This is a genomic window from Limnohabitans sp. INBF002 (assembly GCF_027924905.1).
GTDB lineage: Bacteria > Pseudomonadota > Gammaproteobacteria > Burkholderiales > Burkholderiaceae_C > Limnohabitans.
Genome location: NZ_AP027055.1, coordinates 1,373,736 through 1,430,048, shown reverse-complemented (window position 1 = coordinate 1,430,048; position 56,313 = coordinate 1,373,736). Strand labels below are relative to the sequence as shown.

The 56,313-nt window shown below is 55.8% G+C and carries 54 protein-coding genes, 3 tRNA genes and 1 pseudogene (2 of these 58 running past the window's edge); 29 read left to right on the top strand and 29 right to left on the bottom strand.

Annotation, left to right across the window (positions count from 1 at the left end; genetic code table 11):
* A protein-coding gene (locus QMG15_RS07035; RefSeq protein WP_281787997.1) for an efflux RND transporter permease subunit crosses the window boundary here: on the top strand, positions 1-502 show its 3' portion. It extends 2,600 nt beyond the left edge of the window; only the last 502 of its 3,102 coding nucleotides appear in the window; its start codon lies off the left edge, out of view; its stop codon occupies positions 500-502.
* 47 nt (positions 503-549) lie between these two features.
* On the opposite strand, the gene glp is transcribed toward QMG15_RS07035, so the two are convergent.
* Genes glp through moaA form a run of 3 tightly spaced genes read right to left on the bottom strand, consistent with a single transcriptional unit; the run spans position 550 to position 3,667 of the window.
* Positions 550-1,833 carry a gephyrin-like molybdotransferase Glp gene (gene glp / locus QMG15_RS07030; protein WP_281787996.1) on the bottom strand — a complete coding sequence of 428 codons (1,284 nt, stop codon included), beginning with the start codon at positions 1,831-1,833 and terminating at the stop codon, positions 550-552.
* Complete coding sequence (mobA, locus tag QMG15_RS07025; protein WP_281787995.1) at positions 1,830-2,468, bottom strand: molybdenum cofactor guanylyltransferase MobA; 639 nt, start codon at positions 2,466-2,468, stop codon at positions 1,830-1,832. The genes glp and mobA overlap by 4 nt, the downstream gene beginning before the upstream one ends.
* A 23-nt stretch (positions 2,469-2,491) precedes the next feature.
* Positions 2,492-3,667, bottom strand: coding sequence for a GTP 3',8-cyclase MoaA (gene moaA, locus QMG15_RS07020; RefSeq protein WP_281787994.1), 1,176 nt, complete (start codon positions 3,665-3,667; stop codon positions 2,492-2,494).
* A 108-nt stretch (positions 3,668-3,775) separates the two neighbouring features.
* On the opposite strand from moaA, the gene QMG15_RS07015 reads away from it, so the two are divergent.
* Together QMG15_RS07015 and ppa are read left to right on the top strand one after the other, a co-directional pair.
* Complete coding sequence (locus tag QMG15_RS07015) at positions 3,776-3,919, top strand: DUF3149 domain-containing protein (protein ID WP_281787993.1); 144 nt, start codon at positions 3,776-3,778, stop codon at positions 3,917-3,919.
* Positions 3,920-4,014: 95 nt separating this feature from the next.
* On the top strand, positions 4,015-4,542 hold the full coding sequence (ppa, locus tag QMG15_RS07010) for an inorganic diphosphatase (RefSeq protein WP_281787992.1): 528 nt from the start codon (positions 4,015-4,017) through the stop codon (positions 4,540-4,542).
* A 73-nt stretch (positions 4,543-4,615) separates the two neighbouring features.
* Here the strand turns inward: ppa and QMG15_RS07005 are convergent, their stop codons facing one another.
* A complete protein-coding gene (locus QMG15_RS07005) occupies positions 4,616-5,791 on the bottom strand; it encodes a GNAT family N-acetyltransferase (RefSeq protein WP_281787991.1) in 1,176 nt (391 codons plus the stop codon).
* Positions 5,792-5,835: 44 nt separating this feature from the next.
* Here QMG15_RS07005 and QMG15_RS07000 point away from each other — a divergent pair, with 44 nt between their 5' ends.
* Together QMG15_RS07000 and QMG15_RS06995 are read left to right on the top strand one after the other, a co-directional pair.
* Entirely contained in the window at positions 5,836-7,530 is a 1,695-nt protein-coding gene (locus QMG15_RS07000) for an NAD+ synthase (protein ID WP_281787990.1), read from the top strand.
* Positions 7,531-7,565: 35 nt separating this feature from the next.
* On the top strand, positions 7,566-7,904 hold the full coding sequence (locus QMG15_RS06995) for a P-II family nitrogen regulator (RefSeq protein ID WP_108358740.1): 339 nt from the start codon (positions 7,566-7,568) through the stop codon (positions 7,902-7,904).
* Between the two features lie 78 nt (positions 7,905-7,982).
* On the opposite strand, the gene QMG15_RS06990 is transcribed toward QMG15_RS06995, so the two are convergent.
* The 6 genes from QMG15_RS06990 to QMG15_RS06965 are packed head-to-tail and all read right to left on the bottom strand — an operon-like array spanning position 7,983 to position 11,149.
* On the bottom strand, positions 7,983-8,570 hold the full coding sequence (locus QMG15_RS06990; RefSeq protein WP_281787989.1) for a TIGR00730 family Rossman fold protein: 588 nt from the start codon (positions 8,568-8,570) through the stop codon (positions 7,983-7,985).
* 8 nt (positions 8,571-8,578) lie between these two features.
* Positions 8,579-8,959, bottom strand: coding sequence for a diacylglycerol kinase (locus tag QMG15_RS06985; protein ID WP_281787988.1), 381 nt, complete (start codon positions 8,957-8,959; stop codon positions 8,579-8,581).
* Positions 8,960-8,976: 17 nt separating this feature from the next.
* Positions 8,977-9,447 carry an RDD family protein gene (locus QMG15_RS06980; protein ID WP_348773314.1) on the bottom strand — a complete coding sequence of 157 codons (471 nt, stop codon included), beginning with the start codon at positions 9,445-9,447 and terminating at the stop codon, positions 8,977-8,979.
* A 35-nt stretch (positions 9,448-9,482) separates the two neighbouring features.
* Positions 9,483-10,142, bottom strand: a complete 660-nt coding sequence (locus QMG15_RS06975) for a DUF3106 domain-containing protein (protein ID WP_108358737.1) — start codon at positions 10,140-10,142, stop codon at positions 9,483-9,485.
* Positions 10,143-10,148: 6 nt separating this feature from the next.
* Positions 10,149-10,586, bottom strand: a complete 438-nt coding sequence (locus QMG15_RS06970) for a DUF3619 family protein (protein WP_281787987.1) — start codon at positions 10,584-10,586, stop codon at positions 10,149-10,151.
* Positions 10,583-11,149 (bottom strand): RNA polymerase sigma factor, encoded by a 567-nt coding sequence (locus QMG15_RS06965; protein WP_281787986.1) that lies wholly within the window; start codon positions 11,147-11,149, stop codon positions 10,583-10,585. The genes QMG15_RS06970 and QMG15_RS06965 overlap by 4 nt, the downstream gene beginning before the upstream one ends.
* A 261-nt stretch (positions 11,150-11,410) precedes the next feature.
* On the opposite strand from QMG15_RS06965, the gene QMG15_RS06960 reads away from it, so the two are divergent.
* The 6 genes from QMG15_RS06960 (at position 11,411) to QMG15_RS06935 (ending at position 18,489) form a co-directional block, all read left to right on the top strand.
* A complete protein-coding gene (locus QMG15_RS06960; protein ID WP_281787985.1) occupies positions 11,411-13,183 on the top strand; it encodes an acetolactate synthase 3 catalytic subunit in 1,773 nt (590 codons plus the stop codon).
* Between the two features lie 17 nt (positions 13,184-13,200).
* Entirely contained in the window at positions 13,201-13,692 is a 492-nt protein-coding gene (gene ilvN, locus QMG15_RS06955) for an acetolactate synthase small subunit (RefSeq protein ID WP_104797333.1), read from the top strand.
* A gap of 38 nt (positions 13,693-13,730) precedes the next feature.
* Entirely contained in the window at positions 13,731-14,747 is a 1,017-nt protein-coding gene (ilvC, locus tag QMG15_RS06950) for a ketol-acid reductoisomerase (protein WP_108358733.1), read from the top strand.
* 106 nt (positions 14,748-14,853) lie between these two features.
* Positions 14,854-15,657, top strand: coding sequence for a CDP-diacylglycerol--serine O-phosphatidyltransferase (pssA, locus tag QMG15_RS06945; protein ID WP_108358732.1), 804 nt, complete (start codon positions 14,854-14,856; stop codon positions 15,655-15,657).
* A 207-nt stretch (positions 15,658-15,864) separates the two neighbouring features.
* The gene (locus tag QMG15_RS06940) at positions 15,865-17,403 is read left to right on the top strand and encodes a 2-isopropylmalate synthase (RefSeq protein ID WP_281787984.1); all 1,539 of its coding nucleotides are present in this window, start codon (positions 15,865-15,867) and stop codon (positions 17,401-17,403) included.
* 120 nt (positions 17,404-17,523) lie between these two features.
* Positions 17,524-18,489 (top strand): serine hydrolase, encoded by a 966-nt coding sequence (locus QMG15_RS06935; RefSeq protein ID WP_233246858.1) that lies wholly within the window; start codon positions 17,524-17,526, stop codon positions 18,487-18,489.
* 42 nt (positions 18,490-18,531) lie between these two features.
* Here the strand turns inward: QMG15_RS06935 and QMG15_RS06930 are convergent, their stop codons facing one another.
* The 3 genes from QMG15_RS06930 to aat are packed head-to-tail and all read right to left on the bottom strand — an operon-like array spanning position 18,532 to position 20,837.
* A complete protein-coding gene (locus QMG15_RS06930) occupies positions 18,532-19,320 on the bottom strand; it encodes an IclR family transcriptional regulator (protein ID WP_281787983.1) in 789 nt (262 codons plus the stop codon).
* 21 nt (positions 19,321-19,341) lie between these two features.
* The gene (locus QMG15_RS06925) at positions 19,342-20,076 is read right to left on the bottom strand and encodes an arginyltransferase (RefSeq protein WP_281787982.1); all 735 of its coding nucleotides are present in this window, start codon (positions 20,074-20,076) and stop codon (positions 19,342-19,344) included.
* Positions 20,073-20,837, bottom strand: a complete 765-nt coding sequence (aat, locus tag QMG15_RS06920; RefSeq protein WP_281787981.1) for a leucyl/phenylalanyl-tRNA--protein transferase — start codon at positions 20,835-20,837, stop codon at positions 20,073-20,075. The genes QMG15_RS06925 and aat overlap by 4 nt, the downstream gene beginning before the upstream one ends.
* A 195-nt stretch (positions 20,838-21,032) precedes the next feature.
* Here aat and QMG15_RS06915 point away from each other — a divergent pair, with 195 nt between their 5' ends.
* Both QMG15_RS06915 and QMG15_RS06910 read left to right on the top strand, forming a co-directional pair.
* On the top strand, positions 21,033-21,974 hold the full coding sequence (locus QMG15_RS06915) for a M23 family metallopeptidase (protein ID WP_108358728.1): 942 nt from the start codon (positions 21,033-21,035) through the stop codon (positions 21,972-21,974).
* Positions 21,975-22,001: 27 nt separating this feature from the next.
* Positions 22,002-22,445: a polymer-forming cytoskeletal protein gene (locus tag QMG15_RS06910; RefSeq protein WP_108358727.1), complete on the top strand. Its 444-nt coding sequence runs from the start codon at positions 22,002-22,004 to the stop codon at positions 22,443-22,445.
* A gap of 61 nt (positions 22,446-22,506) precedes the next feature.
* Here the strand turns inward: QMG15_RS06910 and QMG15_RS06905 are convergent.
* Positions 22,507-22,597 (bottom strand) — tRNA-Ser (locus QMG15_RS06905).
* A 78-nt stretch (positions 22,598-22,675) separates the two neighbouring features.
* On the opposite strand from QMG15_RS06905, the gene QMG15_RS06900 reads away from it, so the two are divergent.
* The gene (locus tag QMG15_RS06900) at positions 22,676-24,940 is read left to right on the top strand and encodes an arginine/lysine/ornithine decarboxylase (RefSeq protein WP_281787980.1); all 2,265 of its coding nucleotides are present in this window, start codon (positions 22,676-22,678) and stop codon (positions 24,938-24,940) included.
* 17 nt (positions 24,941-24,957) lie between these two features.
* On the opposite strand, the gene QMG15_RS06895 is transcribed toward QMG15_RS06900, so the two are convergent.
* Positions 24,958-25,815, bottom strand: coding sequence for a DNA ligase (locus QMG15_RS06895; RefSeq protein WP_281787979.1), 858 nt, complete (start codon positions 25,813-25,815; stop codon positions 24,958-24,960).
* Between the two features lie 62 nt (positions 25,816-25,877).
* Entirely contained in the window at positions 25,878-26,690 is an 813-nt protein-coding gene (gene fabI, locus QMG15_RS06890) for an enoyl-ACP reductase FabI (protein ID WP_281787978.1), read from the bottom strand.
* Between the two features lie 35 nt (positions 26,691-26,725).
* Between fabI and QMG15_RS06885 the strand changes: the two genes are divergently transcribed.
* From QMG15_RS06885 to QMG15_RS06835, 11 genes are all read left to right on the top strand, one after another.
* A complete protein-coding gene (locus QMG15_RS06885) occupies positions 26,726-28,588 on the top strand; it encodes an extracellular solute-binding protein (RefSeq protein ID WP_281787977.1) in 1,863 nt (620 codons plus the stop codon).
* Positions 28,585-29,619, top strand: a complete 1,035-nt coding sequence (locus tag QMG15_RS06880; RefSeq protein ID WP_281787976.1) for an ABC transporter permease subunit — start codon at positions 28,585-28,587, stop codon at positions 29,617-29,619. Before QMG15_RS06885 ends, QMG15_RS06880 begins: the two co-directional genes overlap by 4 nt.
* Positions 29,585-30,646, top strand: a complete 1,062-nt coding sequence (locus tag QMG15_RS06875) for an ABC transporter permease (RefSeq protein WP_281787975.1) — start codon at positions 29,585-29,587, stop codon at positions 30,644-30,646. Before QMG15_RS06880 ends, QMG15_RS06875 begins: the two co-directional genes overlap by 35 nt.
* On the top strand, positions 30,643-32,277 hold the full coding sequence (locus QMG15_RS06870; RefSeq protein WP_281787974.1) for a dipeptide ABC transporter ATP-binding protein: 1,635 nt from the start codon (positions 30,643-30,645) through the stop codon (positions 32,275-32,277). The genes QMG15_RS06875 and QMG15_RS06870 overlap by 4 nt, the downstream gene beginning before the upstream one ends.
* A gap of 138 nt (positions 32,278-32,415) precedes the next feature.
* Positions 32,416-32,976, top strand: a complete 561-nt coding sequence (gene rimP, locus QMG15_RS06865) for a ribosome maturation factor RimP (protein WP_281787973.1) — start codon at positions 32,416-32,418, stop codon at positions 32,974-32,976.
* Between the two features lie 28 nt (positions 32,977-33,004).
* The gene (gene nusA / locus QMG15_RS06860) at positions 33,005-34,489 is read left to right on the top strand and encodes a transcription termination factor NusA (RefSeq protein WP_108358718.1); all 1,485 of its coding nucleotides are present in this window, start codon (positions 33,005-33,007) and stop codon (positions 34,487-34,489) included.
* A gap of 24 nt (positions 34,490-34,513) precedes the next feature.
* The gene (gene infB, locus QMG15_RS06855) at positions 34,514-37,351 is read left to right on the top strand and encodes a translation initiation factor IF-2 (protein WP_281787972.1); all 2,838 of its coding nucleotides are present in this window, start codon (positions 34,514-34,516) and stop codon (positions 37,349-37,351) included.
* 19 nt (positions 37,352-37,370) lie between these two features.
* Positions 37,371-37,742 (top strand): 30S ribosome-binding factor RbfA, encoded by a 372-nt coding sequence (gene rbfA, locus QMG15_RS06850; RefSeq protein WP_108358716.1) that lies wholly within the window; start codon positions 37,371-37,373, stop codon positions 37,740-37,742.
* A gap of 1 nt (position 37,743) precedes the next feature.
* Positions 37,744-38,769, top strand: coding sequence for a tRNA pseudouridine(55) synthase TruB (gene truB, locus QMG15_RS06845; protein WP_281787971.1), 1,026 nt, complete (start codon positions 37,744-37,746; stop codon positions 38,767-38,769).
* Between the two features lie 14 nt (positions 38,770-38,783).
* Positions 38,784-40,601 carry a translational GTPase TypA gene (typA, locus tag QMG15_RS06840; protein WP_281787970.1) on the top strand — a complete coding sequence of 606 codons (1,818 nt, stop codon included), beginning with the start codon at positions 38,784-38,786 and terminating at the stop codon, positions 40,599-40,601.
* 148 nt (positions 40,602-40,749) lie between these two features.
* Positions 40,750-41,883 (top strand): enoyl-CoA hydratase/isomerase family protein, encoded by a 1,134-nt coding sequence (locus tag QMG15_RS06835; protein WP_281787969.1) that lies wholly within the window; start codon positions 40,750-40,752, stop codon positions 41,881-41,883.
* A gap of 38 nt (positions 41,884-41,921) precedes the next feature.
* Here QMG15_RS06835 and QMG15_RS06830 read toward each other — a convergent pair whose 3' ends face one another.
* Genes QMG15_RS06830 through QMG15_RS06805 form a run of 6 tightly spaced genes read right to left on the bottom strand, consistent with a single transcriptional unit; the run spans position 41,922 to position 48,231 of the window.
* Positions 41,922-42,839 carry a CaiB/BaiF CoA-transferase family protein gene (locus tag QMG15_RS06830; protein ID WP_281787968.1) on the bottom strand — a complete coding sequence of 306 codons (918 nt, stop codon included), beginning with the start codon at positions 42,837-42,839 and terminating at the stop codon, positions 41,922-41,924.
* A gap of 7 nt (positions 42,840-42,846) precedes the next feature.
* Positions 42,847-43,638, bottom strand: a complete 792-nt coding sequence (gene modA, locus QMG15_RS06825) for a molybdate ABC transporter substrate-binding protein (RefSeq protein ID WP_281787967.1) — start codon at positions 43,636-43,638, stop codon at positions 42,847-42,849.
* 24 nt (positions 43,639-43,662) lie between these two features.
* Entirely contained in the window at positions 43,663-44,607 is a 945-nt protein-coding gene (locus QMG15_RS06820; RefSeq protein WP_281790097.1) for a tripartite tricarboxylate transporter substrate binding protein, read from the bottom strand.
* A gap of 47 nt (positions 44,608-44,654) precedes the next feature.
* Complete coding sequence (gene tcuB, locus QMG15_RS06815) at positions 44,655-45,827, bottom strand: tricarballylate utilization 4Fe-4S protein TcuB (RefSeq protein WP_281787966.1); 1,173 nt, start codon at positions 45,825-45,827, stop codon at positions 44,655-44,657.
* The gene (gene tcuA / locus QMG15_RS06810; protein WP_281787965.1) at positions 45,814-47,247 is read right to left on the bottom strand and encodes an FAD-dependent tricarballylate dehydrogenase TcuA; all 1,434 of its coding nucleotides are present in this window, start codon (positions 47,245-47,247) and stop codon (positions 45,814-45,816) included. The genes tcuB and tcuA overlap by 14 nt, the downstream gene beginning before the upstream one ends.
* Before the next feature lie 54 nt (positions 47,248-47,301).
* Positions 47,302-48,231, bottom strand: a complete 930-nt coding sequence (locus QMG15_RS06805) for a LysR family transcriptional regulator (protein ID WP_281787964.1) — start codon at positions 48,229-48,231, stop codon at positions 47,302-47,304.
* An 86-nt stretch (positions 48,232-48,317) separates the two neighbouring features.
* On the opposite strand from QMG15_RS06805, the gene QMG15_RS06800 reads away from it, so the two are divergent.
* Positions 48,318-48,394 (top strand) — tRNA-Pro (locus tag QMG15_RS06800).
* Positions 48,395-48,437: 43 nt separating this feature from the next.
* Positions 48,438-48,514, top strand: a tRNA-Arg gene (locus QMG15_RS06795).
* A gap of 18 nt (positions 48,515-48,532) precedes the next feature.
* Here the strand turns inward: QMG15_RS06795 and QMG15_RS06790 are convergent.
* Both QMG15_RS06790 and QMG15_RS06785 read right to left on the bottom strand, forming a co-directional pair.
* The gene (locus QMG15_RS06790; RefSeq protein WP_281787963.1) at positions 48,533-49,450 is read right to left on the bottom strand and encodes a hypothetical protein; all 918 of its coding nucleotides are present in this window, start codon (positions 49,448-49,450) and stop codon (positions 48,533-48,535) included.
* Between the two features lie 98 nt (positions 49,451-49,548).
* Complete coding sequence (locus QMG15_RS06785; protein ID WP_281787962.1) at positions 49,549-50,088, bottom strand: hypothetical protein; 540 nt, start codon at positions 50,086-50,088, stop codon at positions 49,549-49,551.
* Between the two features lie 122 nt (positions 50,089-50,210).
* Here QMG15_RS06785 and QMG15_RS06780 point away from each other — a divergent pair, with 122 nt between their 5' ends.
* Positions 50,211-51,293 carry a hypothetical protein gene (locus QMG15_RS06780; protein WP_281787961.1) on the top strand — a complete coding sequence of 361 codons (1,083 nt, stop codon included), beginning with the start codon at positions 50,211-50,213 and terminating at the stop codon, positions 51,291-51,293.
* A gap of 26 nt (positions 51,294-51,319) precedes the next feature.
* Here the strand turns inward: QMG15_RS06780 and QMG15_RS06775 are convergent, their stop codons facing one another.
* The 5 genes and pseudogenes from QMG15_RS06775 to QMG15_RS06755 form a co-directional block, all read right to left on the bottom strand.
* Positions 51,320-52,024, bottom strand: coding sequence for a glutathione binding-like protein (locus QMG15_RS06775; RefSeq protein WP_281787959.1), 705 nt, complete (start codon positions 52,022-52,024; stop codon positions 51,320-51,322).
* A 9-nt stretch (positions 52,025-52,033) separates the two neighbouring features.
* On the bottom strand, positions 52,034-53,296 hold the full coding sequence (locus QMG15_RS06770; protein ID WP_281787958.1) for an acyl-CoA dehydrogenase family protein: 1,263 nt from the start codon (positions 53,294-53,296) through the stop codon (positions 52,034-52,036).
* Between the two features lie 29 nt (positions 53,297-53,325).
* A complete protein-coding gene (locus QMG15_RS06765) occupies positions 53,326-54,375 on the bottom strand; it encodes a phosphotransferase (RefSeq protein WP_281790096.1) in 1,050 nt (349 codons plus the stop codon).
* A 46-nt stretch (positions 54,376-54,421) separates the two neighbouring features.
* A complete protein-coding gene (locus QMG15_RS06760) occupies positions 54,422-55,141 on the bottom strand; it encodes a Crp/Fnr family transcriptional regulator (protein WP_281787957.1) in 720 nt (239 codons plus the stop codon).
* A gap of 93 nt (positions 55,142-55,234) precedes the next feature.
* Positions 55,235-56,158 (bottom strand): annotated as a pseudogene (locus tag QMG15_RS06755) (3-hydroxyacyl-CoA dehydrogenase family protein); the annotation flags it as partial.
* A 143-nt stretch (positions 56,159-56,301) separates the two neighbouring features.
* Here QMG15_RS06755 and QMG15_RS06750 point away from each other — a divergent pair.
* Positions 56,302-56,313, top strand: partial view of a glutathione S-transferase gene (locus tag QMG15_RS06750; protein ID WP_281787956.1) — the beginning only. It continues 654 nt past the right edge of the window; the window shows 12 of its 666 coding nt (coding positions 1-12); its start codon is at positions 56,302-56,304; its stop codon lies off the right edge, out of view.

Sequence of the window (56,313 nt, the reverse complement as noted above, 5' to 3'; positions counted from 1 at the left end):
GTTCATCTTCTTGGTGTTGGCCGCGCAGTTTGAAAGCTTTGTGGACCCACTGGTCATCATGCTGTCGGTGCCGCTGTCGATGGTGGGCGCATTGTTGGCGTTGCAGTTCAGTGGCGGCACGCTCAATGTGTTCAGCCAAATCGGCTTGATCACCTTGGTGGGCCTCATTACCAAACACGGCATTTTGATTGTGGAGTTCGCCAATCAGTTGCGCGAAGAAGGCATGGAGCTGTTCGCTGCGGTCACGCAATCCGCCACCTTGCGTTTGCGCCCGATTTTGATGACCACCGGGGCGATGGTGTTGGGTGCGATTCCATTGGCTTTGGCCAGTGGCGCAGGCGCTGAAAGCCGCAAGCAAATTGGTTGGGTGATTGTGGGTGGCATGAGCTTGGGTACCTTGCTCACCATCTTTGTGGTGCCCACCATGTACACCTTGTTGGCGCGCAACAAAGTGCCGGGCGCCATCACCATTCGCCATGAAGACGAGGACGTGGGTGCTTGACACCCACCTTCGAATTCACGCTTGACGCTTTGCGTCTACGGGGGCGCTTAAATAGCGCCCTCAAACATCAATACATCCACCTCGTCGCCCACCGCGACATTGCCTTGCGCGTGATGCAGCACGATGAGGCCATTGCCTTGCACCATCGAGCTCAGCACGCCTGAGCCTTGGTTGCCGGTGGTGCGCACCTGCAGCGTACCGTCGGGCGCGCTGCTGACAAACCCACGTTGGTATTCGGTGCGGCCCGCTTTTTTACGCAGGGGCTCTAAGCATTTGGCGCGCAACAGTGGCGCAGCTTGTGCGGTGCTGCCCATCATGCGCAAGAGTGCAGGGCGCACAAACGCAAGAAAAGTCACCATCACAGCCACGGGGTTGCCGGGCAGGCCAAACAAAACCGACTTGCCAATGCGACCCACGGCCATGGGTCGGCCTGGTCGCATGGCAATTTTCCAAAACGCCACGTCACCCAACTTTTTCATCATGGCTTTGGTGAAGTCGGCTTCGCCCACGCTCACGCCACCGCTGGTGATGATGGCGTCGGCCTCCCGTGCCGCTTTGGCAAACGTGGCTTCTAATAAGGCCGGGTCGTCGCGCACCACGCCCATGTCAATCACGTCGCAGCCCAAGCGTGTGAGCAGGCCAAACACGGTGTAGCGGTTGCTGTCATACACCGCGCCTTCGCGTGGCGCTTCGCCCAAGCTCAGCACTTCGTCGCCGGTGGAGAAATACGCCACGCGCAAACGGCGGTGCGCTCGCACATCGGGCAGGCCAAGGCTGGCGATGAGGCCCAAGGCTGCGGGTGTGAGGTGTTGGCCTGCGTTGAGCGCAGGCTCGCCTTGCATCAGGTCTTCGCCTAGCAAGCGGCGGTTGTCGCCAGCTTTCAAGATGTTGGGCGGAATGGTGACGGTGGTCACATCGTGTGCGCTGACGGTTTGGCAGAACTCTTGCGGCACCACGGTGTCTAGGCCGTCGGGCAGGATGGCGCCGGTCATGATCTTCAGGCATTCGCCTGCGTTGACCTTGCCTTGCCAGGCTTTGCCCGCCAGTGCAGTGCCCAGCACGCGCAGGGTGAGGGGCTGATCGGCTTGTAGCTGAGCTGCATCAAACGCAAAGCCATCCATGGCCGAGTTGTTGTGTGCAGGCACGCTGATGGGCGAGATGACGTCTTGCGCCAGTACGCGGCCCAGTGCGTCAAACAAATACACGTCTTGCGATTCGTCAGCAGACACGGGTTGCACGAGCTCATGCAAAAACGCGTTGACTTGGTCCACGCTCAAGGCTTGTGGGTCGTAGCCTTGCAGGGCGGCGGCGATGTCGTCGATGCTTTTCATGGCGCGGCGTTTTCGAGGGCTTGCAGTTCGTTCAAGGTATTGACGTTGGCAAACGCCAGCGGGTCATCACCCGGGGCGTCAAAGGCCACGACCACAGTGTTGTGCTGTGCGGTCCATGCGTCAATCTTGCGGCCACCGGCGTGGGTGAACTTGACCAAGCTTTCAGACAACTCAATCTTCATCAAGCAAAACACCGGTTGCGTGCGAATTTGGGTTTGGCCTTGGTCATCGGTCTCGGGTGCTGCGGCCATGGCGATGTTGGCGTTTTCGCGCACCATGGCTGCGGCCAAACGCTCGGCCAGGTCGAGTGGCAGGCGCGGTGTGTCGCACGGCACGGTGAGCACGTAGGGTGTTTCGGCGCGCTCTAGGCCCACCAAAAAACCCGACAGCGGCCCGGCAAAGTCAGCCGAGGCATCGGGCCATACAGAGGCTCCAAACGACTCATAGGCCGAGAGGTTGCGGTTGGCGTTGACCATCACGGTTTCTACCTGGGGACCTAGGCGCATGAGGGTGTGCAAGGCCAGCGGGATGCCGTTGAAGTTTTGCAAGCCTTTGTCCACGCCGCCCATGCGGCTGCCTCGGCCTCCGGCCAAGATGAGGCCGGTGATGTCTTGGGGTTCAATGCTGTGTGTCATGCGGGTGTGTTGGTTAGGGCTGCTTAGCCACCGATGTAGCTCATCTCGACGCGACGTGCCGCAGATGAACCGTCGGGTGAGCTGTCGGCGGGCAGGGAGGCGCGGAGTTCGGAATAGCGGTCGTCGCGGCCTTGCCAAATATGGCCGATGGCCGACGCAATATCGGCATCGCTGGCTTTCCCCCCTCGCATGAGGCTGCGCAAGTCATAACCCTGTGTGGCAAACAAACAAAGGTAGAGCTTGCCTTCGGTGGAGAGGCGGGCGCGGTTGCAGTCGCGGCAAAACGCTTGGGTCACGCTGCTGATCACACCCACTTCGCCCAAGACAGGATCGAACACGCCTGCGGCGTTGGCATAGCCCCAGCGCTGCGCGGTTTCGCCTTGTGCGCTGGCCTCTAAGGCCACGAGTGGGAATTCTTGTTGCAGGCGTTGAATCACGTCGGCAGAAGGCAACACATCGTCCATGCACCAGCCATTGGTCGCGCCCACATCCATGTATTCGATGAAGCGCAGCGTGATGCCGCTGCTGCGGAAGTGGCGGGCCATGGGCAAGATTTGGTCGACGTTGGTGCGACGCTTGACCACCATGTTGACTTTGAGGCCGGTCAACTGGCCGTTGGCATCCAGCCCCAAGCCTGCGTCTTTGGCGGCGGCAATGCCGTCGAGCACATCGCTCACGGGAAAGTCCACATCGTTCATGGCGCGGAACACGGCATCGTCCAAGCCGTCTAGGCTCACGGTCACGCGGTTCAGGCCCGCGTCTTTGAGTGACTTGGCTTTGCGGGCCAACAGCGAGCCGTTGGTGGTGAGGGTGAGGTCTAGCGGCGTGCCGTCAGGCGTTTGGATATTGGCCAGCTGGTCCACCAAGATTTCAAGGTTTTTGCGCAGCAGAGGCTCGCCACCGGTGAGACGAATTTTGCGCACGCCGTGGGATACAAACACTTTGGCAAGGCGAGTGATTTCTTCAAAGTTCAGCAAGTCACCATGAGGCAGGTAGGCGTAATCTTTGTTGAACACCTCTTTGGGCATGCAGTAGTTGCAGCGAAAGTTGCAACGGTCGGTCACGCTGATGCGCAAGTCGTGTAGGGGACGACCCAAGCTGTCGCTGAGCAAACCATTGGCTGCAATGGGTTGCAAAGGGAGGGTGGCCGGTAAGGCAAGGAGCCGTTGATCGACCAAGGGAATCACGCGTTCAGACATGTTTTGATTTTGCCTGAGCCACGAATCCCCTAAGCCTTGATGTAGATCAGTGCGACAAGCGTTGAGACGGGGCAAAGTAGGGGCATTGCAATTGATAGGAGTAACCCCATGAAAGCTTGGATTGACCTTTTTTCGACCGACTACGGCTTGATGAGCGTGGCCGTGATTGCCTTTGTTTTGGTGATGGCGGTGTACTTTTTGCGTGTTTTCTTAGGCTTGATGGACGAAACGGGTAAAAGTACCCACGAATAAAGGTTTCGCAGACAACGCAGAGACGCAAGCCCCGTGAAAGTAAAATCGGGGCTAATCCTCTGTGTTTCTTTTTTAACTTTTATAACAAGACAACCATGTCCCTGAATCAAGTCACCCCCGGTAGCAAAGTTCCTGAAGCCTTCAACGTGATCATCGAAATCCCGATGAACTCGGATCCCGTGAAGTACGAAGTTGACAAAGAGTCTGGCGCTCTGTTCGTGGACCGCTTCATGGGCACGGCCATGCATTACCCCACCAACTACGGCTATGTGCCACAAACCATCGCTGGCGACGGCGACCCTGTGGACGTGTTGGTGATGACACCTTTCCCATTGCCACCCGGCGTGGTGGTGCCTTGCCGTGCGCTGGGCATCTTGTTGATGGAAGACGAAGGTGGCGTGGACGGCAAAGTGTTGGCAGTGCCGACCGAGAAAATCTTGGCTCGTTACAGCAACATCAAGTCATTGGCTGACATCCATGAGTTGCAGTTGCAACAAATCGCCCACTTCTTTGAGCACTACAAAGACCTCGAAAAAGGCAAGTGGGTCAAAGTCAAGGGTTGGGAAGGCATTGAGTCTGCCCACAAAGAAATCTTGGACGGCATGGCCAACTACAAGAAGTAATTCTTGGTTGTGTTTACCGAAAGCCCGCTTTGGCGGGCTTTTTTGTTTCTGCGGGCTTTTTATGCCTGCTTGACTATTGAGGCTCTTGGCGTTTGAAGGGGCTGCGCTCGGCCAAGTGGTCGAGGTAGTTGTCAACACCCGCTGACTCACGTTCAAGAAACCGTTCCACGGCATCTGCAAACGCGGGGTGGGCCAGCCAATGTGCGCTGTAGGTGGGGACGGGCATGAGGGCGCGGGCCATTTTGTGTTCGCCTTGCGCGCCACCTTCAAAGCGCTGCACGCCGTTGGCGATGCACCAGTTGAGTGGTTGGTAGTAGCAGGCTTCAAAGTGCAGGCAGTCCACGCGCTCTAACGCGCCCCAGTAGCGGCCATAGGCAACGGCCTCTGCGCTGCCTAGCCCCTGCACAGCCACCAAGCTGCTGGCGATGGGGCGGTTGTCGCGCTCGGCCACAAACAGCACCCAGTTCTCAGGCATGTCGCGCTGCATGTGTTCAAAGAAGGTGCGGCTCAGGTACGGCGCGTTGCCGTGTTCGAGGTAAGTGCGCTCGTAGCATTGGTAGAAAAAATCCCAGTCAGTCGTGCTGATGGCGGAGCCGACTGAGGTGCGAAACGTCACGCCTGCATCGGCCACGCGGCGGCGTTCTTGTTTGATTTTTTTGCGTTTCTCTTGGGAGAGGCTGGCCAAGAAAGAATCGAAGCTCTCAAAGGGCGTCCCTTGCAGGTCGGCGTTGTGCCAATGGAATTGCACGGTTTGTCTCTGCATCAGGCCAAGGGCGTTGCAAACAGCACGGTCGTCGGGGCTGGTGAACAGCAAATGCAAGGAGGACAGTTGGTGCTGTTGCGCCACGTCGAGCATGGCTTTGAGCAAGGCTTGGCGAGCGATGGCATCCACGGCCAGCAAGCGTGACCCCGGCACGGGCGTGAATGGCACGGCACACGTGGCTTTGGGGAAGTAGTTCAGGCCGTGGTCGGCATAGGCGTTGGCCCATGCCCAGTCGAACACGTATTCGCCGTAGGAGTGGTCTTTGATATACAGCGCACTTGCAGCAGCCAAGGACTCGTCTACCCAAAGCGTGACAAATTGCGGCGTCCAACCCGTCTCGGGTGTGGCACTGCCGCTGGCGTGTAAGGCGGCCAGATAAGCGTGCTGCATGAAGGGCGAGGGTGCATCTTGCTGCGCGAGCAGTGCATCCCACGCGGCAGCAGGGATATCGAGCGGGCTCGCGTGGACGCGGATGACATAATCCATTTGCTTTTTTAGACCTGTTTTACTTTGGACACGTGCCTGCTGCCATGACTCTCAAAATTTGTGTTGCTCAATTGAATTTCGTGGTGGGCGACATGGCGGGTAACGCCCAGAAGATCATCGATTGCGCCACGGCCGCGTATCAAGACGGTGCCCGCTTGGTGCTCACGCCCGAGCTGTCGCTGTGCGGCTACGCTGCCGAAGATTTATTCCTTCGACCCTCATTCATCCAAGCCTGTGATGATGCCTTGAAAACTGTGTCCGCTGCCTTGAGCGGGTTAAAGGGTTTGCATGTGGTGGTGGGGCACCCTTCGGGTGGCGATGAGCGCACACGTTCGGTGTCGGTGCAACGCCGTTTCAACATGGCGAGTGTGGTGTGTGAGGGCCAAGTTGTTGCGTCTTACGCCAAGCGTGAGCTGCCCAATTACCAAGTGTTTGACGAGCGCCGCTATTTCGTGGCGGGCAACCAGCCTTGTGTGTTTGACGTGGCTGGCACGAAAGTGGGTCTGTTGATTTGTGAAGATGCTTGGTTTGATGCGCCTGCTGCGGACGCCAAAGCGGCAGGTGCCGAGCTGTTGGCCGTGATCAACGCGTCGCCATTCCATGTGGGTAAGGGCGACGAGCGCGAGCAAGCGATGCGTAGCCGTGTGCAAGCGACAGGTTTGCCTTTGATTTACGCGCATTTGGTGGGTGGGCAAGACGAAGTGGTGTTTGAAGGCCGCTCGTTTGCACTCAATGCCAATGGCGCGTTGGCAGGGCGTGCGCCTAGTTTCGAAGTGGCAACGTTCACGGTCGATGTGACGCGTGAGCAGGCGACACAGGCGCCGTCTAGCGGCGGCTCTGCGAAGATTCATCTATCGAGCGATGTGGCAGAAGACGGTTCGCTTGAAGCCGACTTGTGGCACGCCTTGGTGCTGGGCGTGCGTGACTACATTGGCAAAAACGGTTTTCCTGGTGCCTTGTTGGGACTGTCTGGCGGGATTGATTCGGCCTTGGTGCTGGCCATTGCTGTGGATGCTTTGGGTGCAGACAACGTGCGCACGGTGATGATGCCGTCGCCGTACACGGCCGAGATCAGCTGGGTCGATGCGCGTGACATGGCCAAACGCATGGGCGTGCGCTACGACGAGGTGTCCATCGTGCCGGAGTTTGAGGCGTTCTTGGGTTCGCTCAAGGCCGACTTTGAAGGCACGCAGCTGGACACCACCGAAGAGAACATCCAAGCCCGCATTCGCGGCACGTTGCTGATGGCGTTGTCCAACAAGTTCGGCTCCATCGTCTTGACCACCGGTAACAAGAGCGAAATGGCCACGGGCTATTGCACGCTCTACGGCGACATGGCGGGTGGATTTGCGGTGCTGAAAGACGTGGCTAAGACCTTGGTGTTCAAGTTGGCGCGTTGGCGCAATGCCCATGACCCGTATGGCACCGGAACCGATCCCATTCCTGAGCGCATCATCACGCGTCCGCCGAGTGCTGAGTTGCGCCCCGACCAAACTGACCAAGACAGCTTGCCGCCGTATGAGGTGTTGGACGAGATCATTGCGCGCTTCATGGAGAACGACCAAAGCTCAGACGACATCATGGCCGCAGGCTTTGCGCGTGCCGATGTGGAGAAGGTGACCCGTTTGATTCGCATCAACGAGTACAAACGCCGTCAATCGCCCGTGGGGATTCGTGTGACCCATCGCAGTTTTGGCAAGGATTGGCGTTATCCTATAACCAATAAATTTCGCGCCTGACCAGGCCCTTCCATTGAACCCCAAGGATTCGAATCATGAAGCAAATTACCGCTGTTATCAAACCATTCAAACTCGAAGAGGTGCGCGAAGCATTGGCTGAGTGTGGTGTGACCGGTTTGACCGTGACTGAGGTCAAAGGCTTTGGCCGTCAAAAGGGCCATACCGAGTTGTACCGTGGTGCTGAGTACGTGGTCGATTTTTTGCCTAAGGTGAAGATTGAGGTGACCGTGAAGTCCGCTGACGTGGACAACTGCGTGGATGCCATCGTGCGTGCCGCTCGCACTGGCAAGATTGGTGACGGCAAGATTTTCATCACGCCCGTGGAGCGCGTGGTGCGTATCCGCACGGGTGAGTTGGACGAAACAGCGATCTGATTTAGCGATTTAAGTTTCGTTTTTCAAATGCAAAAGCCGCAGCCTATCAGGGCTGCGGCTTTTTTTATGCGTGTGAAATTAGAGGCCAGCCAGTTGAGGTTCAGGCGAAAAACCTGCAGCTTGCACCAGATCTTGCAGCAAGGCGGTTGGCTCTGTGCCGCTGCGAATCAAATCCATCTGCCAATCGTTCAAAAACCCTTGGCGCACACTGTTTTGTGCGAATTGCAGCAAACCGTCGTAATAGCCCTGAGTGTTGAGCAAACCAATGGGCTTGTCGTGATAACCAAGCTGGCGCCAGGTCCACACCTCAAAGAACTCTTCAAAGGTGCCAATCCCGCCGGGTATGGCTAAAAACACATCGGCACGTTCGGCCATCATGTGTTTGCGCTCGTGCATGGTGTCCACCACATGGAGTTCGGTACACGCGGTGCGGGTGTTTTCTTTGGTTTGAAGCGCTTTGGGGATGATGCCCACCACGCGTCCACCCGCGTCAGCGGTGGCTTGTGCCACCAGGCCCATCAAACCGTTGTTGCCGCCGCCGTACACCAGTTGGCCGTTGTGTTGACCAATCCAAGTGCCAACTTGGCGAGCCACATTGGCGTATTCCGGCTGAGCGCCGCTGCGCGAACCGCAGTAGACGCAAACAGAAAAAGCTGGGTTGTTCATGAACGTCTTCAAGCGAAAAAGTTGGCGTAGATGGCTGCGGCCCAAACGGCGATACAAAGCAGCAAGCTCAAGAGCACGGCAGCGCTGCCTGTGTCTTTGGCACGTTTGGCCAGTTCGTGCCATTCGGGGCCAATGCGGTCGATGGCCGATTCAATGCCTGTATTCAGCAATTCAATGACCAAGACCAAGACGACGGTGCCCATCAACAAGGCTGTTTCAAGCCAAGTTTGGCCGACGTAAAAAGACAAAGGCACTAAAAGGAATGATCCCATGGCTTCTTGGCGAAAGGCTTTTTCATGCCATCCCGCTTTGAGTCCGCTCAGTGAGTAACCGAAGGCGTGCCAGACGCGGTCGAGGCCAGTTCTGTTTTTTTGTGGGTTTGCACTCATGCGTTGAACTGTAACCTTTAGGTCTTGGACTTTATGGGGTCGGCGGGCGCTGCGTTGACCAAGCGTGTGCCAGCCAAAACATCATGCCAAAACTGTCTTTGAGGGTGAAAGCGACTGAGCAAGGCCCAGACGGCCACCCAGCCCATGAACAACACAGCGGTTTCTCCACCTGTGAGTGTGTAGGGGGCGATGATCGCCAAGGGGGGGATGAACCAAATCCAGCTCACGATGTAGCGCGCGAAAGCACGTTTTTGACTGAGTGCATTACCTTGGGCATCGACCACGCGGATATGCCAAGTCTTCATGGCCAAGGTTTGGCCTTTGTGACCAAACCAAGTGAAGTAAATGCCGATAACCAGAAAGAGGAAGGCTTGCAGCCCGTGGCGGTTGTCTAGCGCGTGGCGTGATTGGCTGAGGGTGCTGAACAAATAGCCTGAAATAAAGAGCACACCAAACAAAAGCAGGCCCTCATAGATCCAGCAAGCCATGCGGCGACGTAAGCTGGGAGCCCTCAAATCCGAGATCATTGAGGCGTAGCCGTGCTTTCAGAGGCCGGGCTGGTCGGTGCAATTGTGGTTGTCACCGGGGTGGGTAGCAAGGTGGCAGGCGCGGCTTGGTCTGTTGCAATGCGTGGCAATGTTTTATTTGTGTTGGCGATTGGCGATGACGTTAGCTTGGTTGCTGCCACAGGTTTGACTGCCGGTGCGGCCCCTAAAACAGGTTGGTTTTGTTGGGCTGCAAGTTTTTGCTTGGCTTCGGGGGATAGGGCTTGGTAGGCCTCCCATTTTGCTTTCTTGTCTTCTTGTGGCAACTGTTGAGCCCCTGCAAAATTGAGTCTTGCCGCCGTGCGTTGCTGTGGGCTCAGAGCAGCCCAGTCTCGCATGCGGCTTTGCAAGGTGTTTTGCTCATCTGCAGACAATTGTGCAAAGTTTTGGGAAATAGCCAACCATTTGCGCTTGTGTGGCTCGTTCATGGTCGGCCACAGCTGAGACAAGGGGGAGAGCGCTTGTTGCTGAGACTCTGTCAAATCCATCCACAGGGGACGGCCAGGCAAGCTGGGTGCTGCTTTGGCGGAAGTTGGGGATGGTGTTTGGGCACAAACCAATTCGCAGCCGAAGAGCGCTGCGCCGCTCAGCAAGAGCAGTGCGGCGAGCTTGGCAGTGATGGCACGTGACAACATCATGTGGTTTTAGTCTTTGGTGTCGCTGGTGATGGGGTTCTTCAAGAATTGAAGAAAACCAGGATCGGCATAAGCTGCGGGTGGCAAGTCGTCGATGAGGAGGGCTGAGTCAACTTCGGCCAACTCGTTGGCACGGTCATCGTCCATGATGTTTTGAATCAGAGCCAAGCCAGCAACCAATGCAATCAGTGGCAAGAAAGACGCCAAGCGGCTCCAAATATTGAGGCCTTCGTTGCCGCCAAAGTTCAATAAAGCCGCACCGTTTTGGTGAACCACAGATGTGCTGGTTTGTAAGTTGGTTTGCGTCTTCAAGCGCGCAGCAACAGCCCTTGTGCGTGCAGCACGCAGACGCTCAGAAATGTCGTGGGGCAGATCAAGGCTGGCTGAATTCAGTTGGGCAGCAATGCGCAAACCAAACTGGTCTTGGGTCTTTGCGATATGTGTCATGGTTGAATTCCTTTTAGTTTGAGCGCTTTGCTGAGCGCCAGAACAGCCCGAGAGCAGTGAGTTTTGACGCTTCCCTCGGAGCAGCCCATGGCTGCAGCAGTCTCAGAAACGTCTAAGTCCTCCCAGTAACGCAGCAGGAAGGCTTCTCGTTGACGCGCTGGCAAATTTTGTATTTCTTCTTCGATATCGTGGACATTCGCAATGCTGGCGAAATTGTCTTCAGCACTTTGTGTGGTTTGGCTGTCGTTGTCGACGGCCAAAGCTTCTAAAAGGTCAAATTCGCCTTCTTCTTTGTCTGAGTCGAAATCGCTGAAGTTGCTGAACAATGCTTTACGCGTTTTGTTGCGTCGAAACCAGTCCAAGGTGGTGTTTGACAAAATGCGGTGAAACAGCATGGGCAGCTCGGCGGCTGGCTTGTCGCCATAGTGTTCGGCGAGTTTCATCATGCTGTCTTGAACGATGTCGAGGGCCGCTTCGTCATCGCGAACGTGATAGACCGAGCGTTTGAAGGCTCGCTTCTCGACGCTTTTGAGGAAGTCTGACAGTTCTTGTTCGGTGGCCACTGACGAAGGGGTTCAAGGTTGAATCGGGCGCGATTATGGCACTTGGAAATTGTTTTTGTGTGCTTAAGACTGAATCGCGTTTAGGTTGATGCCATAATCTGAGATTGCAATTCGACAAAAAAGGCAAACGGGTCTGGGTCCGGCGCGAACCATGCGTCTATGGCTGAAGGTCCAAAGTTTCGATGCTGCCCCACAAGGGTTCGCCAAGAAGCACCCAAGGTTTTTCGTTGACGAAATTCACTCAGGTTAAAAGGTACAAAAATGGACAATACAAAGTCGGAATCGCATTCCGCAGCCGCCACTGGCGGTCAAGCACAAGAACTGATGGGCGCCGAAATCCTCGTGAAGGCGCTGCAAGCTGAAAATGTCAAGCACATCTGGGGCTATCCCGGCGGCTCAGTTCTCTACATTTACGACGCGCTCTACAACCAAAACACCATTCAACACGTGTTGGTTCGCCATGAGCAAGCGGCGGTCCATGCTGCTGATGGCTATGCGCGTGCCACGGGTGACGTGGGCGTGGCGTTGGTCACTTCAGGCCCTGGTGCCACCAACGCAGTCACTGGTATTGCCACCGCGTACATGGACAGCATTCCGATGGTCATCATCACCGGTCAAGTGCCCACGCATGCGATTGGCTTGGACGCTTTTCAAGAGTGCGACACCATCGGCATCACGCGTCCTATCGTCAAACACAACTTCTTGGTCAAAGACGTTCGCGACTTGGCCCTGACGCTGAAAAAAGCGTTCCATATCGCCCGCAGCGGCCGTCCTGGCCCCGTGGTGGTGGATATTCCAAAAGATGTGTCTTTCAAGAAGACCACTTACGAAGGCTATCCCGCTGAAGTTCAAATGCGTTCGTACAACCCCGTGCGCAAAGGCCACGGCGGTCAAATTCGCAAGGCTTTGCAGTTGTTGATGTCTGCCAAGCGCCCTTACATCTACACCGGTGGTGGTGTGTTGTTGGGCAACGCCTCACAAGAGCTACGTACTTTGGTGGACATGTTGGGCTACCCCGTGACCAACACCCTGATGGGCTTGGGTGCCTATCCTGCCAGTGCGCCTAAGTTCTTGGGCATGCTGGGCATGCACGGCACGATTGAAGCCAACAACGCTATGCAAAACTGTGATGTTTTGTTGGCGGTGGGGGCTCGTTTTGATGACCGCGTGATTGGTAACCCCAAGCACTTTGCGCAAAACGAACGCAAGATCATTCACATTGACATTGACCCTTCCAGCATTTCTAAGCGTGTGAAGGTTGACATCCCCATCGTGGGCGATGTCAAAGACGTGTTGGTCGAAATGATCGACATGATCAAAGAGTCTGGCTTGAAACCTGATGCCGCCGCCTTGGCGGGCTGGTGGGACACCATCGAAGCTTGGCGCAAGCGCGATTGTTTGAAATATGACCGTGGTAACACCCAAGTCATCAAGCCACAGTACGTCATTGAGACGCTGCACAACATGACCAAGGGCACAGACACCTACATCACATCCGATGTGGGTCAGCACCAAATGTGGGCTGCGCAGTACTACGGGTTTGACGAGCCTCGCCGCTGGATCAACTCTGGTGGTTTGGGCACCATGGGTGTGGGCATTCCCTACGCCATGGGTATCAAACTGGCCAAGCCAGACAGCGAAGTGTTTTGCGTGACAGGTGAGGGCTCGGTACAAATGTGTATCCAAGAACTCTCGACTTGCTTTCAGTACAACACCCCCATCAAAGTCTTGGCGCTCAACAACCGATTCCTCGGCATGGTGCGCCAGTGGCAAGAGATCGAATACGAAGGCCGCTACAGCAGCAGCTACATGGACGCTTTGCCTGACTTCGTGAAGCTGGCCGAGGCCTATGGCCATGTGGGCATGCTGATTGAGCGCCCTGAGGATGTAGAGCCCGCTTTGCGCGAAGCACGCCGACTCAAAGATCGCACGGTGTTCATCGATTTCCGTACCGACCCCTCGGAGAACGTGTTCCCGATGGTCAAGGCCGGCAAGGGCATCACCGAAATGCTGCTTGGCAGCGAAGACCTGTGAACGGGAAGGATGACACCATGAAACACATCATTTCCCTGATGCTCGAAAACGAACCCGGCGCGCTGTCGCGTGTGGTGGGCTTGTTCTCTGCCCGTGGCTACAACATCGAATCTCTGACCGTGGCGCCTACAGAAGACGCCAGTTTGTCACGCATGACCATTCAAACGCACGGCTCGGACGAGGTGATTGAACAAATCACCAAACACTTGAACCGTTTGATTGAAGTGGTCAAAGTGGTCGACCTGACCGAGGGTGCTTACACCGAACGCGAGCTGATGCTTGTGAAAGTGCGTGCCGTTGGCAAGGAGCGCGAAGAAATGAAGCGCATGGCCGACATCTTCCGTGGTCGCATCATCGATGTGACCGAGAAGAGCTACACCATTGAGTTGACGGGTGACCTGTCTAAGAACGACGCGTTCTTAGAGGCGATTGACCGCAGCGCAATTCTCGAAACCGTTCGCACGGGCGCTTGTGGCATTGGCCGCGGTGAGCGCATCTTGCGCGTGTAAATTCCAACCCTTTTCAAAGTATTTTTTAGGAGAACCCCGTGAAAGTTTTTTACGACAAAGATTGTGATCTGTCCCTCATCAAAGGCAAGACTGTGGCCATCATCGGCTACGGCTCACAAGGCCACGCACACGCACAAAACTTGAACGAGAGCGGCGTCAAAGTCGTGGTCGGTCTGCGTAAAGGCGGCGCTTCATGGGACAAAGTGGCCAAGGCCGGTTTGAACGTGATGGAAGTCAACGACGCTGTCAAAGCCGCTGATGTGGTCATGATCTTGTTGCCCGACGAAAACATCCCCGAGGTGTACAACAACAACGTCGCCCCCAACATGAAGCAAGGCGCTACATTGGCTTTTGCTCACGGCTTCAACGTGCATTACAACCAAGTGATCCCACGTGCTGACTTGGACGTGATCATGGTTGCGCCCAAAGGCCCAGGCCACACGGTGCGTTCCGAGTACCTCAAAGGCGGCGGCGTGCCATCTTTGATCGCTGTGTACCAAGACAAAACTGGCAAAGCCCGTGACTTGGCTTTGAGCTACGCGATGGCCAACGGTGGCGGCAAAGGCGGCATCATCGAAACCAACTTCAAAGAAGAAACAGAAACCGACTTGTTCGGTGAGCAAGCCGTGTTGTGCGGTGGCGCTGTTGAATTGGTGAAGATGGGCTTTGAGACTTTGACCGAAGCTGGCTACGCGCCCGAAATGGCTTACTTCGAGTGCTTGCACGAGTTGAAGCTGATCGTGGACTTGATGTACGAAGGCGGCATCGCCAACATGAACTACTCCATCTCTAACAACGCAGAGTATGGCGAGTACGTGACTGGTACAGAAGTGATCAACGAGCAATCACGCGAAGCCATGCGCAACGCGTTGAAGCGCATCCAAACGGGCGAATACGCCAAGATGTTCATCTTGGAAGGTAAAACCAACTACCCAAGCATGACTGCACGTCGTCGTTTGAACGCTGAGCACGCGATTGAGACCGTGGGTGCCAAATTGCGCGCCATGATGCCTTGGATTTCCAAGAACAAGCTGGTTGACCAAACCCGCAACTAAGCACCTGCTTTGTGCATCGACAGGGGCCACTTCGGTGGCCTTTGTTGTTTTCGGCCATGTTTGACGCAGCGCTTACACTCTAGGCCTACTTTTCGGAGCTCAACGAATGTCAGAACAACAAGATCAAACAGAAGAGTTTGTGCCTCGCAAGCCCCGCAAAGGCATTTATGTCTTGCCTAACTTGTTCACTTTAGCCGCCTTGTTTGGTGGTTTTTACGCCATTGTGATGGCCATGAATGACCGCTATGAGATGGCCGCCATTGGTGTGTTTTGCGCCATGGTGCTCGACAGCCTGGATGGTCGCGTGGCGCGCATGACCAACACGCAAAGCGCATTTGGCGAGCAAATGGACTCCTTGGCTGACATGGTGTCGTTTGGTGCTGCTCCCGCCCTGATCTCTTATGAATGGGCCCTCAAAGGCTTGGGCCGCTGGGGCTGGGTGGCTGCTTTTGTGTATATCTCGTGTGCGGCTTTGCGCCTGGCACGCTTCAACGTGAACACAGCGGTGGTTGACAAGCGCTTTTTCCAAGGCTTACCTTCACCTGCGGCGGCAGCCCTGGTGATGGGGTTCATGTGGCTGATGACCGAGATGGGTATTTCAGGTCCTGACGTGGCTTGGCCCATGTTTGCCATGTGCTTGTATTCAGGCTTGACGATGGTGACGAATGTGCCGTTTTACAGTTTCAAAGATGTACAAATGAAACAAAGCGTGCCGTTTGCCGTGATTGTCATGCTGGCGTTGGTGATTGCGGTCATCAACATCCATCCCCCTATCGTGCTGTTTGCTTTGTTCATGTTTTACGGCTTGAGTGGTTACGCGCTGTACGCTTGGCGCCGCACCAAAGGCATGCAAACCAGTGTCATCAGCACCTCGACCGATGAACCTGACGAAGCAGGTTTGCACAAATGAGACACCTTGTGCGCGCAGGGGTTTGGCTTTGTGCTAAATTCGGTGTATGACAAATTTTTCGCTGGCACTACTGCTTCTATCCCTCAACGGGCGGAGTTGGTAGCGCACGCGCAAACCCCACAAGGCCCGTATGCATCCGCAGCGGGCCTTTTGCTTTGGGGCTAAACCAAACGTTGCAAGTTTTTTAGGAATCCAGGAGTCCAGACCATGACCGACAAGCTCATCATTTTTGACACCACCTTGCGTGACGGCGAGCAATCGCCCGGCGCATCCATGACGCGCGACGAAAAACTGCGTATTGCCCGTCAGTTGGAGCGATTGAAGGTCGATGTCATTGAAGCCGGTTTTGCAGCCAGCTCCAACGGTGACTTTGAGGCTGTGCAAGGCATTGCCAACGCCATCAAAGACTCCACCATTTGTTCGTTGTCACGCGCCAATGACCGTGACATCAGCCGTGCTGCCGAGGCCCTCAAAGGTGCGAACCGTGCGCGTATCCACACCTTCATTGCCACATCGCCATTGCACATGGAGAAGAAGTTGCGCATGTCGCCCGAGCAAGTGCTCGAGCAGGCCAAACAGTCGGTGCGCTTTGCCCGTAATTTGGTCGGTGACATTGAGTTCAGCGCGGAAGACGGTTACCGCAGCGAAATGGACTTCTTGTGCCGCGTGGTCGAGGCGGTGATTGCCGAAGGTGCCACCACCATCAACATTCCAGACACTGTGGGTTATGCCATTCCAGAGCTGTATGGCAACTTCATCAAGACTTTGCGCGAACGCGTGCCGAACTCGGACAAAGCCATTTGGTCTGTGCACTGCCACAACGACTTGGGCATGGCCGTCGCCAACTCTTTGGCTGGGGTGAAGATTGGTGGTGCGCGTCAAATCGAATGCACGATCAACGGTTTGGGTGAGCGCGCTGGCAACTGCTCGTTGGAAGAGGTGGTGATGGCGATTAAAACCCGTCGCGACTATTTCGACCTTGACTTGAACATCGACACCAAGCAGATCGTGGCTGCCAGCCGTATGGTCAGCCAAACCACAGGTTTTGTGGTCCAGCCAAACAAAGCTGTGGTCGGTGCGAACGCCTTTGCACACGCCTCCGGCATTCACCAAGACGGCGTGCTCAAGGCCCGTGACACCTACGAAATCATGCGCGCGGAAGACGTGGGCTGGAGCGCCAACAAGATTGTGTTGGGCAAGCTCAGCGGTCGCAACGCCTTCAAACAGCGTTTGGAAGATTTAGGCGTGCAGATGGAAAGCGAAGCTGACATCAACACCGCATTTGCCAAGTTCAAAGAGCTGGCCGACCGTAAGAGCGAGATCTTCGATGAGGACATCTTGGCTTTGGTGAGCGAAGAGTCTGTGAGCAGTGCCAGCGAGCAATTTGGCTTTGTTTCTTTGTCGCAACACAGCGAAACAGGCGAGCGCCCACACGCGAGCGTGGTGTTCACGGTGGCAGGCAAAGAAGTGAAGGGCGATTCTGATGGCAACGGCCCCGTCGATGCGTCCTTGAAGGCGATTGAGTCCCACGTCAAGAGTGGCGCAGAGATGGTGCTGTACTCGGTCAATGCGATCAGCGGATCGACCGAAAGCCAAGGCGAAGTGACCGTGCGTTTGCAAAACAGTGGCCGCGTCGTCAATGGCGTAGGCTCTGATCCAGACATCGTGGTGGCTTCTGCCAAAGCGTATTTGAGCGCCTTGAACAAACTGCAAAACAAGTCAGATCGGGTGGCTGCCCAAGGCTAAATCACAAAAATTGATATGTCACATCAATTTTGTTAAATAAGTCGCGCAAGTCCTTGATCTTGCGCGACTTTTCTTGGTAGACTCGGCCTCAATATGTATTTCAAGCCAAAGGAACGCCACTTGAAACGACTGCTGATTGCCACTTCACTCGGATTGTTGACATCGCTGTGCACCATGCACGCCCAAGCGACGACCAATCAGAAAAAACCAACCGTACAAAAGTCAAAGCCTGTGGTGGTCAAGACGCACGTGCGACGTCAAGTGATCAAGGCAGCCCCAGCGGTTCCTTCTTTTGGCCAAAAAGCTGGTTTGCATGCCACAGCCAACGACATTTTGGATTTGAAGTCCAGCGTTGCCTATGTGATTGACCAAGACACCCAAGAAGTTTTGCTCAGCAAAAATGACCAAGCTGTGCTGCCTATCGCTTCGATCACCAAGTTGATGACCGGTGTGATCATCAGCGAAGCCAAGTTACCGATGGACGAATCCATCACCATCACACAAGACGATGTGGACACCGAAAAGGGCAGCAGTTCACGTTTGCGCGTGGGCGCCACGTTGACGCGCGGCGAATTGCTGCATTTGGCTTTGATGGCCAGTGAAAACCGCGCCGCTCATGCCTTGGGTCGTACCTATCCAGGCGGCATGTCCTCATTTGTTGGTTTGATGAACGCCAAGGCTGCTCAATTGGGCATGCGTGATACGCGCTACGTTGAGCCAACTGGCCTGTCCAGCAAAAATCAATCAAGCGCAAAAGACTTGGCAACGCTGGTGGGCAATGCCTACCATGACGCTACTTTGCGTGAGTTGTCGACATCGCCCAGCTACAAAGTGGAAGTGGGCAACCGCACGTTGCAATACAACACCACCAACCGTTTGGTGAAAAACCCCAATTGGGACATCGGCTTGCAAAAGACCGGTTACATCTCTGAAGCGGGTCAATGCTTGGTGATGCAGGCCAAGGTGTCTGGCCGCAAGTTGATCATGGTGTTTTTGGATTCAGCAGGCAAGCTGAGCCGCATTGCGGATGCCGAGCGTGTTCGCAAGTGGGTGGAGCACAACCACGGTGCTCGTCCACAAACTTAAGCTGTTACTTACCAATAAAAAAAGCCAGCAAATGCTGGCTTTTTATTGGGCATTGGCATGTGCCTCTTTGTAACCGAGGGCATGTGAAATGGCCTGTGTGGTCGCTTGAAGTTTGGGTAGCCATCCTTCGTCTAAACGATCAGCAGGCGCAGAAATCGACAGGCCAGCCACTAATTTGCCTTGGTCGTCATAAATCCCTGAGGCCATACAGCGCACACCGAGTTCGAGCTCTTCGTTGTCTCGTGCGATGCCGTATTGGCGGGCTTTTGAGAGTTCACGCTCTAGAACAGGCAGCTGGGTGATGCTGTTTCGGGTTTGGCCAGCAAGACCTGTGCGGGTCGCATAAGCACGCACACGTTGGGCATCGTCCATGGCCAAAAACAACTTACCGACAGAAGTCAGATGCAGCGGGGCACGGCCGCCAATGGCACGAACCACTTGCATGCCTGAGCGTTCGCTGAAGGCGCGCTCGACATACACGATTTCATCACCTTGTCGGACGCTTAAATTAACAGGTTGCTGAATGAGTTTGTGCAATTCGCGCATGGGCTGGAACGCCACATCACGCACGTTGAGACGATCTTTCACCAAGTTGCCCAGTTCGAGCAACCGCATCCCGAGCCTGTAACTGCCTGCTTCTGGACGGTCCACGAAGCGACCGACAGCCAAGTCATTCAAAATGCGGTGCGTGGTGGAAGGGTGCAGGCCGGTTCTCTCGCTGATTTCTTTCAGTGAGATGGCTTCTTCGCGTGAAGCCAGGACATCAATGAGCGTGAACATCCGCTCAATGACTTGGATGTTTGGCGTGGCAGGCACAGTAGATTTACGCATGATTCATTTTATCATGTGAAATTAAAAATCAACCCATTCCCCATCGATCAAGCGTTGTTGCGGTGAAAAATCGGCTTTGTATCGCATCTTCTGGCTGTCTTGAATCCAATAGCCCAAATAAGCGTATGGCATTTCTAGCTCGCGCGCCTGTTGAATTTGCCACATCACGTTGTAAGTGCCGTAACTGGTGTGGGGTTCAGGTTCGTAAAAGGTGTAAACCGCAGACAAACCATCGTTGAGCACATCCACGATGGACACCATTTTGAGAACGCCCAGTGGGTGTGCGTCGCTGGGTTCTCGAAACTCAATCAGTCGCGTGTTGACCCGACTTTGAAGCAAAAATTGCGTGTATTGCTCTGTGCTGTCTTCGTCCATGCCACCCCCTGCGTGGCGCAGGTTTTGGTAGCGCAGGTACAGGGCGTAATGTTCAGGGTCGAACCCGAGTTTCAAAACGCGAACTTGCAGATTTTGGTGACGTGACCAGGCGCGACGCTGGCTGCGCGTGGGTTGGTAGGCCGCCGTGTCAACCCGTAACGCGATGCACGCTTTGCAGCTGTCGCAGTAGGGCCGATAGGTGAACAAGCCACTGCGCCTAAAGCCCTGATGCACCAAGTCTGCATAGGCTTCGTTGTTGATCAGATGGCTGGGGGTTGCCACCTGCGAGCGTGCGGTGCGCTCAGGCAAGTAGCTGCAAGGGTAGGGTGCTGTGGCGTAAAACTGCACCGTCTGAAGTGGTAAGTCTTGACGGTGGGTCACGGCAATCCTTTCTGGCTCAGGATCTCGCGCCAATATGCGGGATCAAAACGCCAGGTAAGCGCAGCTTCATGATCTGCCTGGCGAATTTTTTGAAGAAACTCAGACCTCGGTATTTCTCTTGCGCCCAATGAGGCCAAGTGCTTGGTGTTTTGTTGGCAATCAATCCACGAGATGTGGTGTGCGCGTGCAAATGCCACCAGCGCCGCGAGGGCAATTTTTGAGGCATCGGTTTGATGCGCAAACATGGACTCGCCAAACACCGTATTGCCGATGGCCACGCAATACAAGCCTCCGACCAACTCACCGTCCACCCAAGTTTCAATGCTGTGAGCCAAACCCGCAAGATGCAATGCTTCGTAGGCCGAAATCATCTCGGCCACGATCCACGTGCCGGGCTGCCCAAGACGCGGGCTGTTGGCGCAATGGCGAATGACATCGCTGAAGCGGCTGTCAAAACGAATTTCACAGCGAGGGTTGTTTTGAAAGTGCTGCAAGGTCTTTCGCAGGGAACGGTGTAGTTTGAACTCCGCCGTATGCAGCACCATGCGGGGATCGGGGGACCACCACAAAACAGGCTGGCCGTTGCTGAACCAAGGAAACATGCCCTGTTGATACGCCTCGCACAATCGCGCAACGGATAAGCCGCCTCCGGCCGCCACCAATCCGGCCAACGTTGTGCCTGATTTTTCAGCAGACTCTGGGTGAGGCAGGGGTGTTTCAGCCTCCAGCCATGGAATGTTCAGTGACTCATTTTTCGTCATGGCTGACATTGTGAGGTCTGTTTTTCTATCGGAGTTAGCCCAATGGGATTAACTTTCCTTAAAGAGGAATTCTTTGTCATTGATGATGACATATTTGAAAAAATTAAGTGACTTGATTGGAGAGAACTCCCTACAATTCTCTGTTTATGTGTGGGGTAACTCACATGCAAGCTGATAAGTTTTCCGGAGCGATCTATGCAATTGATGTGGGTTTCTGGGCCCACCGCCTCGGTGCGGACCATTTCTATCACAGCGCGTAAAGTGCTGATGGGCATCTGCGCCTCTGCATTTGTGTTGGTCGCTTTTGGTGTGCTGTTGCACTTCATTGGTTTTCGGATTGCGATTGAAATGAGCCCCAGCTTGGCGCGTAGCTTGGGTGGTGTGACCACTGAAGCCGAGCAGCAAAAAGTCGAGGCGGTGTACCGTGAACGTTTGGACAACCTGCGCCAAACCCTCAACACCACCGTACAAGAAATTCGCCAGCTTGAAACCTTGAAAAACCGCTTCATGGAAGTGGCGACCCCCACCAATTTACGCGACAAATACAGCAAAAAAGACGAGGCACGCGGTGGTCCTTGGGTTGCCCCTCGCTTGCAAAGCACGCCTTCGCGTGATTTGAATCATGATCTTGCCTCCGCGATGGATGAATTTAGCCAGACCCAAGTGGCCGTGCGGAATTTGACCCAAAACTGGTCAGCCCAGCTCAGTTGGTTGCACGCTTTGCCTACGGGCATTCCCATGGGAAAAGACTTTCGCGTGACCAGTGGTTTTGGTATTCGCAATGATCCTTTCACCGGCCAATTGGCCATGCATGAAGGTTTAGATTTTGTGGCCGAGGTCGGTTCGCCCATCGTGGCGACGGCAGCAGGCACAGTGACACGCTCAGCATGGGACGCTTCTTACGGCAACGTGGTGGAGGTGAGCCACATTGAAGGCTTCACCACCCGTTATGCACATTTGAGTAAGCGCTTGGTCGAGGTCGGCCAAAAAGTGCAACGTGGTGACACCATTGCACAGTTGGGCAACACGGGCCGTTCCACAGGCCCGCATTTGCATTACGAAGTGATGCGCAATGACCGCGTGTTGAACCCCACGCAAATGTTGTTGCAAACCGCCACCGTTGCCAGCGCTCAGTGAACGCGTTCACCATCTAAAAGGCCTGCCATGTTTGAAAAACTCAAAGACAAATCGTTGTCGCCTTCGCAAGAGCGCTTTGACACCATCATTGGCCGGACGACCCAAATTTATGGTCGTTTGGTGCTGCTTGACAGCGTGCGCATTGATGGCAAAGTGGTAGGCAATATCGAAACCACCAAAGACAACAAAGTCACGGTGGCGATTGGCAAGACAGGTGAAGTGTCTGGCGACATCACGGCTCATCGCGTGATGGTGGCGGGCAAAGTCGAAGGCAATATTTATGCGGCCGAACGTGTGGAGTTTCACAAAGACTCCATCGTGCAGGGCGACATTTCGTATGGCTCGATTGCGGTCGAGCACGGCGCGCGCTTGTTGGGCTTGGTCATCCAAAACCCCATCAGTTCTGCCGCTGCCAACAGCAGCACGGATGCCAAGAACGTGATCAAAAAAGCGCAAGAGAGCAGCAGCTGATCGCGTGAATCTAATCAGCCATAAAAAAGCGCCTGAAAAGGCGCTTTTTTACTTTTTGTAGTGGCGGAGCAAGAGGGATTCGAACCCTCGGTGGGCTATTAACCCACACACGCTTTCCAGGCGTGCGACTTAAACCACTCATCCATCGCTCCGAAGCCTGACATTGTAACAGTGGGCGAGTACACTTCGGCGCTATTGTTTTTTTCAAGCTTCAATGCTCGGAGTCCCGCATGAAATTTCGCTTCCCCATCGTCATCATTGACGAGGATTTTCGTTCTGAAAATACGTCAGGTTTGGGCATTCGTGCGCTCGCCGATGCGATTGAAGGCGAGGGCTATGAAGTCATGGGCGCCACGAGCTATGGCGACTTGAGCCAGTTCGCGCAACAGCAGTCGCGTGCCAGTGCGTTCATCTTGTCGATTGACGATGAAGAGTTCACGCCCGGCCCCGACCTAGACCCCGCTGTGTTGAACCTGCGTAACTTCATCGAAGAAGTGCGCCGCAAAAACGCCGATGTGCCAATTTATGTGTACGGCGAAACCAAAACGTCTCGCCACTTGCCCAACGACATCTTGCGCGAATTGCACGGCTTCATCCACATGTTTGAAGACACGCCCGAGTTTGTGGCGCGTCACATCATCCGTGAAGCCAAGAGCTATTTGGAGAGCGTGCAGCCCCCATTCTTCAAGGCCTTGCTCGATTACGCCGAAGACGGCTCGTACTCATGGCATTGCCCCGGTCACTCAGGTGGCGTGGCGTTCTTGAAGAGCCCTGTGGGCCAGATGTACCACCAGTTCTACGGCGAAAACATGTTGCGTGCTGACGTGTGTAACGCGGTGGAAGAGTTGGGCCAGCTGCTGGACCACAACGGCGCGATTGGCGAGAGCGAGCGCAATGCCGCCCGCATCTTCAATGCGGACCATTGCTTCTTCGTGACCAACGGCACCAGCACCTCCAACAAAATCGTCTGGCACCACACCGTGGCCCCAGATGATGTGGTGGTGGTGGACCGCAATTGCCACAAGTCGGTGTTGCATGCCATCATCATGACCGGTGCTGTGCCTGTGTTCTTGAAGCCCACGCGCAACCACTACGGCATCATCGGCCCGATTCCGCAAAGCGAGTTTGAGCCAGCGACGATCCAAGCCAAGATCAAGGCTAACCCGCTTCTCAAGGGTGTGGATGCCAAGAAGGTCAAGCCCCGTGTCTTGACGCTCACGCAGTCCACTTATGACGGCGTGTTGTACAACACCGAAACCATCAAAACCATGCTCGATGGCTATGTGGCCAACCTGCACTTTGACGAGGCTTGGTTGCCTCATGCCGCGTTCAATCCGTTCTACGGCACCTACCACGCCATGGGTAAAAAGCGCGAGCGCCCCATGCATTCGGTGGTGTACGCCACGCAGTCGATTCACAAGCTGTTGGCCGGTATCAGCCAAGCCAGCCACGTGTTGGTGCAAGACTCGCAAAAAACCAAGTTGGACCGTCACCTGTTCAACGAAGCGTATTTGATGCACACCAGCACCAGCCCACAGTACAGCATCATTGCCAGCTGTGACGTGGCTGCTGCCATGATGGAGCCACCCGGCGGCACCGCTTTGGTGGAAGAAAGCATTGCCGAAGCTCTTGATTTCCGTCGCGCCATGCGAAAAGTGGATGACGAGTACGGCAAAGACTGGTGGTTCAAGGTTTGGGGCCCAGACGAATTGGTGGAGGACGGTATTGGCCGTGCCGAGAGCTGGATCATCAAGGGCAAAGGCAAGTCATCCAAATGGCATGGCTTTGGCAACTTGGCCGATGGCTTCAACATGTTGGACCCCATCAAGGCCACCATCGTCACGCCCGGTTTGGACTTGAACGGCAAGTTCGACAAGACAGGTATTCCAGCCAGCATCGTCACGAAGTTTTTGGCTGAGCACGGCGTGATCGTGGAGAAGACGGGTCTTTACAGCTTCTTCATTATGTTCACCATCGGCATCACCAAGGGTCGTTGGAACTCGTTGTTGACCGCTTTGCAGCAGTTCAAAGACGATTACGACCGCAACCAACCCATGTGGCGCATCCTGCCCGAGTTCTGTCAAAAGCACCGCGCTTACGAGCGTATGGGCTTGCGCGACCTGTGCCAGCACATCCACACGCTTTACGCCAAGTACGACATCGCACGTTTGACCACCGAGATGTACCTGAGCGACTTGACGCCGGCCATGAAGCCCAGCGATGCCTATGCCCAAATCGCCCACCGCAACACCGAGCGTGTGCCTGTGGACGATTTGTTGGGCCGCATCACCACCAGCTTGGTCACGCCATACCCACCCGGTATTCCGTTGCTCATTCCTGGTGAAGTGTTCAACAAGAAAATCGTGGACTACCTCAAGTTCGCTCGCGAATTCAACTTGCAATGCCCGGGTTTTGAAACCGACATCCACGGCTTGGTGGAAGAGGTGGGCGAAGACGGCGTGAAACGCTATTACGCAGACTGCGTCAAAGCCTAAGGTGTTTCATCAGGCGGTCAGCGTTCAATCGCTGGCCTGATGCGCACAAAGCTGGCAAAACGCGGCACGCCTTTGTCGGTCAAACCGCGATAGCGATAAGTGACCCACTGGCCCACGGCTGGTGGGTTTTCTCTTTGGGCGTCATTCAAACCTGTGCCCAGTTTGAAACGTAGACCTTGCGGTGTTTCGACCCACAGCGCCCCGGTGCGTTGGGCGTGTTTGCCTTGGCCCACTTCATGGGCGACCACTTTGGCCTCGGCATCTTCTTGTGGTTTGACCTTCAGCACGTCTGCGTTGCGGCCACTTTGGTACAGGCTGCTGCCACGGTGCAACACCAAACCTTCGCCGCCGGCTTGCACGGTTGTGTGAAGCAAGGTTTTCAAAGCGGCGTGTGTTTGCACTTGGCTTTGTGCCACCGCTTGCACCCATGGTTTGTCAATGTGCTTGACCAGGCCTTGGTAACGCCCCACACGTTCGGTGAAAGTTATGGATGGTGTGAGCACATCAAACACCATGAAGCGCATGGCGCGCCACGCGTGGTCGGAGGCTTGTTTTTGCTGAATGACAGATGCGGCTTGCTCAAATTGGCCAGGTCCAGCCCAAAGCTCACCTTCAAACGCATGAGCAGGCCAGCCTTGCACAAACCAGGTGGGTGGGTTGAGTGCTTTGCCGCTTCGACTCAAGAGTTGGTGGCCATCCCAGCAGCCCCGAATGCCATCGTATTTTTCGCTCACCCAGTAGTCGGTGAGTTTTTCATGGCCTTGGTACGGGTTAGCCAGCCACAGCTCGAGCGGCTGTGTGGCAAGTGCGGGTAAAGGTGCGAAGCTGCTAAGGCAGCCCAAGGAGAGGTGAGAAAGCAAGTCGCGGCGTTGCATGGTCGTCTCCTTGGGGCTGATCGCACCCAAAAATGGCCACCCGCGTGGCCAGGAGCGCCAGCTTACTCGGCTGCAGGCTCGGCAATGCCACCTACAACTTGGCTAAATCCGCCGTCCACATAGGTAATTTCGGCAGTCACGCCTGCAGCCAAATCGCTCATCAAGAACGCAGCCACGTTGCCCACGTCTTCGATGGTCACGTTGCGGCGGATGGGTGAGGCTTCAGCCACCACGCTCAAAATCTTGCCAAAGCCTTTGATGCCGCTGGCAGCCAAGGTTTTGATGGGGCCAGCGCTGATGCCGTTGGCGCGCAGATTGCGGCCTTTGGCGCCTAAGGATTCGGCCAAGTAGCGCACAGACGCTTCAAGCGAGGCTTTGGCCAAGCCCATGGTGTTGTAGTTCGGCACGGTGCGGATGGCGCCCAAATACGACAGGGTCAACACGGCTGATTTGTCGTTGAGGTAGGGCAGAGCGGCTTTGGCCATTGCTGGGAAGCTGTAAGCGCTGATGTCGTGTGCGATGGCAAAGCCTTCGCGAGACAAACCATCGAGGAAATCGCCAGCAATGGCTTCGCGTGGGGCGTAGCCAATGCTGTGTACAAAGCCGTCAAACGTGGGCCAGTGGGCCGACAGGTCTTTGAACATTTGTGTGATTTGCTCGTCGCTGCTCACATCGCAGTCAAAAATCAGTTTGGAGTTGAAGTCGGCAGCAAACTCTGTGATACGGTCCTTGAAGCGCTCGCCCACGTAGCTAAAGGCCAATTCGGCACCTTGATCGTGGCAAGCTTTGGCGATGCCATAAGCGATGGAGCGGTTGGATAACACGCCCGTGATGAGAAGCTTTTTGCCAGACAGGAAACCCGTTTTTGTACTCATGAAATCTCTCCAAAAAAATCTTGCAGAATTGTCGCATGCGTAGCTTCCTCATTTTGTTGGCGTTTTTGTGCTCTGGCCCGTCTTGGGCAGGCCATGCTTACGCGCAATTTGGGGACATCAAATACCCCGCCAACTTCAAAAACTTTGACTATGCCAACCCACTGGCGCCCAAAGGCGGCGAGCTGGTGTTGGTGCCGCCTTCGCGTTTGTCGAGTTTCGACAAATACAACCCCTTCACCCTCAAAGGCAATGCGGCGCCTGGCTTGACGGGCTTGGTGTTCGAGTCCTTGTTGACGGGCACCATGGACGAGCCCACCACAGCCTATGGCTTGTTGGCTGAAGATGTGAGCGTGGCGGCAGACCGCCGTTCGGTCACCTTCAAGCTGCGTCCGCAAGCGCGGTTTCATAACGGCGATGCGGTGATGGCCGAGGATGTGAAGTATTCGTTTGAGCAACTCATCAGCAAGCAGGCGGCACCGCAATTTCGCACCCTGTATGCAGAGGTAGCTGGTGTGACGGTGGTCGACCCGCGCGCTGTGCGTTTTGACTTCAAGCGCGTGAATCCCGAGCTGACCTTGATCGTGGGCGGCATGCCCGTGTTCAGCCGCCAGTGGGGCAGTGAAAACGGCTATCCCAAGCCCTTGGACAAAATCGTCACAGATACCCCCATCGGCAGTGGCCCTTACAAAATGGGCCGCGTGGTGTTTGGCCGCGATGTGAGCTACGAGCGCGACAACAACTATTGGGCCCGCGATTTGAATGTGCGCAAAGGCTTGTTCAACTTTGACCGCATCACCTACCGCTTGTACAAAGACAACACGGCGCAGCTTGAAGGCTTCAAGGCTGGTGAGTTCGATTTGGTGCAGTCCTTCATCGCGCGCGAGTGGGCGAGGGGCTACACGGGCAAACAGTTTGCGACGCGTCAACTGATGAAAAGCGAGTTCAAGCACGGCAATGCGGGCGACTTTCAGGGCTTCATGTTCAACACCCGGTTGCCCAAGTTCAAAGACACGCGTGTGCGTGAGGCCATTGGCCTGGCCATGGACTTTGAGTGGATGAACCGCCAGCTGTTTTACGGGGCTTACCAGCGCGTGCGTGGCTACTTTGTGGCCAGTGATTTTGAAGCCACGGGCATGCCTGACGCCGCAGAGCTGGCTTTGCTCACGCCTTTGCGTGACAAGCTTGCACCGGGGGTGTTCAAAGACGCCGTGCCTCAGCCACCACGCACCTCGCTAGACCCCAAATCAGGTGAAACCTTGCGTGACCATTTGCGCCGTGCCAAGGCCTTGTTGGCCGAGGCGGGCTGGACTTACCGCGATGGGGCGCTGCGCAACCCGCAAGGCGAACCATTCACGGTGGAGTTTCTAGACAACTCAGGCGCCATGGGGCGTGTCATCACGCCGTACACCAAGAACCTAGAGAAGCTGGGTTTTCAGGTGAACTACAAAGTCATCGACTTCGCCATTCTGCAAAAACGCTTGGATGTGTTTGACTTTGAAATCATCAGCAACCGCATTGTGGGCAGCGAGTCGCCGGGTACTGAATTGATGGAGCGCTTTGGCTCAAAAGCGGCCACCACCGAGGGCTCGGGTAACTTCATTGGCATCCAAGACCCTGCGGTCGATGCTTTGTTAGAAAACGTCACCTCTGCCAAAACCCGTCCTCAGCTCATCACGGCGGTCCGCGCCTTAGATCGCGTGCTGCGCCACGGCCACTACAGCGTGCCGCATTGGTATGGCGGTGTGCACCGTGTGGCATGGCGCAACGGCCGCTTTGAGTTGCCGGCGGTTATGCCTCGCTACTACCAACCCGAAACATGGGCCTCATCGACATGGTGGGCCACCATCGATAACCGCGCCACCTTGGCTGCGACCAAAAGAGCGGAGCGTGCGCCATGAGTTCGTACATCTTCAGACGTTTGCTGTTGATGATTCCCACCTTGTTGGGGGTTTTGCTGATGACCTTTGTGGTCATTCAATTTGTGCCGGGTGGCCCCGTTGAGCAAATGGTGTCGCAGTTGCAAGGCCGCGATAGCGGCGGCGAGGGCGCTGCCGTGGCAGGCGCTGGCTACCGTGGTCGCCAAGGCGTGGACGCCGCACGCATTGAAGAAATTCGCCAGCAATACGGTTTTGACAAACCGCCCACCGAGCGGTTTTGGCAAATGCTCAAACAGTTCGCTGTGTTCGATTTGGGCAAAAGCTTTTTCTATCCCAAAACCGTGTGGGAGTTGGTGAAAGAAAAAATGCCAGTCTCCATCAGCTTGGGGCTGTGGACTTTTCTATTGAGCTACCTCATCTCTGTGCCGTTGGGTGTGGCCAAGGCGGTGCGTGCGGGCTCCACGTTTGACTTGGTGACCAGTCTTTTGGTGTTGGTGGGTTTTGCCATTCCCGGCTTTGTGTTGGGTGTGGCTTTGTTGGTGGTGTTTGGCGGGCAGTTGCAGTGGTTCCCGCTGCGTGGTTTGACCTCGGCCAACTGGGAGCAGCTCACGTGGGGTGCTCGCATCACCGACTACTTGTGGCACATCGTGTTGCCCGTCACTTCCAGCGTGCTGGGGGCTTTCGCTGTCACCACGCTGCTCACCAAAAACGCCATGCTCGAAGAGATTCGCAAGCAATACGTGCTCACTGCGCGCGCCAAAGGTTTGTCTGAACGCCGCGTCATTTGGAACCATGTGTTTCGCAACGCGCTCATTCCCTTGGTCACAGGTTTTCCGGCTGCTTTCATTGGCGCGTTCTTCACGGGGTCGCTGTTGATCGAAACCTTGTTTTCGCTCGATGGCTTGGGATTGTTGAGCTACGAAAGTGTCATGCGCCGAGACTACCCCGTGGTGTTGGGGACTTTGTATTTGTTCACGTTGATTGGTTTGGTCACCAAACTCATCAGCGACCTTTGTTATGTATGGGTGGACCCGCGTGTCAAATTCGACTGAAGCATCTTTGTCGCCCACCCAGCGTGCTTGGCTGAGGTTCAGGCATAACCGCCTTGGCTTTTACAGCTTGGTGTTGTTTGTGTTCTTCTTTGGCTTGAGCTTGTTGGCAGAAGTGTTGTGCAACGACAAGCCTTTGCTGGCCCGTTACAACGGCAGTTTTTACATGCCCATCCTGCACAACCAGCCAGAGACGACCTTCGGTGGCGACTTTGAGACGCCCACCGACTACCTCGACCCGTTTATTCAAGCTCAGTTTGACAAGCCTGGTAACTGGGCCTTGTACCCGCTGGTTCCTTACCACCACAGCACGTTGAATTACTTTGCTGCCACGCCCAACCCTGCGCCTCCCTCGGCAGATAACTGGTTTGGCACAGACGACCGTGGTCGCGATGTGCTGGCCCGTTTGTTGTACGGCTTTCGCATCTCTGTCTTGTTTGCCTTGGCGCTGACGTTGTTTGGCACCGTCATTGGCATCTTGACCGGTGCTCTGCAAGGCTTCTTTGGCGGCAAGACTGACTTGGCCATGCAGCGCTTCATCGAGGTGTGGAGCGCCATGCCCGAGTTGTATTTGCTCATCATCTTTTCAGCGGTGTTCGACCCGAGCATCACCTTGCTGCTCATTTTGTTGGGTTTGTTTGGTTGGATGGGCTTGTCAGATTACGTGCGTGCCGAATTCTTGCGCAACCGTCAGCTCGACTATGTGCGCGCCGCGCGTGCGCTGGGCTTGTCAGACGCGCAAATCATGTGGCGTCATGTGCTGCCCAACAGCTTGACGCCCGTGGTCACGTTTTTGCCGTTTCGCATGAGTGCGGCCATTTTGTCGCTCACGTCGTTGGACTTCTTAGGGTTGGGTGTGCCACCGGGGACGCCCAGCTTGGGTGAGCTGTTGGCACAGGGCAAAAACAACATCGATGCGTGGTGGATTTCTTTGTCCACCTTTGCCGTGTTGGTCGTCACCTTGATGCTGCTCACCTTCATGGGTGACGCGCTGCGCGATGCGCTGGACCCAAGAAAGGCACGCCCATGAGACTGCCTTTGCTTCAAGTGCGCGATTTGCGCATTGGTTTTCAATCGGAAGATGTCGTCAAAGGCATCAGCTTCAACTTAGACCTGGGTGAAAAGCTGGCTTTGGTGGGCGAATCGGGCTCCGGCAAAAGTGTGACTGCACTCAGTTTTGTGAAGCTGCTTGAAGGTGCGCGCGTGTCTGGCCGTGTGCTGTGGACTGCGCAAGATGCCGACACCCTGCACCCCGAAGCCACCGATGCACCGCACACGCATGACTTGGTCAAGCTCAGCGAACGTCAGTTGGTCCACATTCGCGGCCAAGACATTGCCTTCGTGTTCCAAGAGCCCATGACGGCCTTGAACCCCTTGATGATGGTGGGCGACCAAATTGCTGAGGTGCTGGAACTCAAACGCGGCATGACGCGCGAAGAGGCCTGGCATGAAGCCGTGGAGTTGCTCAACCTCACAGGCATCCCCGAGCCAGTGCGCCGTGCCAGCGCCTACCCGCATCAGCTCTCGGGTGGTCAACGCCAACGCGTGATGATTGCCATGGCCTTGGCTTGCCGCCCGCGCTTGTTGGTAGCCGACGAGCCGACCACCGCTTTGGATGTGTCGCTGCGTGCGCAAATTTTGGATTTACTCAACGATTTGCAAAAACGTTTTGGCATGGCCGTGTTGCTCATCACGCATGACCTCAACACCGTGCGCCGCTTTGCGGACCAAGTGTTGGTGATGGAAAAGGGCGTGGTGGTGGAGTCGGGCGCCGTCGATGCGGTGCTGACTTATCCAGAACACCCCTACACGCAACGCTTGATCAACAGTCAGCCGCCTCGAGATGTGGTGAACGCCAATGCCAACGCGCCCATCGTCATGCAAGCCAAGGGCTTGCGGGTGAGCTACCCCATTCGGCGTTCAGGCTGGAAAGGCTGGTTCAAAGGCGATCACTTTGTCGCGGTTCAAGCTGCCAGTTTTGACTTGCGTGCAGGGCAAACCTTGGGCGTGATTGGCGAGTCGGGCTCTGGCAAAACCACCTTGGCTTTGGCGGCGCTTGGATTGATGCCTTCCAAGGGCACGCTCACCATCGACGGTGCGGCTTGGCAAGGCAAGTCCGTGCAAGACTTGCCGTTGCGCCGCAAAGTGCAGGTGGTGTTCCAAGACCCGTTTTCGTCCCTGTCACCCCGGATGAACGTGCAAGAGCTGGTGTCTGAGGGCTTGACTCTGCACGCCCCCGAGCTGGACGCGTTAGGCCGTTTGCGCCGCATTTTGGTAACTTTGGCGGCTGTCGGTTTAACTGAAACCGAATTTCCAGGCCTGTTGCAGCGCTACCCCCACGAATTTTCAGGTGGCCAACGTCAGCGCTTGGCGATTGCCCGTGCTTTGGTGATCGAGCCGCAGGTGTTGGTGCTAGATGAGCCGACCAGCGCTTTGGATGCCACGACCCAGTTGCAGGTCTTGCAATTGCTGCAAAAGCTCCAGCGGGAGCGGGGTTTGAGCTACTTGCTCATCACCCATGATGTGTCGGTGATTCGCGCCATGGCCCACCATGTGATGGTGATGCAAGCCGGGAAGGTGGTGGAGGCGGGTACGTTTGACCAAATCTTGAACAACCCACAAGCTCCGTATACGAAGATTTTGGTAGGGGCCGAGGCCTAAAAATACCTTTTATCCTTTGATAATCAAGCATTTAGGCGCTACAATGTGCGCTTCACGACCAAACGGGCGGGTAATTACCGCTCGTTTTTTTTGGTCGTTTGTTTTTTGAACACTTGATTTTGAAGGCTATTCGTCGACGTGAGTTTGCAGCAAACCGTAGAACAAACAGTGACCGGCTTAGGTTACGACCTGGTAGAGATTGAACGCTCCGCCGGGGGACTCTTGCGCATCACCATCGACATGCCTTGGACGGCTGACACGCCTGTGCAGCCCATCAATGTGGAAGATTGCGAGCGCGTCACGCGCCAGCTGCAATTTGCGCTGGAAGTCGATGGCACCGAATACGCCCGCCTTGAGGTGTCCTCCCCCGGTATTGATCGCCCTTTGCGTCACCAAGCTGATTTCGAGCGCTTTGTGGGCGAAGAGGTGGACCTCACGCTCAAGGCCCCCATTGGCGCTGCTGCGGCAGGCCAAGTGGCGGCAACCCGTAAAAAATTCCGTGGCACTTTAGAGCGCACCGACGATGGTGCAGGCTGGCAAATCACCTGGCGTGATGAAGTCAAGGCCAAGCCTGGTCAAAAAGTCAGCCCCAAAAGATTAGCCGAAATGCCAGTTCACGCACTGGGTTTCACGCTGGACGAACTGCGAGAAGCACGTCTAGCTCCGATTGTGGATTTCAAGGGCAAAAAGCCCCGTTGAACATAGGTAAGAGAAGGAGTAACCGATCATGAACCGCGAAATGTTGATGTTGGTCGAGGCAATCTCGCGCGAGAAAAACGTCGAACGCGATGTGGTGTTTGGCGCCGTCGAGTTGGCGTTGGCCCAAGCCACCAAAAAGCTGTACGAAGGTGATGTGGACATTCGCGTGGCGATGGACCGTGACACAGGCGAGTACGAAACTTTCCGCCGTTGGTTGGTGGTGCCTGACGAAGCTGGTTTGCAAAACCCTGAAGCCGAAGAAATGTTGATGGACGCCCGCGAGCGCGTGGCTGACGTCGAAGAAGGTGAATACATCGAAGAGGGCGTCGAGTCCTTGCCCATCGGTCGCATCGGTGCAATGGCTGCCAAGCAAGTGATCTTGCAAAAAATCCGCGACGCTGAGCGCGAGATGTTGCTCAACGACTTCATGTCCCGCGGCGACAAGATTTTTGTCGGCACGGTCAAGCGCATGGATAAGGGCGACCTCATTGTCGAATCCGGTCGCGTGGAAGGCCGTTTGCGTCGCAGCGAAATGATCCCTAAAGAAAACTTCCGCAGTGGTGACCGTGTGCGCGCCATGATCATGGAAGTGGACTTGACTTTGCGCGGTGCGCCCATCATCTTGTCGCGTTCGGCGCCTGAGTTCATGGTGGAGTTGTTCCGCCACGAAGTGCCAGAAATCGAACAAGGCATGCTCGAGATCAAATCTTGCGCCCGTGACGCGGGTTCACGCGCCAAGATCGCCGTCATCTCTCACGACAAACGCGTTGACCCCATCGGTACTTGCGTGGGCGTGCGTGGCACCCGCGTGAACGCGGTGACCACCGAGCTCGCCGGCGAACGCGTGGACATCGTGTTGTGGAGCGAAGATCCAGCCCAATTCGTGATTGGTGCTTTGGCGCCTGCCAACGTCAGCTCCATCGTGGTGGACGAAGAGCGTCACGCCATGGATGTGGTGGTGGACGAAGAAAACCTCGCCATCGCCATCGGCCGTGGCGGCCAAAACGTGCGTTTGGCGGCTGAGTTGACCGGCTGGAAAATCAACATCATGGATGCCGCTGAGTCTGCTCAGAAGCAAGCTGACGAAACGTTCAGCATCCGTGAATTGTTCATGGCCAAGTTGGACGTGGACCAAGAAGTCGCTGACATCTTGATTGAAGAAGGTTTCACCAGCCTCGAAGAAGTGGCTTATGTGCCATTGCAAGAGATGTTGGAAATCGAAAGTTTTGACGAAGACACCGTCAACGAGTTGCGCACACGTGCCAAGGATGCGCTGCTCACCATGGAAATTGCACGCGAAGAGAGCGTCGAAGAAGTTTCGCAAGATTTGCGCGACCTCGAAGGATTGAATGCGGAGTTCTTGCCCCAGTTGGCTGAGAGCGGCGTACACACCCGTGACGATTTGGCCGATTTGGCCGTAGACGAGCTCACAGCCATCACCGGCCAAAGCGAAGAAGAGGCCAAAGCCCTGATCTTGAAGGCACGTGAACATTGGTTCACGGGTCAAGAGTAATGGTCATGGCGAGGAAGATCACATATGTCCAGTACGACCGTAGCCGAGTTTGCCAGCGAACTCAAAAAACCAACCGACACCCTGCTTGACCAGCTCAAGGCAGCCGGTGTTGCCAAAGCTTCTGCCAGCGATGTGCTGACAGAGGGCGACAAACAAATGCTCTTGAGCCACTTGCAAGCCAGCCATGGCACAGCATCGCCCGAGCGCAAGAAAATCACCTTGGTCAAGAAATCGACCACCGAGATCAAACAAGCCGACGCCACAGGCAAAGCCCGCACCATCCAAGTGGAAGTGCGTAAAAAACGCACCTTCGTCAAGCGCGATGAAGACGAGGCGACAGAAGTCCAAGCCGCACCCGTACCTGTTGCAGTGCAAGAGCCTGTTGTGCCTGCGATTGACCATGCCGAGTTGGCCCGACGTGAAGAAGAAGCACGCCGCCAAGCTGAGCTGATCCGTCGTCAAGAAGAAGAGCTGGCCGAAAAACGCCGTCTGCGCGAAGAGCAAGAAGCCAAAGAGCAGGCCAAACAAGAAGCCGCCAAAGCCAAAGCGCAAGCCGAAGCTGCTGTGGTGGTGGAAGCTGTTGCGTCCGAAGCCAAAGCTGAACCCTCTGAACCCGTTGTCGACGCCAAAGCGCAAGCCGCTGAAGCTGCGCGTGTGGAAGCCGCTGCGGCTTCTAAGGCACGTGCCGATGAAGACACGGCTCGCGCTGCTGATTTGGATTCTCGTCGTCGCAAAGCCTTGGCTGAAGCCGAAGCGATTCGCTTGATGATGAGCACGCCACAAAAGCAGATGGTGGCTAAAAAGCCTGAGCCAACGCCAGATCCCAAAGCCATCAAAGGTACGCTGCACAAGCCGGCAGGCACTCCAGGTGCCCGTCCAGGCGCACCTGCCGCCCCTGGCACCGCCGCTGCACCTGGCAACAAAGAAGTCAAGAGCGCCAAGCTGTCTTCCAGCTGGGCCGACGAACAAGCCAAAAAGAAAGCCATCAAAACACGCGGTGACGCGAGTGGTGGTGTGGGCCGCAACAGCTGGCGTGGAGGCCCCAAAGGCCGCCGTGACCGCGACCGCGACGATGACCGCGCACCACAAGCACCCGTCGAAGCACGCGTGCTCGAAGTGCACGTGCCAGAAACCATCACCGTGGGCGAGTTGGCCCACAAGATGGCCATCAAAGCCTCTGAAGTGATCAAACAGTTGATGAAACTTGGCCAAATGGCCACCATCAACCAGCCTTTGGACCAAGACACCGCCATGATTTTGGTGGAAGAGTTGGGTCATAAGGCCGTGATTGCTGCACTGGACGATCCAGAAGCCTTTACTGAAGAAGAAGCGTCCGGCCATCAAGCCGAGTCTTTGACACGCGCCCCTGTGGTGACGGTCATGGGCCACGTGGACCACGGTAAAACCTCGTTGCTGGACTACATCCGTCGCGCCAAAGTTGCGTCGGGCGAAGCCGGTGGCATTACCCAACACATTGGCGCTTACCACGTGGAAACACCACGCGGCATGATTTCCTTCTTGGACACGCCCGGTCACGAGGCCTTCACGGCCATGCGTGCACGCGGTGCCAAAGCCACCGACATCGTCATCTTGGTGGTGGCGGCGGACGACGGCGTGATGCCGCAAACCAAAGAAGCCATCAAGCATGCGAAGGCTGCTGGTGTGCCAATCGTGGTGGCGGTCAACAAGATCGATAAGCCCGGTGCCAACCCAGAACGCGTCAAAGGCGAACTGGTGGCTGAAGAAGTGGTGCCTGAAGAGTTCGGTGGTGATTCACCGTTCTGTGAAGTCTCTGCCAAAACCGGTGCGGGCATCGACGAGTTGCTGGAGCAAGTGCTCTTGCAAGCCGAAGTGCTCGAACTCAAAGCGCCTGTCGACGCCATGGCCAAAGGCTTGGTGATCGAAGCGCGTCTGGACAAAGGTCGCGGTCCTGTGGCCACGGTGCTGGTTCAGTCCGGTACGCTCAATGTGGGCGACGTGGTCTTGGGCGGTCAAACCTATGGCCGCGTGCGCGCCATGTTGGACGAGAACGGCAAGCCGATCAAATCGGCTGGCCCATCAATTCCTGTGGAGATTCAAGGTCTCACCGAAGTGCCGCAAGCCGGCGACGAATTCATGGTCATGACCGACGAGCGTCGTGCCCGCGAAATCGCCACTTACCGTGCAGGCAAGGTGCGTAATACGAAGTTGGCCAAGCAACAAGCGTCGAAGCTGGAGAACATGTTCTCCGACATGACGTCTGGCGAAGTCAAGCTGTTGCCGATCATCGTCAAAGCCGACGTGCAAGGTTCGCAAGAAGCTTTGGCTGCCTCGTTGCTCAAGTTGTCGACTGACGAAGTCAAGGTGCAGTTGGTGTACGCCGCTGTGGGTGGCATCAGCGAAAGCGATGTCAACTTGTCCATTGCGTCTAAGGCCGTGATCATTGGTTTCAACACCCGAGCTGACGCCGGCGCGCGCAAGTTGGCCGAGAGCAATGGCGTGGACATTCGTTACTACAACATCATTTATGACGCGGTGGACGAACTCAAAGCGGCCATGTCTGGCATGTTGACACCCGACAAGAAAGAAGAAGTCATCGGTACAGCCGAGATTCGCCAAGTGCTGCGTGTCAGCAAGATTGGTGCGATCGCGGGTTGTATGGTCACCTCTGGTTTCGTACGTCGCAACGCGAAGTTGCGTTTGTTGCGCAACAACGTGGTGGTGTTCACCGGCGAACTCGACAGCTTGAAGCGTTTCAAAGACGACGCCAAAGAAGTCAAAGAAAACTTCGAGTGCGGTTTGACCATCAAGAACTACAACGACATCGTCGAAGGCGACGTGTTGGAATTCTTCGAAATCAAAGAGGTTGCACGTACGCTGTAAAGCGTCAGTGCAATGAAGCATGGCACGTAAACCGAGCAGCACCCCCAACCGCAGCTACCAAGTGGCCGACCAGATCCAACGCGATCTGGCCGAGTTGATCGCGCGTGAGTTGAAAGACCCGCGCGTGGGCATGGTCACGCTGCAAGGCGTGGAAGTCACGCCCGATTACGCCCATGCCAAAGTGCATTTCAGCGTGTTGAATGGCGACCCTGCCAAAACAGGGGAGGGCTTGAACCAAGCCGCAGGTTTCCTGCGCAATGGTTTGTTCAAGCGCTTGCACATCCACACGGTGCCTACTTTGCACTTTGTGTATGACCGCACGCCTGAGCGTGCGTCAGACATGAACGCCTTGATTGCCAAGGCCGTCGCCTCCAAAGCGAAGGACGACTGACATGAGCGCCGTTGGGCAGTCATCAGGGAGCACCCAAGCTCCCAGCACACGTATGCCGCGCGTACGGGTGCAACGACGCCCTGTGCATGGCGTGTTGCTGCTGGATAAGCCCATCGGTTTGTCTAGCAACGATGCCTTGCAAAAAGCCAAATGGCTGTTACGTGCCGAAAAAGCAGGCCACACGGGTACCTTAGATCCCTTGGCTACTGGCGTGTTGCCTTTGTGTTTTGGCGCAGCCACCAAATTCAGTCAGCTCCATTTGGATGCTGACAAAACCTACGAAACCACGGTGCGCTTAGGGATCAAAACCAGCACCGCGGATGCCGAGGGCGAGGTCATTCAACAGCGCCCCGTCACTTGTACCGTGGGTCAAGTGGTGGAAGTGCTGGACCGTTTCATGGGCCCGATCACGCAAGTGCCGCCCATGTACAGCGCCTTGAAAAAAGACGGCAAGGCCTTATATGAATATGCGCGCGCAGGTGAGACTGTGGAGCGCGAGCCTCGCCATGTGGTGATTCACGATTTAGAGCTGCTTGAGATGCAGCTCAATGGCGATGCGCCATTTTTGCGTTTGCGCGTGACGTGTAGCAAAGGCACGTACATCCGCACCTTGGGTGAAGACATTGCTGAGGCTTTGGGTTGCGGTGGCCATTTGAGCGCTTTGCGCCGCGTGGCGACGGGGCCTTTTGACGAGGCGGATTGTGTGACCTTGGAAGACCTGACCGCCATGGACGAGCCCCAACGCGAAGCGCGTTTGATGCCTGTGCAATGCTTGTTAGCTGATCACACGGCTGTCACGTTGGATGCTGAGAATGCAGGTCGCTTCTTGAGCGGCGTGCGTCGTCGCGGTGTTTGGGCAGACCAGGACCGCGTGAGTGTGTTTGGAGAAAACCCACACGCTTTGCTGGGCAGTGCCCATGTCAAAGCGGGGGAACTGATTCCGGGACGATTGTTGAGTCCCCTTGAAATTCAACAAATTTTGCAAAGATCGCCTGTCAACCAGCCCCTGCTGGCCCAGCAGGCATAAAGGAAGAGAGAAGCATGAGTAAGCAAATTCGCAACATCGCCATCATCGCCCACGTTGACCACGGTAAAACCACCATGGTTGACCAATTGCTGCGTCAATCTGGCACCTTCGCCGACCACGAAAAAGTGGTTGACACCGTGATGGACAACAACGCCATCGAACGCGAGCGTGGCATCACGATTCTTGCCAAGAACTGTGCCGTGAGCTGGGAAGGCACCCACATCAACATCGTCGACACCCCTGGTCACGCGGACTTCGGTGGCGAAGTGGAACGTGCGTTGTCGATGGTTGACGGCGTTGTGTTGTTGATCGACGCGCAAGAAGGCCCCATGCCTCAAACCCGTTTCGTGACCAAGAAAGCTTTGGCTTTGGGCCTGAAGCCCATCGTCGTGGTGAACAAAGTGGACAAGCCCGGTGCGAATCCAGACAAAGTGGTGAACGCCGCTTTTGACTTGTTCGACAAACTCGGCGCGACCGACGAACAACTCGACTTCCCTGTGGTGTATGCCTCGGGTATCAACGGCTGGACATCTCTCGAAGAAGGTGCACCTGGCGAGCAGTGGGGCCCAGACATGTCGGCCTTGTTCAACACCGTGTTGAAGCACGTGCCACCCCAACAAGGTGACCCTGCTGCACCGTTGCAATTGCAAATCTCTGCACTCGACTTCTCCACCTTCGTGGGTCGTATCGGCGTGGGCCGTATCAGCCAAGGTACTGTCAAGCCCATGATGGACGTGATGGTCATGGAAGGCCCAGATGGCACCGCCGTCAAAGGCCGCGTCAACCAAGTGTTGAAGTTCCAAGGTCTGGACCGTGTGCAAGCCACTGAAGCGGGCCCTGGCGACATCGTGTTGATCAACGGTATTGCTGACTTGAACATCGGCGTGACCGTGACCGACCCGACCAATCCAGCACCGTTGCCGATGCTCAAGATTGACGAACCAACCTTGACCATGAACTTCTGCGTGAACACCAGCCCATTGGCCGGTCGTGAAGGCAAGTACGTGACCAGCCGTCAGCTGTGGGACCGTTTGCAAAAAGAACTGCAACACAACGTGGCTTTGCGTGTGAAAGAAACCGACGAAGAAGGCGTGTTTGACGTCGCCGGTCGCGGTGAATTGCACTTGACCATCTTGTTGGAAAACATGCGCCGTGAAGGCTACGAATTGGCTGTGTCTAAGCCACGCGTGGTGTTCCGTGACATCGACGGTGTGCGTCACGAACCTATCGAATTGGTGACCGCTGACATCGAAGAAACCCACCAAGGCGGCGTCATGCAAGCTTTGGGCGAGCGCAAAGGCGAACTCGTCAACATGGAACCCGATGGCCGCGGCCGCGTGCGTTTGGAATACCGCATCCCAGCCCGTGGTTTGATTGGTTTCACCAACGAGTTCTTGAACTTGACCCGTGGTTCAGGTTTGATCTCCAACATCTTCGACAGCTACGAGCCACACAAAGGTGACATCGGCGGCCGTAAGAACGGTGTGTTGATCTCCATGGACGACGGTGAAATCTTCACTTACGCCTTGGGCAAATTGGACGACCGTGGCCGTATGTTCGTCAAGGCGAACGACCCTGTGTACGAAGGCATGATTGTGGGTATCCACAGCCGTGACAACGACTTGGTGGTGAACGCCACACGTACCAAACAGCTGACCAACTTCCGCGTGTCTGGCAAAGAAGACGCGATCAAGATCACGCCTCCAATCGACCTCACCCTCGAATACGGTGTGGAATTCATCGAAGACGACGAGTTGGTGGAAATCACACCGAAGAGCGTGCGTCTGCGTAAGCGCTTCTTGAAAGAGCATGAGCGCAAGCGCAACAAGTAATCCACTTGTTTTGCAAGAAAAGCCGAGGCACTGCCTTGGCTTTTTTTTTCGCTTCCGTTTTTGATGTGTCGCGTGCGTGCATGCGGCTGATCCAGCGCCGTTTTGAATTGAAGAAAATACACGCCAAGTATTTGAAGAAGGAACCACCATGTCCACTTACACCACCGATGTGCACGCCGAGCGCGTGGGCCATTTGGGTCTGATCACCCTCAATCGGCCCAAGGCCTTGAATGCGCTCTCGCTGGCCATGGTGCGCGAGCTCAACCACGTGTTGCAACAGTGGCAAGACGATGCGCAGGTGAGGGCTGTGGTGGTGCGTGGCAGCAACAAAGAAGGTCCCTTCGGGGCGTTCTGCGCCGGCGGTGACATTCGTTACTTTCACCAAGCCGCGATGAGCGGCGATGTGACGTTGGAAGACTTCTTCACCGAGGAATACAGCCTCAACCATTTGATTCAGAACTACCCCAAACCCTACATCGCTTTGATGGACGGCATCGTCATGGGCGGCGGCATGGGCATCAGCCAAGGCGCTGCGTTGCGCGTGGTGACTGAGCGTACCAAGATGGCCATGCCCGAGACGCACATTGGCTTGTTCCCTGATGTGGGCGGTGGCTATTTCTTAAGCCGTTGCCATGGTTCTGCATGTCCCGCCTACATGGGCGAGTATTTGGCGCTCACAGGCTATGTGTTGCGCGGTGGTGAATCGCTGCACGCCGGCTTGGCCGATGTGTGTGTGGATTCATCCACGTTGCCTGCACTGTGGGATGGTTTGCGTCAGCAAGACTGGTCCAGTGGTGAAGCGGTGGTGGCTTGGTTGCGTTTGCAAAGCAAGACCACGACAGAGCAAGCGTTGGCTCAAACGCTTGCGTGGCAACACGCGCCCATCGACCAGGTGTTTGGCTTGGCTGAGGTGGCGGCGATGGAACAAGCGTTGCAAGGCGCAGATGAATGGTCGGTGCAAACCTTGAAGGCCTTGCACCATCAATCTCCGTTGATGCTGTGCGTCACGCTAGAACAAATTCGCCGTGGGCGCCACATGACACTGGCTGAAGACCTGCGCATGGAGCGCGATTTGGTGCGTCATTGTTTTCAGACTGACCATCTGTCGCGCCGAGGCGTGAGCAGCGAAACAGTGGAGGGCATTCGTGCCTTGGCGGTGGACAAAGACCACGCGCCAAAGTGGCAACCCGCACGCATTGCCGATGTCACGCCAGAGATGGTGCAGCCGTTTTTTGACAGCCCTTGGCCTGCATCAGCCCACCCATTGCGTCATTTGAGCTAATTCAAAGCCGTTCAAGCGAACGGCTTTTTTGAGCAGGGTTAGCGCGGCAGGGTGTGCAGCGGAATGTCTTTGCTGCTCGCCAGCTTGTCGAGCTGTGCCCGTGTTTGCAGGGCTAAGAATTTGGCAATCGCCTCATGCGTGCTGCGCTTGTGCATGTGTGTCGCAGCTAGTTTGGGCAAGCCTGCGGCCTCACACAAGCGAGCAGCGAAGTGAGGCTCTAGCGCCGCCAAGGCGACGCGTCCGTTTTTGCAGGGGTAGACCTTGTACCCGGCATGCGCACCGCCGACATCGCCACTGGGTAGCGTGAGGCCCCATGCGCGCGGCAAGGCGAGGTAAGTAGACGCATCACACAAAGCGACTTCGTGAAAGACACCTTGGCCCTGTGCTTTGCCTGGACGTTGACGCATCAACAAAGCTTGCAACACCGCTTCAGTGGCAAACAACGAACCGCCCATGTCTGCATACAGGCTGGCTGGCATTTCAAGGCCATTGACCAAGCCACTGTCGGCTTGGTAGGTCAAATCGTGTCCAGGTTCTTCCGCGCGTTCATCTGGGGCACCCACGATGCTCACCACACACAAGGCTGGGTAGCGCTTGTGCAACTCTTTCCAAGCCAAGCCCAGCTTGACCAAGGCCGAAGGCCGGAAGGAGGTGATGAGCACATCGGTTTGCGCCAATTGCTTGTGCAGCACGGCTTGGCCGCGTTCAGACTTCAAGTCGGCTTGCAACACCTTCAGGCCTTGGTGCATCACCTCGTAGGCGGCAGGCTTGTAGATGCCCATCGGGTCTGCGGTGCTCATGCCCGCAGGTGCGAGCGGTTCGAGCTTGGTGCACTTGGCGCCCATGGCCTGCAGCCGCATCACAGCGGCTGGGCCTGGCAGGTTCAAAGCGAGGGTGAGAACGCGCACCCCTTTGAGGGGCGCGGCAGAGGAGGAGGTGTGATGTGCAGCAGTCATCCCGCCATTATCGGGCGGCGACGGGGTCTAAACCGGTTTGACGAATCGTCTCTGCGACTTCGGGGGATTGGAAAAATTTAATCAGTTGTTTGGCTGTGTCTTGCTCGGTGGAGCCTTCGACCAAGCCTGCTGAGAAAAAGATGGTTTGCTGCACAGACTCGGGCAAGGTGCCGATGAAGTCCAGTTCTTTGAAATAAATCAACTCGCTCACCTGCTGAAAGCCCAGCTCAGCATCGCCGCGTGCCACGACAGCGCCCACGCGTTCGCTCATGATTTTCTTGGCTGTGTCTTTGAGTTGTTCGGCCACGCCGAGTTTAGGAAACAGCTCAGTCGACAAATAGGTGCCACTGGCACTGGCCGAGTAAGCGATCGACTTGGCGTTGAGCAAGGTTTGTTTCAAAGCCTCAACAGTGCTGATGTCGGGCTTGGGTGTGCCTTTGCGAACTGCTGCGCCAATTTGCGAGCGCACCAAATCCACACGACTGCCTTGGATGACGTTGCCTTTTTTTATCATCGCCTCTAAGCCGCCGTCCGACAAAATAATCAAGTCAAATTTTTCACCGCGCGAGAAGCGGGTGGGAATGGCGTCGGGGGCATTGCCCACGGATGCACCAAACGCGCTGATGACTTTGTGGCCGGTTTGTTTTTCAAACTCAGGCACGAGTTGTTTGTAGGCTTCGGTGAATGCGCCTGAGGTGATGACGCGAATCTCGGCAGCTTGGGCAATCTGCGCGGCAGCTAAAAATAACCCAACGCCAACCAGTAGCAGGCGGCGGGTGATGTGGTGTGTCAATGTCATGGGTTGTCTCCGTTGATTTATTTTTTATTCGCCAGTGATTTTTCGTTCACGAATCACACGGCCCCAGGTGGTGGACTCTTTGGCGATGTACTTGGCCAGCTCATCGCGTGTACCTGGTTGAGGTGTCAGTCCGTGGCTGTTGAGTTGGTCGACCACATCGGGTGACTTCAAAACCTTCACAAGCTCATTGTTCCATCGGTCCAAGGTGGCTGCAGGCACTTTGGATGAGGCCACAAAGGCATACCAGTTGGTGGCACTGAAGCCGGGGTAGCCCGACTCGGCCACTGTTGGAATTTTGGGCAGAGACTTCAGGCGTTGTGCGCCCGTGCTGGCCAAGGGAATGAGTTTGCCGTTGTCAATATAGGCCTGCGATGTGGAGTACGTCGAGAAGTAGGCGGCCACGCGCCCGCCCAACAAATCTTGCAACGCAGGTGCGCCACCTTTGTAGGGAACGTGCACCGTCTCAATGCTAGCCATGTCGTCTAGCAACTCACCGGCAAGGTGCGAGGCAGAGCCAGGCCCCGTGGATGCGTAGTCGAGCTTTTTGGGATTCTTTTTGGCGTAGGCAATGTACTCAGCGAAGGTTTTGATGCCTGTGCCTGCGTGCACCACCAACACGTTAGGAAAGTTCACCCCCATGGTGATGGGCGCCAGGTCTTTGACGGGGTCGTAGGGCAGCTTCATCATGTGCGGTGCGATGGTGAGCGGGCCGACCGAACCAAACAAAATCGTGCTGCCGTCGGTCGGGCCATTGGCAGCAAATTGGTGAGCGATGTTGCCGCCTGCACCGCCCCGGTTGTCAATGACCACCGATGCGCCGATGTTGTCTCCCAATTTTCTGGCGATGATGCGCGCCGCTGTATCCGCTGCACCGCCGGCTGCAAAGCCGACCACCATGGTGATGGTTTTCTTGGGTGGAAACTCTTGGGCGTGGGAGGCCAAAACCGATGCGCTGAATGCGAGCAACATGCAGTTGCGGAGGAAGTTACGTTTTTTCATGGGTTGTCCCTTTCAAATTATTCGCTGCCCAAGCCGAGTTGGTTGGGTTGTCGTTTTTCAACGGCATGGCGTAGCAATGCCGCCGTTCTAAAAATACCGTGCGCAAACTTGCCGTAGGGCAGGGTGGCAAACAGGGCCATCACCACACCCAAATGAATGGCCAGCAGCGCAGGTAAGGCGGCGCTACCGCGGCCCAACCACAAGGCCAGGCCGCTCAGGCTGGTGAAAAACAGCAAGGCGATGAAACCCAAGTCCATCGGTTTTTGCGCCGCATCGCCGTGCAGGGGGTGGCGTTGCAGGTGGAGCTTGAACAGGCCTGCCGTGCCCAACAACAAACTCACCCCGCCGATCGCGCCCAGTAGTTTGGGCAAGCTGGGGAGGTCGTAAGGCGCGATCCAACCGAAGGCATAGTGATACACCGTGCCTAAGCTGGTGGCTGCAAAGCAAAGCATGAACCCGTAAAAAGTGAGGTGGTGTGCGCGACGGCGCGACAGCGTGAACGCGTCGTCTTCGTTATTACAGCCTTCGCCGTGTCCGCCATCTAGGTACTTCAGACGCAGCACGTCTTGCGTGGCTTCACTGGCTGCAGGTGGGGTTACCGCAGCACCGCTGGTGGCGGGGGTGATGTCACGCCAAAAACGTCGCACGCCTAAGCTCAATGCCAACGCGGCAAACAAGAACACAGGCGCGAACAAGCTGACCAACAAATTGTGCGGAAACACGTCGTAGAAGTTGCCCGGCAGCTTGCTGGCCCACAAGGTGCCATTCATTTGCAGGGCGAGCAGCAAAAACAGCGACAAGCCAGCGGCCAAAGCCAGTGACAAAGTGAGGCCATTGCGCTTGTAGAGCGCGCCTAAGGCAGAAGGCCATGCGTAGTCGGCATACGTTTGGCCGCGCACCTGCGCCATGGCTTGCGGCACATTGACCGCAAACTCGTGCGGCGGTGCGTATTGGCAGGCGTGCAAACAGGCTCCGCAGTTGTGGCAGAGGTTGGCGAGGTAATGGATGTCGGCTTTGCCAAATTCCAAGCGACGCGTCATCGCGGGGAACATGGCGCAAAAGCCTTCGCAGTATCGGCAGGCATTGCAAATTTGCAGCTGTCGCGCCACTTCGGTTTCAGGCGCTGACAGGACAACTTCGCCATTTGCCAAAGCACGTGCGTCGCGGGTGAGGGCATCAAGCGTTTGCATGTGCAGGCTCCTTGGAAGCTAAAGCAGCTTGGGCAGCCTGTGTGCCCGCAATTCGGCCAAACGCGGTGCCAATCGACATGCCCACGCCAGCGGTGTAACCCTTGCCCAGCACGTTGCCAGACATCATTTCGCCCGCCACAAACAGGTTGTCGCTGGGTACATCGTGAAAGCGCACCGCGGCTGTTTCATCGGTTTTGAGACCAAGGTAGGTGAAGGTGATGCCGGGTCGCAAGGCGTAGCCGTAGAACGGGCCAGTGTCGATGGGGCGTGCCCAGTGTGTTTTGGCGGGGCTCACGCCTTCGGTGTGGCAGTCGTCCAAGCTGGTGTGGTCAAACGTGCCGATGCGGCACGCGTGGTTGTAGTCGTTGAGGGTTTGCATGAAGGTGTCCACAGGCAAGCCAAGTTTTTGCGCAAGCTCTGGCAAGGTGTTGGCTTGCACGCCGGGGAAGACGGGGGGCATGAAACGACCAATGGCTTTGGCATCGATGATGGAATAGCCAATTTGCCCAGGCTGCTGTGCCACCAAACGGCCCCAAATGGCGTAGCGCTTGGGCCAGAAGTCTTCGCCTTCGTCATAGAAGCGTTGACCGTCGCGGTTGACCACCACGCCAAGCGACACGCAGTCAATGCGTGTGCAAATGCCACCGTCATAGAGCGGGGCGCGTGCGTCAATCGCCACCATGTGGGCTTGGGTGGGGTCGCCAATGCGGTCTGCGCCATGGGCCAACATGTGCTTGAGCAACACGCCTTGGTTGAACTGCGTGCCACGAATGAGAAAGTTGTCGGCAGGCCATTCGCCGCGTTCGTTTTGTCCCCATGCTTCGCGCAGCCATTCGCGATTGGACTCAAAGCCGCCAGCTGCCAACACGCAGGCTTTGGCCGTGATGCGCTCTTGGCCGATGTATGCAGCGACGAAGCGGCCATCTTCAATGTCGAGCTTATCCACGGACGCGTTGTAGCGAATTTGTACACCCAGTTTTTCAGCGCTGCGGTAATACGCATTGACCAAGGCTTTGCCGCCCCCCATGAAGAACGCGTTGGTGCGTGCCACATGCAAGGCGCCTGAGAGCGGGGGCTGAAAGTGCACGCCGTGTTTGCGCATCCAATCGCGGCAAGTGGATGAGGCACGAATGACCAAACGGGCGAGCTTTTCGTTGGTGATCCCGCCTGTGACCTTGAGCAGGTCTTGCCAATACTCTTCTTCTGGGTAGGCGTCGATCAGCACGTCTTGTGGTGCGTCGTGCATGCAGCGCAGGTTACGCGTGTGGCCTGAATTGCCACCGCGCCACTCACGTGGTGCTGATTCGAGCATCAAGACCGAGGCGCCTGCTTCGGCGGCCATCAGCGCGGCACAGAGTGCGGCATTGCCGCCACCGATCACCAGAACATCAGGTTGTTTTGCACTTGCTTGAATTGTCATGCCCGAGAGTGTCGAGGCAAATGGTTATGCTGATAAGTGCAATATAGGGTTTGATTATTTCGTTTTTCGCATCAATTGGACTTTGGCCGCTTTGGGCTTCAGATGCTCTTTTTGAATCAACTCAAAGAAGGCTTGCGCGGCGGGTGACAGGCTTGTGTTTTTGTGGCGCAGCAAAGCCACCTTGCGCTTGACCACAGGGCCCGTCAGCGTGATCTTGCGCACGTGCAGTCGATCCCCCTCTCTCAAGGTGGAGGACGGCAAGATGGCACAGCCCACGCCTGCTGCGACCAAGTTGATGGCGGTGGCGTGGTGTTGCACCTCGTAATTGCCGTTGAGGCGAATTCCGTGTTTGGCCAATTGGTAATCCATGAACACACGGGTGGCCATGAAGTTACTCACCACAATCAAGTCGGCTTCGCGCATGTCGGCCCACGTGACTGAGTCTTTCCCTTGGAGTGGGTGGGTGTCTCGACAGATGAAGACCAAGGGGTCGTCAAACAAAGGGGTTTCAATGAGGTCGGGGTGAACTTCGCCGTTCACCGCAATGCCAATTTCGGCTTGGTGGTTGAGCACCGCCTGACGCACCTCGTAAGAGGCCGCATCCAAGAGACGAATGCGGTTGCCTGGGCATTCATCGGCATATTGACGAATCAGCTCAGGCAGCATGTGTGCGGCCATGCTGGGCACGCAGGCGAGGGTGAAGTTGCCTTTCGCATGCTGTGACATGTCTTTGAGACGGCCCACTGCAGAGGTCATTTCATTCACGATGGCGCGGGCTTGGGGTAAAAAGTCACGGCCAACAGCGGTCATCTCGACGCGACGCGTGGTGCGGTCCAGCAGCTTTAAGCCCAAATAAGCCTCGAGTTTTTGCACCCGGCGTGTGAGTGCGGTTTGCGTGATGTGTAGCTGGTCGGCGGCTTTGTTGAAGCCGCCGAGTTCTGCCGTCACCACAAATGCTTGTATGCCATCAAAATCAATTTTCACGTCTCAATTGTGAATCAACATCGCCACTAGATTTTCATTTCGATCGCGACTGAAAAGAGGGCATTTGCAAGTTACAATAATCGAATCGGGGCGTAGCGCAGCCTGGTAGCGCATCTGGTTTGGGACCAGAGGGTCGTAGGTTCGAATCCTATCGCCCCGACCATAAAAGTAAAAAAGGCCTCGAATTTCGAGGCCTTTTTTCATTTCTGTCCGTAGCTCAGTTGGATAGAGCAACAACCTTCTAAGTTGTGGGTCACAGGTTCGATTCCTGTCGGACAGGCCACCTTTTGAAACACGTCACTTAGTTGAATAGCCAGTCTGGGTTCAACGCCACGTAGCAGTTCTTTTCCCCAAGTAACTGGCCATCTGGGCTCACGCAGAAATTGGCACGACGGAACTTCTTTTCGTCGGTCAGCACGTAAGAGCGGTAGATCTCTTTGCTCTTGATGCCTGTTTTGTCTTTGGGGTGCAGCATCATGAGACGTGTCGAACCACATTCGCCTTTTTTGATGCATTCTTTTTCGGCTTTGTCGTCGACATAAAACTCAATGTAAATCGCACCCGGAAACTTTGTTTTGGGTTTGGCCACCTTGATCATGCAAGGCATGTCTTGCGCGTGGGGCAGACCCATGCGATCGGCAAAGGTGTTCATCTCAGACAGCACTGTGTCACGGTATTTGGCTTTGATGGTTTTGTGACACACAAAGTAATCGGCATACGTATTCGTAAATACCACGGGCGTGAGCGGTCGGTTGTTGCTATCGAGCTGGATGATGGCAGCGTCGTAAATGGCACTCACAGCAGGGGGCGTTGCCTTTTTATCGGCTTTGCCGTGACCTCCGCCGTGACCATCACCACCTTTTTTGGCGTCCTTTTTAGGGTCACCATGGCCATCGTCTTTCTTCTTTTCGTCTTTCTTAGGAGGGGCACCGTGGCCATCGTCCTTTTTCTCTTCTTTTTTAGGCGCGCCGTGGCCATCGTCTTTTTTGCCGTGGTCGTCTTTGGGTTCTGGCTTATGCGCTTCTTTGGGCTCAGCTTTAGGAACTTCTTGTGGCTCCTCAAACTTCGGTTTAGCCACGCGTTTGTAGATGTAACCGCTGCGTCCCACTTCGCCATTTTCTTCGATGTAGTCGAATTTCGGCTTAGGCGGTTCCTCTTTGGCCGCTGCTTTTTTGGGCGGATCATTCGCGAACGCTGGCGAGCCCATGAGGCTCGTCATCAGCAGAGTCGTCGCGAGAAGTGTGAAGGTTGAAAAACGCATATCCCTAGAAGATCGACTGTTCAAGGGGAGGCTTTAGCCCCGCCGGCAAAAAAGCCTTAAGGGACGGTATAGCAAGTGGTGTCTGTGAACAACTTGCCTTTGTCTGTGACGCATTGCTGAGAGATGAGCTTGCGTGACATGTCTGACAAGAAGTAAGAGCGATAAAGCACTTTGTCTTTAGGAATCAGGCTGATGCTGCGAAATACGGGGCATTGTTCGTTGCGCACGCAAGCCGTCAAACGCTGCTGGTTCACATAGAGGTGAATGTTGATGCGCCCTGGCGTCAGGCTCTTCTCGGTGCCAATGCTCACCACGCAGGCGTCACCTTTGACGAATGGCAAATCCACCAATTCGGCAAAGTAGTTCATTTCCGCCACAACCAACTCACGAAACCAAGGTGCCACGATGCCGTTGCAATCAAAGTAGTCGAGCTTGGTGGTGTGAACCAAAATTTCGGTGTAAGGACGATTCTTCGGCCCCAGCAACAACATGGGTTCGGCCCCAGATTGTGGCGGGCGAGCCAGCAGAGCACGTGATGCAGTCGGTTTGTCTTGCGCAAGCACGCCCGTCCACACGGACAGGAGCAGGCAGGTCAACAGGAAAAACTTCTTAAACATGACGTCTTATGAATCGGTTGTAACAGGGGTAACTTTATCAGTTTGTGGTGCTGGCTTGAAGTAATCAAGTAAAGTGGTTCCATACCGATTCAAAGTCTAGGATGAAAACTTTCAAAACACTTTCTGCGATTTTGTTGACTGCTACCTTGTTGGCCTGTGGCGGGGGGGGAGGTGGCGGGGCTAGCAATCCAAGTAATAACTCAACCACGACAAGCTATGTTGTGTCGACGCTTGTTTTGTCTCCTCAGCTGACTGCACCATCAGCAATATCAGGAATATCAATTGATTCACAAGGAAATTTATACGTTGCAGACAGTGGCGCTAATTTGGTTCGAAAAATTACCAACGTGAATAACAGTCCGGTGAATGTCAGTACGGTTTTGGGTGGCGGCAATACAAGTTACAGCAGTTGCCTCAATTCACTTTTGGACTCACCCTATGGCATCGTCATTGATAGCTCAAGCCATATTTATGTAACTGAATCGAATAAAACAGTTGTTCGGTATGCCGATTGCACGGCTTCAACCACTTTTTCTCAAGAGTATGGTTCTCTCACTGCTGGTCTGACCCTTTTGAATCCTCGTGGCGTCGCTTTATATGGCAGCACGCTCTATGTTGTAGATGCAGGAAATTACAAAATTCGAGCGATCACCGACAACGGCGCGCACTCTGGGGTGACCGCCACGTTGGCTGGTACATCCAATGGATACGTGAATGGTGCTGCAGGGACTTCTGCTTTTTCGCTTCCTACAGGTATTGCTGTTGCCAGTTCTGGTGTCGTTTTTGTCGCAGACACCAACAACTGCGCGATCAGAATGATTTCATCGGGCCAGGTCTCGACATTCGCAGGTTCCGGCCCCAACAATCTTGGAACAGGGCCAGTGGCTTGTGGCAGCGCTGACGGCACAGGCACAGCGGCGTTGTTTGATCATCCCACCGGCCTAGCTATTGATGGCAGTGACAATTTGTACGTTGCAGACTCGGTGAGTAACAAGATTCGTCGAATTACCCCGCAGGGTGTTGTGACGACCATTGCAGGTTCTGGGGGCAGTGGCTCCACCGATGGCGCAGGCTCTAGTGCCACATTCAACACCCCAACAGGCATCACGATTGATTCAAGCGGTGCCGTATTTGTGGTTGACTCAGGCACCAACAAAATTCGAAAAATTACCGTTACACCTTAGATTTTTTTCAATTTGTAATTTCAAGCTCACCGTTTCGCAAATTGCGTTGATCCAAACAAAACCTCTTTGGCTTTGTCGTCGTACAACGGCTTACGTAAATCAGCCAGCACCTGCACACCACGCTGTACCGCAGGGCGTGCCGCAATCAAATCAAACCAAGCTTTGAGGTGCGGGTAGTCGGCCCAATCAATGCCTTGGTTTTGCCAGCTGCGTAGCCAGGGGAAGATGGCAATGTCAGCAATGCTGTAGCTGTTGCCCCCGATAAATTTGCTGTGCTGCAAACGCTTGTCCATCACGCCATACAAGCGTTTGGCTTCGTTGGTGTAGCGGTTGTAGGCGTAGTCAATCTTCTCGGGTGCATAGATGCGAAAGTGGTGCGCTTGGCCCAGCATGGGGCCCACGCCACCCATTTGAAACATCAGCCATTGCAGTACTTCAAATTTGGCTCGGTCGCTCTTGGGTAAGAGCTTGCCCGTCTTGGAGGCGAGGTACAACAGAATCGCGCCCGATTCAAACAGGCTGATGGGTTTGCCGTCTGGTCCATGTGGATCGACGAGTGCCGGGATTTTGTTATTGGGGCTGATCTTCAAAAACTCAGGCGTGAATTGTTCGCCTTGACCGATGTTCACAGGATGCGCCACCCAATCGCGGCCTAATCGCAAGCCACACTCTTCGAGCATGATGTGTACTTTGTGTCCGTTGGGCGTGGCCCATGAGTAAACGTCGATCATTGGTGTTCCTTAGCAGCCGCGTGTGACGGGCATTTCAACTTCATGAGGTGCTGCGGCCATGTGCCGCGCGAGTTCGAGTTTAGCGATGGACTGGCGGTGCACTTCATCGGGGCCATCGGCCAAGCGCAACCAGCGCTGCGTGCAGTAAGCGTAGGCGAGTGGAAAATCGTCCGAGATGCCCGCTGCGCCGTGGGCTTGGATGGCCCAATCAATCACTTGACTGGCCATGTTGGGTGCAATCACCTTGATCATGGCGATTTCAGCGCGTGCTTCTTTGTTACCCACGGTGTCCATCATGTAGGCGGCTTTGAGGGTGAGCAAACGGGCTTGTTCAATTTTGATGCGCGACTCGGCGATACGCTCATGCCAAACGCCTTGCGCTGACAAAGGTTTGCCAAATGCCACCCGACTGTTGAGGCGTTGGCACATCAGTTCTAGAGCACGCTCCGCTGCGCCAATCGAGCGCATGCAGTGGTGAATGCGGCCTGGGCCTAAGCGGCCTTGGGCAATCTCGAACCCTCTGCCTTCGCCGAGTAACAGGTTTTCAACGGGCACGCGCACATTGGTGAGGGTGACCTCCATGTGGCCATGCGGCGCATCGTCGTAGCCAAACACGCTCAAGGGGCGCACCACGTTCACGCCCGGCGTGTTGGCAGGCACCACCACCATGCTTTGTTGCGCGTGCTTGGGTGCTGTGGTGTCGGTCTTGCCCATCACGATGTACACCGCACAGCGTGGGTCGCCCGCGCCAGAGCTCCACCACTTGGTGCCGTTGATGACGTAGTCGTTGCCTTCGCGCACGATGCTGCATTGGATGTTGGTGGCATCTGACGAGGCCACCGCTGGCTCGGTCATCAAGAAGGCTGAGCGAATGTCGCCGCGCAACAAAGGCTCTAACCATTGCACTTTCAGGGCTTCACTGGCGTAGCGTTCAAAGGTTTCCATGTTGCCGGTGTCGGGGGCCGAGGAGTTGAACACTTCGGCTGCGAAGGACACGCGACCCATGATTTCGCACAGAGGTGCGTATTCCAAATTGCTCAAACCATCGGGCACGCGTGGGCTGTGCGGAATGAATAAATTCCAAAGGCCTGCAGCGCGTGCCTTGGGCTTGAGTTCTTCCACCAACGCGGTTGGAATCCAAGCATTGCCTTTGGCGCGGTTGGCGGCAATTTCTTCAAAGAAGCGTTGTTCGTTGGGGTAGATATGCTCGTCCATGAAGGTGAGCAGGCGCGTTCGCAGGCCTTTGACTTTGTCGCTGTAATCGAAGTTCATGTGGTGTATTCCTTGACGCTGTTGTTCTTTTAGGCTTGTTGTGCAAATTTCCATGCCAGCTCGGCCATGGGGCGTGCAGCTGCGCCGTTGGCTTTGGCTTGGTCGCTAGACGCTGTTCCAGCTTCCACGCGCTTGGCGATGCCTTGCAAGATGGCCGCGATGCGGAACATGTTGTAGGCGAGGTAAAAGTTCCAGTCGGCTTTCAGGTCTGCCGGTGAGGCTATGCCTGTGCGGTCGCAATAGCGGTGGATGTTTTCGCTCTTGCTGGGAATGCCGAGTGCGGCAATGTCCACGCCGCCAATGCCTCTGAAGGTGCCCGGTGGAATATGCCAGCCCATGCACAAGTAGCTGAAGTCAGCCAGCGGATGGCCCAGTGTGGACAGCTCCCAATCGAGCACCGCCAACACACGTGGCTCGGTGGGATGGAACATCAAATTATCCAGGCGGTAGTCGCCGTGCACGATGCTGACTTTTGTTTCGTCTTTGGCACTGGCGGGCATGTTGGCGGGCAACCATGCCATGAGTTGGTCCATTTCAGGAATGGGTCGCGTGACGGACGCGAGGTATTGTTTGCTCCAGCGGCCAATCTGTCGCTCAAAGTAATTGCCGGGACGACCATAGTTCTCAAGCCCACGTTCGGCAAACTGCACTGTGTGGAGTGCGGCGATGACGCGGTTCATCTCGTCATAAATGGCGCTGCGTTCGGCGTTGCGCATGCCGGGCAGTGTTTGGTCCCACAGCACACGGCCTTGTACAAACGCCATGAGGTAAAACGCGCGGCCCATGATGGACTCGTCTTCACACAGCACATGCATTTGCGGCACGGGCACATCGCTGCCGTGCAGGCCTTGCATGACTTTGAACTCGCGTTCAATCGCATGGGCTGAAGGCAGCAGCTTGGCCACAGGGCCTGGCTTGGTGCGCAGCACGTAACTCTTGGTTGGCGTGATGAGTTGGTAAGTGGGGTTGGATTGCCCGCCCTTGAACATCTCTAGCGAGATGGGACCTTCAAAGCCCGACAGGTTGGCGCTCAGCCAAGCTGCCAATGCTGCGGTGTCTATGGGGTGTGCCGCTTGCATGGGCTGGGAGTTTGCTGTGTCGTCCCGGCTCATGCGTGGGCTCCTGTCAGTGGTCGGCTTCGCTGATGTGTAGCAAAGCGTCGCGGTTGCGAATCACCAAGCCGCCCGGCTCGATGCGAATGGCTTCCTCGCGTTCCATGGCTTTGAGTTCTTGGTTCACACGTTGGCGTGAGGCACCCAAGAGTTGCGCCAATTCTTCTTGCGCCAGATGCAAACCAATGCGAATCTCTTGTGCGTTGGTCAGACTCTGCACACCGTAGCTGCGTGCCAAGTGCAGCAGTTGTTTGGCCAAGCGCGAGCGCAAGGGCAGGGTGTTGAGGTCTTCCACCAAACCAAACAGTTGGCGAATGCGGCGTGCTTGCAAGCGCAGCATGGCTTCGTAGAACTCCACATGCTGGCTGAGAATTTTTTGAAAGTCTGCCTTGGCCACGCAAAGAATGGTGGTCTCGCCGTGGGCGTACACATCGTGCGTGCGACGGTCCCCGTCCAGGATCGCCACGTCGCCAAACCATATGCCAGGCTCCACATACGTGAAGGTGATCTGCTTGCCCGACAACGAGGTTGAGCTCACGCGCACCGCGCCACGCGCGCAGGCCATCCATTCTTCGGCCGGATCGCCGCGAGCTGCAATCAAGTCGCTGTCTTTGCATCGTTTGACGTAAGCGCATCGAAGAATGTCGTGCCTGAGTGAAGGTGAAAGAGATGAGAACCAACGTCCTGCGTTGATGGCCTCGCGTTCTTCGATGTTAAGAATAGGATCGTCCATAGCCTGTCTTTTGTGTGACCTGAAAGTAAGAATTTGTCACTCAGGAGACCCGCGGTTTGTGCGGGTCTCCTGAGTGTGTTGGTGGTGACGTGCTTAGCTCTCGACGTGCATCAAGCTCAAGCCCAATGCACCGCGGCGACGCAGCCATGGGCTAGGGCGGTAGCGCGTGTCACCGTAAACGGTTTGAACGTTGAACAGCACTTCCAAAATTTCAGTGGGGCCGTATTTGTCGCCCATGGCCAGCGGGCCCATGGCGTGGCCCAAGTCGTCACCGCCTGTGGCTTCGAGTTCTTGTGGTGTGCAAATGCCTTGCTGGCACATGTCACACGCGATGTTGATGATGTTCGCCACTACGCGTTGTGTCACAAAGCCGCCGCTGTCGCGAATCACGCTCACCGCTTTGCCGTCGCGTGCAAACAGCGCATGTGCAGCGTCGCGCATGTCGGCGCGTGTGGCGGGGCTGGTGGCCAGCACACGGCGTTGGGTGAGTTGGTCGTCAATCAGCATGTCAATGCCCACGGTACGGGCGGGGTCCAAGCGTTCGACGATGGCCACGGTGGTCACGTCGAAACCCAAAGGCGCAACGATCGACAGCGCTTGTGCCGAAGGCGATGCACCTGTTTCAATTTTTGCGCCCAAGTTTTTGAGCAGTTGCAGCAGTTCGGGGCGGCGCATGGCGCGGGTCGATATCCAGACGGGGGGCATTTCTGCCACGGTCGGCACGGTTTGCTCGGGCGGCATTTGTGCCACGCCATCGACGTAGTCGTAAAAGCCTTTGCCCGTCTTGTGCCCTAACGCTCCCGCGGCCAAGCGTTGCGCACTGATAGCGCTGGGACGGTAGCGAGGCTCAGCCCAATACGTTTGGTAAATCGAAGTCATGGCCTCGTGCGCCACGTCCAGACCAGTGAGGTCCAAGAGCTGGAAAGGGCCAAGTTTGAATCCGGCATGGTCGCGCAAGATGCGGTCGATGGTGGCGAAATCTGCCACGCCTTCCGATGCGATTTGCAGCGCCTCTGTGGCGCCTCCCACGATGCCAATGGTTTTGTAGATAGAACTCATGGCAAAGATTATGGCTGAGCCGTTCTACTTTTTTGAGTTGTGGCTGCGTGAAACGCGCTATGTCAGAATGAAACGAACCTTTGTCCATTTGGAGCGCCTTCATGACCCTCAAA

What these genes read in the sequence shown, in the direction of transcription:
- modA (WP_281787967.1), bottom strand. Translation starts at nt 43,638, where the DNA reads ATGACATTGACACACCACATCACCCGCCGCCTGCTACTGGTTGGCGTT.
- QMG15_RS06980 (WP_348773314.1), bottom strand. Translation starts at nt 9,447, where the DNA reads ATGGCTTGCTGGATCTATGAGGGCCTGCTTTTGTTTGGTGTGCTCTTT.
- QMG15_RS07000 (WP_281787990.1), top strand. Translation starts at nt 5,836, where the DNA reads ATGACTCTCAAAATTTGTGTTGCTCAATTGAATTTCGTGGTGGGCGAC.
- QMG15_RS06780 (WP_281787961.1), top strand. Translation starts at nt 50,211, where the DNA reads ATGAAAACTTTCAAAACACTTTCTGCGATTTTGTTGACTGCTACCTTG.
- QMG15_RS06995 (WP_108358740.1), top strand. Translation starts at nt 7,566, where the DNA reads ATGAAGCAAATTACCGCTGTTATCAAACCATTCAAACTCGAAGAGGTG.
- QMG15_RS06880 (WP_281787976.1), top strand. Translation starts at nt 28,585, where the DNA reads ATGAGTTCGTACATCTTCAGACGTTTGCTGTTGATGATTCCCACCTTG.
- truB (WP_281787971.1), top strand. Translation starts at nt 37,744, where the DNA reads ATGAGCGCCGTTGGGCAGTCATCAGGGAGCACCCAAGCTCCCAGCACA.
- QMG15_RS06910 (WP_108358727.1), top strand. Translation starts at nt 22,002, where the DNA reads ATGTTTGAAAAACTCAAAGACAAATCGTTGTCGCCTTCGCAAGAGCGC.
- QMG15_RS06940 (WP_281787984.1), top strand. Translation starts at nt 15,865, where the DNA reads ATGACCGACAAGCTCATCATTTTTGACACCACCTTGCGTGACGGCGAG.
- QMG15_RS06885 (WP_281787977.1), top strand. Translation starts at nt 26,726, where the DNA reads ATGCGTAGCTTCCTCATTTTGTTGGCGTTTTTGTGCTCTGGCCCGTCT.
- glp (WP_281787996.1), bottom strand. Translation starts at nt 1,833, where the DNA reads ATGAAAAGCATCGACGACATCGCCGCCGCCCTGCAAGGCTACGACCCA.
- rbfA (WP_108358716.1), top strand. Translation starts at nt 37,371, where the DNA reads ATGGCACGTAAACCGAGCAGCACCCCCAACCGCAGCTACCAAGTGGCC.
- QMG15_RS06915 (WP_108358728.1), top strand. Translation starts at nt 21,033, where the DNA reads ATGCAATTGATGTGGGTTTCTGGGCCCACCGCCTCGGTGCGGACCATT.
- QMG15_RS07005 (WP_281787991.1), bottom strand. Translation starts at nt 5,791, where the DNA reads ATGGATTATGTCATCCGCGTCCACGCGAGCCCGCTCGATATCCCTGCT.
- QMG15_RS06835 (WP_281787969.1), top strand. Translation starts at nt 40,750, where the DNA reads ATGTCCACTTACACCACCGATGTGCACGCCGAGCGCGTGGGCCATTTG.
- QMG15_RS06820 (WP_281790097.1), bottom strand. Translation starts at nt 44,607, where the DNA reads ATGTTGCTCGCATTCAGCGCATCGGTTTTGGCCTCCCACGCCCAAGAG.
- mobA (WP_281787995.1), bottom strand. Translation starts at nt 2,468, where the DNA reads ATGACACACAGCATTGAACCCCAAGACATCACCGGCCTCATCTTGGCC.
- QMG15_RS06990 (WP_281787989.1), bottom strand. Translation starts at nt 8,570, where the DNA reads ATGAACAACCCAGCTTTTTCTGTTTGCGTCTACTGCGGTTCGCGCAGC.
- QMG15_RS06975 (WP_108358737.1), bottom strand. Translation starts at nt 10,142, where the DNA reads ATGATGTTGTCACGTGCCATCACTGCCAAGCTCGCCGCACTGCTCTTG.
- QMG15_RS06775 (WP_281787959.1), bottom strand. Translation starts at nt 52,024, where the DNA reads ATGATCGACGTTTACTCATGGGCCACGCCCAACGGACACAAAGTACAC.
- pssA (WP_108358732.1), top strand. Translation starts at nt 14,854, where the DNA reads ATGTCAGAACAACAAGATCAAACAGAAGAGTTTGTGCCTCGCAAGCCC.
- aat (WP_281787981.1), bottom strand. Translation starts at nt 20,837, where the DNA reads ATGACGAAAAATGAGTCACTGAACATTCCATGGCTGGAGGCTGAAACA.
- QMG15_RS07015 (WP_281787993.1), top strand. Translation starts at nt 3,776, where the DNA reads ATGAAAGCTTGGATTGACCTTTTTTCGACCGACTACGGCTTGATGAGC.
- QMG15_RS06770 (WP_281787958.1), bottom strand. Translation starts at nt 53,296, where the DNA reads ATGAACTTCGATTACAGCGACAAAGTCAAAGGCCTGCGAACGCGCCTG.
- tcuA (WP_281787965.1), bottom strand. Translation starts at nt 47,247, where the DNA reads ATGACAATTCAAGCAAGTGCAAAACAACCTGATGTTCTGGTGATCGGT.
- infB (WP_281787972.1), top strand. Translation starts at nt 34,514, where the DNA reads ATGTCCAGTACGACCGTAGCCGAGTTTGCCAGCGAACTCAAAAAACCA.
- typA (WP_281787970.1), top strand. Translation starts at nt 38,784, where the DNA reads ATGAGTAAGCAAATTCGCAACATCGCCATCATCGCCCACGTTGACCAC.
- tcuB (WP_281787966.1), bottom strand. Translation starts at nt 45,827, where the DNA reads ATGCAAACGCTTGATGCCCTCACCCGCGACGCACGTGCTTTGGCAAAT.
- QMG15_RS06765 (WP_281790096.1), bottom strand. Translation starts at nt 54,375, where the DNA reads ATGCAAGCGGCACACCCCATAGACACCGCAGCATTGGCAGCTTGGCTG.
- QMG15_RS06790 (WP_281787963.1), bottom strand. Translation starts at nt 49,450, where the DNA reads ATGACGAGCCTCATGGGCTCGCCAGCGTTCGCGAATGATCCGCCCAAA.
- moaA (WP_281787994.1), bottom strand. Translation starts at nt 3,667, where the DNA reads ATGTCTGAACGCGTGATTCCCTTGGTCGATCAACGGCTCCTTGCCTTA.
- ilvN (WP_104797333.1), top strand. Translation starts at nt 13,201, where the DNA reads ATGAAACACATCATTTCCCTGATGCTCGAAAACGAACCCGGCGCGCTG.
- QMG15_RS06930 (WP_281787983.1), bottom strand. Translation starts at nt 19,320, where the DNA reads ATGCGTAAATCTACTGTGCCTGCCACGCCAAACATCCAAGTCATTGAG.
- QMG15_RS06830 (WP_281787968.1), bottom strand. Translation starts at nt 42,839, where the DNA reads ATGACTGCTGCACATCACACCTCCTCCTCTGCCGCGCCCCTCAAAGGG.
- nusA (WP_108358718.1), top strand. Translation starts at nt 33,005, where the DNA reads ATGAACCGCGAAATGTTGATGTTGGTCGAGGCAATCTCGCGCGAGAAA.
- ppa (WP_281787992.1), top strand. Translation starts at nt 4,015, where the DNA reads ATGTCCCTGAATCAAGTCACCCCCGGTAGCAAAGTTCCTGAAGCCTTC.
- QMG15_RS06985 (WP_281787988.1), bottom strand. Translation starts at nt 8,959, where the DNA reads ATGAGTGCAAACCCACAAAAAAACAGAACTGGCCTCGACCGCGTCTGG.
- QMG15_RS06875 (WP_281787975.1), top strand. Translation starts at nt 29,585, where the DNA reads ATGTATGGGTGGACCCGCGTGTCAAATTCGACTGAAGCATCTTTGTCG.
- QMG15_RS06760 (WP_281787957.1), bottom strand. Translation starts at nt 55,141, where the DNA reads ATGGACGATCCTATTCTTAACATCGAAGAACGCGAGGCCATCAACGCA.
- QMG15_RS06895 (WP_281787979.1), bottom strand. Translation starts at nt 25,815, where the DNA reads ATGCAACGCCGCGACTTGCTTTCTCACCTCTCCTTGGGCTGCCTTAGC.
- QMG15_RS06960 (WP_281787985.1), top strand. Translation starts at nt 11,411, where the DNA reads ATGGACAATACAAAGTCGGAATCGCATTCCGCAGCCGCCACTGGCGGT.
- fabI (WP_281787978.1), bottom strand. Translation starts at nt 26,690, where the DNA reads ATGAGTACAAAAACGGGTTTCCTGTCTGGCAAAAAGCTTCTCATCACG.
- QMG15_RS06970 (WP_281787987.1), bottom strand. Translation starts at nt 10,586, where the DNA reads ATGACACATATCGCAAAGACCCAAGACCAGTTTGGTTTGCGCATTGCT.
- QMG15_RS06870 (WP_281787974.1), top strand. Translation starts at nt 30,643, where the DNA reads ATGAGACTGCCTTTGCTTCAAGTGCGCGATTTGCGCATTGGTTTTCAA.
- QMG15_RS06900 (WP_281787980.1), top strand. Translation starts at nt 22,676, where the DNA reads ATGAAATTTCGCTTCCCCATCGTCATCATTGACGAGGATTTTCGTTCT.